At 67.0% G+C, this 57,671-nt stretch carries 41 protein-coding genes; 23 read left to right on the top strand and 18 right to left on the bottom strand.

Annotated features, from left to right (window positions below; all coding sequences use genetic code 11):
• Positions 1 to 26: 26 nt before the first annotated feature.
• Positions 27 to 1,202: an alpha-hydroxy-acid oxidizing protein gene (locus ON40_RS01070; protein ID WP_040817339.1), complete on the bottom strand. Its 1,176-nt coding sequence runs from the start codon at positions 1,200 to 1,202 to the stop codon at positions 27 to 29.
• A 224-nt stretch (positions 1,203 to 1,426) separates the two neighbouring features.
• Between ON40_RS01070 and ON40_RS01065 the strand changes: the two genes are divergently transcribed.
• On the top strand, positions 1,427 to 2,416 hold the full coding sequence (locus ON40_RS01065) for an NAD(P)H-quinone oxidoreductase (protein WP_040817405.1): 990 nt from the start codon (positions 1,427 to 1,429) through the stop codon (positions 2,414 to 2,416).
• 17 nt (positions 2,417 to 2,433) lie between these two features.
• Here ON40_RS01065 and ON40_RS01060 read toward each other — a convergent pair whose 3' ends face one another.
• Positions 2,434 to 3,636, bottom strand: a complete 1,203-nt coding sequence (locus ON40_RS01060; protein WP_040817337.1) for a cysteine desulfurase-like protein — start codon at positions 3,634 to 3,636, stop codon at positions 2,434 to 2,436.
• Positions 3,637 to 4,096: 460 nt separating this feature from the next.
• Here ON40_RS01060 and ON40_RS01055 point away from each other — a divergent pair, with 460 nt between their 5' ends.
• The 7 genes from ON40_RS01055 (at position 4,097) to ON40_RS01020 (ending at position 10,458) form a co-directional block, all read left to right on the top strand.
• The gene (locus tag ON40_RS01055) at positions 4,097 to 4,687 is read left to right on the top strand and encodes a bacterial proteasome activator family protein (protein ID WP_174434991.1); all 591 of its coding nucleotides are present in this window, start codon (positions 4,097 to 4,099) and stop codon (positions 4,685 to 4,687) included.
• A gap of 33 nt (positions 4,688 to 4,720) precedes the next feature.
• On the top strand, positions 4,721 to 5,614 hold the full coding sequence (wzm, locus tag ON40_RS01050; RefSeq protein WP_040817335.1) for a galactan export ABC transporter permease subunit Wzm/RfbD: 894 nt from the start codon (positions 4,721 to 4,723) through the stop codon (positions 5,612 to 5,614).
• Between the two features lie 8 nt (positions 5,615 to 5,622).
• Positions 5,623 to 6,438 (top strand): galactan export ABC transporter ATP-binding subunit Wzt/RfbE, encoded by an 816-nt coding sequence (gene wzt, locus ON40_RS01045; RefSeq protein ID WP_040817333.1) that lies wholly within the window; start codon positions 5,623 to 5,625, stop codon positions 6,436 to 6,438.
• On the top strand, positions 6,435 to 7,388 hold the full coding sequence (gene glfT1 / locus ON40_RS01040; protein WP_051192489.1) for a galactofuranosyltransferase GlfT1: 954 nt from the start codon (positions 6,435 to 6,437) through the stop codon (positions 7,386 to 7,388). Before wzt ends, glfT1 begins: the two co-directional genes overlap by 4 nt.
• Positions 7,389 to 7,407: 19 nt before the next feature.
• The gene (locus tag ON40_RS54255) at positions 7,408 to 8,256 is read left to right on the top strand and encodes a hypothetical protein (RefSeq protein ID WP_085997614.1); all 849 of its coding nucleotides are present in this window, start codon (positions 7,408 to 7,410) and stop codon (positions 8,254 to 8,256) included.
• Positions 8,257 to 8,894: 638 nt separating this feature from the next.
• Complete coding sequence (locus ON40_RS01025; protein ID WP_040817330.1) at positions 8,895 to 9,743, top strand: SDR family oxidoreductase; 849 nt, start codon at positions 8,895 to 8,897, stop codon at positions 9,741 to 9,743.
• Between the two features lie 94 nt (positions 9,744 to 9,837).
• Positions 9,838 to 10,458, top strand: a complete 621-nt coding sequence (locus tag ON40_RS01020) for a TetR/AcrR family transcriptional regulator (RefSeq protein ID WP_040817396.1) — start codon at positions 9,838 to 9,840, stop codon at positions 10,456 to 10,458.
• Positions 10,459 to 10,488: 30 nt separating this feature from the next.
• Here the strand turns inward: ON40_RS01020 and ON40_RS01015 are convergent, their stop codons facing one another.
• Entirely contained in the window at positions 10,489 to 12,396 is a 1,908-nt protein-coding gene (locus ON40_RS01015) for a glycosyltransferase (RefSeq protein WP_040817329.1), read from the bottom strand.
• A 66-nt stretch (positions 12,397 to 12,462) separates the two neighbouring features.
• Positions 12,463 to 12,954 carry a GtrA family protein gene (locus tag ON40_RS01010; protein WP_245567602.1) on the bottom strand — a complete coding sequence of 164 codons (492 nt, stop codon included), beginning with the start codon at positions 12,952 to 12,954 and terminating at the stop codon, positions 12,463 to 12,465.
• 202 nt (positions 12,955 to 13,156) lie between these two features.
• Here ON40_RS01010 and ON40_RS01005 point away from each other — a divergent pair, with 202 nt between their 5' ends.
• Entirely contained in the window at positions 13,157 to 14,122 is a 966-nt protein-coding gene (locus ON40_RS01005; RefSeq protein WP_040817327.1) for a glycosyltransferase, read from the top strand.
• Positions 14,119 to 15,684 carry a DUF2142 domain-containing protein gene (locus ON40_RS01000; protein WP_040817325.1) on the top strand — a complete coding sequence of 522 codons (1,566 nt, stop codon included), beginning with the start codon at positions 14,119 to 14,121 and terminating at the stop codon, positions 15,682 to 15,684. The genes ON40_RS01005 and ON40_RS01000 overlap by 4 nt, the downstream gene beginning before the upstream one ends.
• 25 nt (positions 15,685 to 15,709) lie before the next feature.
• Here ON40_RS01000 and rfbB read toward each other — a convergent pair whose 3' ends face one another.
• Positions 15,710 to 16,711 carry a dTDP-glucose 4,6-dehydratase gene (gene rfbB / locus ON40_RS00995; protein WP_040817392.1) on the bottom strand — a complete coding sequence of 334 codons (1,002 nt, stop codon included), beginning with the start codon at positions 16,709 to 16,711 and terminating at the stop codon, positions 15,710 to 15,712.
• A 309-nt stretch (positions 16,712 to 17,020) separates the two neighbouring features.
• Here rfbB and ON40_RS00990 point away from each other — a divergent pair, with 309 nt between their 5' ends.
• Positions 17,021 to 17,734 (top strand): DUF8020 domain-containing protein, encoded by a 714-nt coding sequence (locus tag ON40_RS00990; protein ID WP_040817322.1) that lies wholly within the window; start codon positions 17,021 to 17,023, stop codon positions 17,732 to 17,734.
• A gap of 100 nt (positions 17,735 to 17,834) precedes the next feature.
• On the opposite strand, the gene ON40_RS00985 is transcribed toward ON40_RS00990, so the two are convergent.
• The gene (locus ON40_RS00985; RefSeq protein ID WP_051192486.1) at positions 17,835 to 18,833 is read right to left on the bottom strand and encodes an alpha/beta hydrolase; all 999 of its coding nucleotides are present in this window, start codon (positions 18,831 to 18,833) and stop codon (positions 17,835 to 17,837) included.
• A 229-nt stretch (positions 18,834 to 19,062) separates the two neighbouring features.
• On the opposite strand from ON40_RS00985, the gene rfbA reads away from it, so the two are divergent.
• Together rfbA and ON40_RS00975 are read left to right on the top strand one after the other, a co-directional pair.
• Positions 19,063 to 19,962 (top strand): glucose-1-phosphate thymidylyltransferase RfbA, encoded by a 900-nt coding sequence (gene rfbA / locus ON40_RS00980; RefSeq protein WP_040817320.1) that lies wholly within the window; start codon positions 19,063 to 19,065, stop codon positions 19,960 to 19,962.
• 1 nt (position 19,963) lies between these two features.
• The gene (locus tag ON40_RS00975; protein ID WP_040817317.1) at positions 19,964 to 20,524 is read left to right on the top strand and encodes a dTDP-4-dehydrorhamnose 3,5-epimerase family protein; all 561 of its coding nucleotides are present in this window, start codon (positions 19,964 to 19,966) and stop codon (positions 20,522 to 20,524) included.
• A gap of 66 nt (positions 20,525 to 20,590) precedes the next feature.
• Here ON40_RS00975 and ON40_RS00970 read toward each other — a convergent pair whose 3' ends face one another.
• Positions 20,591 to 22,066, bottom strand: coding sequence for an MFS transporter (locus tag ON40_RS00970; RefSeq protein WP_051192502.1), 1,476 nt, complete (start codon positions 22,064 to 22,066; stop codon positions 20,591 to 20,593).
• Between the two features lie 86 nt (positions 22,067 to 22,152).
• Here ON40_RS00970 and ON40_RS00965 point away from each other — a divergent pair, with 86 nt between their 5' ends.
• The gene (locus tag ON40_RS00965; protein ID WP_051192484.1) at positions 22,153 to 22,554 is read left to right on the top strand and encodes a MarR family winged helix-turn-helix transcriptional regulator; all 402 of its coding nucleotides are present in this window, start codon (positions 22,153 to 22,155) and stop codon (positions 22,552 to 22,554) included.
• Positions 22,555 to 22,741: 187 nt separating this feature from the next.
• On the opposite strand, the gene ON40_RS00960 is transcribed toward ON40_RS00965, so the two are convergent.
• Together ON40_RS00960 and ON40_RS00955 are read right to left on the bottom strand one after the other, a co-directional pair.
• On the bottom strand, positions 22,742 to 23,620 hold the full coding sequence (locus ON40_RS00960; RefSeq protein WP_040817315.1) for a helix-turn-helix domain-containing protein: 879 nt from the start codon (positions 23,618 to 23,620) through the stop codon (positions 22,742 to 22,744).
• A 185-nt stretch (positions 23,621 to 23,805) separates the two neighbouring features.
• Positions 23,806 to 24,360 (bottom strand): DUF4282 domain-containing protein, encoded by a 555-nt coding sequence (locus ON40_RS00955; protein WP_083895326.1) that lies wholly within the window; start codon positions 24,358 to 24,360, stop codon positions 23,806 to 23,808.
• Between the two features lie 353 nt (positions 24,361 to 24,713).
• Here ON40_RS00955 and ON40_RS00950 point away from each other — a divergent pair, with 353 nt between their 5' ends.
• Both ON40_RS00950 and ON40_RS00945 read left to right on the top strand, forming a co-directional pair.
• Positions 24,714 to 25,199 (top strand): hypothetical protein, encoded by a 486-nt coding sequence (locus ON40_RS00950; RefSeq protein WP_040817384.1) that lies wholly within the window; start codon positions 24,714 to 24,716, stop codon positions 25,197 to 25,199.
• A 130-nt stretch (positions 25,200 to 25,329) separates the two neighbouring features.
• Positions 25,330 to 27,546: a molybdopterin oxidoreductase family protein gene (locus tag ON40_RS00945; RefSeq protein WP_040817312.1), complete on the top strand. Its 2,217-nt coding sequence runs from the start codon at positions 25,330 to 25,332 to the stop codon at positions 27,544 to 27,546.
• A gap of 65 nt (positions 27,547 to 27,611) precedes the next feature.
• On the opposite strand, the gene ON40_RS00940 is transcribed toward ON40_RS00945, so the two are convergent.
• Entirely contained in the window at positions 27,612 to 28,100 is a 489-nt protein-coding gene (locus ON40_RS00940) for a GtrA family protein (protein ID WP_373281822.1), read from the bottom strand.
• A gap of 130 nt (positions 28,101 to 28,230) precedes the next feature.
• Between ON40_RS00940 and dprE1 the strand changes: the two genes are divergently transcribed.
• From dprE1 to ON40_RS00910, 6 genes are all read left to right on the top strand, one after another.
• Complete coding sequence (gene dprE1, locus ON40_RS00935; RefSeq protein ID WP_373281821.1) at positions 28,231 to 29,715, top strand: decaprenylphosphoryl-beta-D-ribose oxidase; 1,485 nt, start codon at positions 28,231 to 28,233, stop codon at positions 29,713 to 29,715.
• A complete protein-coding gene (gene dprE2, locus ON40_RS00930; RefSeq protein ID WP_040817310.1) occupies positions 29,712 to 30,473 on the top strand; it encodes a decaprenylphospho-beta-D-erythro-pentofuranosid-2-ulose 2-reductase in 762 nt (253 codons plus the stop codon). Before dprE1 ends, dprE2 begins: the two co-directional genes overlap by 4 nt.
• A gap of 314 nt (positions 30,474 to 30,787) precedes the next feature.
• A complete protein-coding gene (locus ON40_RS00925) occupies positions 30,788 to 32,701 on the top strand; it encodes a galactan 5-O-arabinofuranosyltransferase (protein WP_040817377.1) in 1,914 nt (637 codons plus the stop codon).
• Between the two features lie 201 nt (positions 32,702 to 32,902).
• Positions 32,903 to 34,822 (top strand): DUF6541 family protein, encoded by a 1,920-nt coding sequence (locus tag ON40_RS00920; RefSeq protein ID WP_040817307.1) that lies wholly within the window; start codon positions 32,903 to 32,905, stop codon positions 34,820 to 34,822.
• Positions 34,823 to 34,898: 76 nt separating this feature from the next.
• On the top strand, positions 34,899 to 38,192 hold the full coding sequence (locus ON40_RS00915; RefSeq protein WP_040817304.1) for an arabinosyltransferase domain-containing protein: 3,294 nt from the start codon (positions 34,899 to 34,901) through the stop codon (positions 38,190 to 38,192).
• Positions 38,193 to 38,286: 94 nt separating this feature from the next.
• On the top strand, positions 38,287 to 41,658 hold the full coding sequence (locus ON40_RS00910) for an arabinosyltransferase domain-containing protein (RefSeq protein WP_040817302.1): 3,372 nt from the start codon (positions 38,287 to 38,289) through the stop codon (positions 41,656 to 41,658).
• A gap of 52 nt (positions 41,659 to 41,710) precedes the next feature.
• On the opposite strand, the gene ON40_RS00905 is transcribed toward ON40_RS00910, so the two are convergent.
• A complete protein-coding gene (locus tag ON40_RS00905; protein ID WP_040817300.1) occupies positions 41,711 to 41,911 on the bottom strand; it encodes a DUF5988 family protein in 201 nt (66 codons plus the stop codon).
• A 175-nt stretch (positions 41,912 to 42,086) separates the two neighbouring features.
• Between ON40_RS00905 and ON40_RS49475 the strand changes: the two genes are divergently transcribed.
• The gene (locus tag ON40_RS49475; RefSeq protein WP_083895322.1) at positions 42,087 to 44,270 is read left to right on the top strand and encodes a class I SAM-dependent methyltransferase; all 2,184 of its coding nucleotides are present in this window, start codon (positions 42,087 to 42,089) and stop codon (positions 44,268 to 44,270) included.
• 49 nt (positions 44,271 to 44,319) lie between these two features.
• Here the strand turns inward: ON40_RS49475 and ON40_RS00895 are convergent, their stop codons facing one another.
• The 7 genes from ON40_RS00895 to ON40_RS00865 all read right to left on the bottom strand — a co-directional run bounded on the left by ON40_RS00895 (position 44,320) and on the right by ON40_RS00865 (position 57,605).
• Entirely contained in the window at positions 44,320 to 45,864 is a 1,545-nt protein-coding gene (locus ON40_RS00895; protein ID WP_040817297.1) for an acyl-CoA carboxylase subunit beta, read from the bottom strand.
• A complete protein-coding gene (pks13, locus tag ON40_RS00890) occupies positions 45,861 to 51,104 on the bottom strand; it encodes a polyketide synthase Pks13 (RefSeq protein ID WP_083895321.1) in 5,244 nt (1,747 codons plus the stop codon). Before pks13 ends, ON40_RS00895 begins: the two co-directional genes overlap by 4 nt.
• Before the next feature lie 67 nt (positions 51,105 to 51,171).
• Positions 51,172 to 53,094 carry a long-chain-fatty-acid--AMP ligase FadD32 gene (gene fadD32, locus ON40_RS00885; protein ID WP_040817296.1) on the bottom strand — a complete coding sequence of 641 codons (1,923 nt, stop codon included), beginning with the start codon at positions 53,092 to 53,094 and terminating at the stop codon, positions 51,172 to 51,174.
• A 143-nt stretch (positions 53,095 to 53,237) separates the two neighbouring features.
• Positions 53,238 to 53,648, bottom strand: coding sequence for a hypothetical protein (locus ON40_RS00880; protein WP_157186149.1), 411 nt, complete (start codon positions 53,646 to 53,648; stop codon positions 53,238 to 53,240).
• A 168-nt stretch (positions 53,649 to 53,816) separates the two neighbouring features.
• Complete coding sequence (locus ON40_RS00875) at positions 53,817 to 54,782, bottom strand: cutinase family protein (protein ID WP_051192501.1); 966 nt, start codon at positions 54,780 to 54,782, stop codon at positions 53,817 to 53,819.
• 29 nt (positions 54,783 to 54,811) lie between these two features.
• Complete coding sequence (locus ON40_RS00870) at positions 54,812 to 55,345, bottom strand: DUF732 domain-containing protein (RefSeq protein WP_051192479.1); 534 nt, start codon at positions 55,343 to 55,345, stop codon at positions 54,812 to 54,814.
• Between the two features lie 364 nt (positions 55,346 to 55,709).
• Positions 55,710 to 57,605 carry an alpha/beta hydrolase-fold protein gene (locus ON40_RS00865; protein WP_083895320.1) on the bottom strand — a complete coding sequence of 632 codons (1,896 nt, stop codon included), beginning with the start codon at positions 57,603 to 57,605 and terminating at the stop codon, positions 55,710 to 55,712.
• Positions 57,606 to 57,671: the final 66 nt, after the last annotated feature.

The raw sequence follows: 57,671 nt of genomic DNA, 5'->3' as shown, positions 1-57,671 counted from the left end.
GAACAGTGTATTGGCCGAACCGAACCTCACCGAGCGCTCCGCAGCACAGTGCGATCCAGGTCGCCGGGGCGGGCATAGCCCGAAAGTCCCATCGACGCATCGAAATCGGCCAGCAGCAGGCGCAGGGCGTGACGCACGCCGTCGCGACCGGCCAGGCCGAGGCCGTATGCCCACGGACGTCCGTAGAGCACGGCCTTGGCTCCCAGCGCGAGGGCGATCATGACGTCCGAACCGGTGCGCACGCCGGAATCGAACAGCACGTCGGCGCGGTCGCCGATCGCCGCGACGACCTCCGGCAGGGCATCCAGCGCCGCGATCGAACCGTCCACCTGACGGCCACCGTGATTGCTCACCACGATCGCGTCCGCACCCGCGCCGACCAGTTCGCGGGCGTCGGCGGGATGCAGCACACCCTTCACGGCGATCGGCAGATCGGTCCATTCGCGCAGTCGCCGCAGGTCCGCGGGACGCAGGGTGTGATTGCCGAACAACCCCACCCAGGTCAGCACGGCTATCCGCATCGCCTCCTCGCTCTCCTCCGGCGGGGTGGCGAGTTTGGCGCGGAACACTGGATCGGACAGGTAGTTCGCGATGCCCTTGGCCTGCAGGAAGGGCAGATGGCCGAGTTCGAGATCGCGTGGCCGCCAACCCATTCCGGGAGTGTCGGCGGTGACGACGATGGCCCGCGCACCGGCCGCGGCGGCACGCTCGACCAGCGAACGAGCCAGGTCGAGATCGTTCGGCCAGTACAGCTGGTACCACCACGCGCCCGCGGCCGCGCCGACCTCCTCGATCGGCGTGGAGGACGCGGTCGACAGGACCATGCCCACACCCAATTCCGCGGTGACCTCCGCGACCAGCTTCTCGCCCTGCTCACGCAGCAGTTCCAGCACACCGATCGGCGCGGTGAGCACCGGGGCCGCGAGCTTGGTGCCCAGCACCTCCACCGACAGATCCCGCCCGCCCGGACCGCTGGTCCCGCGCCACATCCGCGGCAGCAACCGATGCCGATCGAAGGCGGCCAGGTTCGCCGCGGCAGTCCGCTCCGCCGACGCACTACCCGCGACATACGCGTAGGCCACCGCGTCCAGCTGCTCCTTCGCCCGCTGCTCCAACCCCGCGGCGGACATCGGCAGATCCGGCACCACAGCGGACAACCCGGCCAGATAGATCTCGTTCTGGAAGTCCGCGAAGCTGCTCATGCCGGGAACGCTAGCCTACGGCCGCCGACCGGCACATCGGTCACGGAACACCGCGGGAGGCGATCATCGTCGGCAGGCGAGGTCGGCATCCGGAAAGTGAGTGCAAGCCCCCTCGACTCCGGAACACGGACAACCTGCGAATCCGCCGGAATCGGGCACGCTGATGCCACGCCCGGCGAGGCCCGGGGCCGCGTCGGAGGCGAACGGAGTTCACAATGAGCGTCATGTATGTGATCGAACTGGACGGCTTCGGTGGGCCCGAGGTGATGCGGTGGGCGCAGAGCCCTGATCTGCCAGGTCCGGGGGCCGGGGAAGTTCTGATCGACGTCACCGCAGCCGGTGTGAACCGGGCCGACTTGTTGCAGCGGCAGGGCTTCTATCCGCCGCCTCCGGGCGCCAGCGAAGTGCTCGGGCTGGAATGTTCGGGAGTGATCGCGCAGGTCGGGGCCGGTGTGCGGGATTGGCATCCCGGTGACCGGGTGTGTGCGCTGCTGTCCGGGGGCGGGTACGCCGAGCAGGTGGTGGTTCCGGCGACGCAGCTGCTGCCGGTGCCCGAGGGGATGGATCTAGCTGTGGCAGCGGCGCTTCCGGAGGTCGCGGCGACGGTCTGGTCGAATCTGGTCATGCGGGCCGGACTGCGCGCCGGACAACTGCTGCTGATCCACGGCGGCGGAAGCGGGATCGGGACGCACGCCATTCAGGTGGCGGTCAGCCGAGGTGCGCGGGTCGCGGTGACGGCCGGATCACAGGGAAAACTGGATCGCTGCAAGGAATTCGGCGCGAGCATCCTGATCAATTACCGCGAAGAGGATTTCGTCGCCACCCTCGCCGAATCCGGCGGCGCGGACGTCATTCTCGACAATATGGGCGCGGCCTATCTGGGCCGCAACATCGAGGCCCTCGCCGAGGACGGACAGCTGTGCATCATCGGCATGCAGGGCGGGGTCAAGGGCGAGCTGAATCTGTCCACGCTGCTGGGCAAACGCGGCACAGTGCACGCCACCAACCTGCGCAAACGCGCGGCCACCGGCCGATCCAGCAAAGCCGAGATCATCACCGAACTGCACCGCCACCTGTGGCCGCTGATCGCCGAGGGCACCGTGGTCCCGGTCGTGCACGCCGAACTCCCCGTCACCGACGCCGCCGCCGCGCACGAACTGCTCGATTCCGCGGAAACCGTCGGCAAGGTCATCCTGCGAATCCGCGAGGACTGAGCTCGGGGCGGCTCGCCTCAGTCCAGTGAGGTGAGCGCTCGGCCCAGCTGATCGATCTCGAATTTCGTTGTGTACGGGGCCAACCCGATGGTCACCGCACCGCCCTCGTCGTTGACGCCCAACGCGTCGAGCAGGCGGCTGCCGCCGTGCGCACCCGACAACGTGCCGATCCGCAGATCGGCGAGCTTGGCCGACACCTTCTCGGCCTGCAATCCGGAAATGGTGAAACTCACCGTCGGGATGCGGGTGGAGGCGCGGCCGATGACGGTCAGGTTCGGGATGCGGTCGAGCACCTCCATGAGGTGCTCGAACAGGTGGTCGTGATAGTCCTGCAGTGAGGTGATCGACATCTCGAGCCGCTCGCGCCGGGTCCCGGTGGCCTGCTCGTCCAGACCGGCCAGATAGTCGATCGACGTGGTCAGCCCGGCGAGCAGGGCGTACTGATGCCCACCGACCTCGAGCCGTTCCGCGCCCTTGGCGTACGGGTTCAGCGACATCGACGGAATCCGGTCCAGGAAGGCCGGATCGCGGAACACCAGCGCGCCGATCTGCGGACCGCCCCACGCCGGAGCAGACAGGGCGACCACATCGGCGTTCAGATCGTCGATATCGATCAGCGCATAGGGTGCGGCGCCGAAGCAATCGGCGACCAGCAGCCCGCCGACCTCGTGCACGCGATCGGCAGCCACCCGCACCGACGGCGCCGAGCCGACGATCGGCGAGGCGGCGGTCAACGCGACCAGCCGCGCGGTCGGCCCGATCAACTCCTCGAACTGCCAGGCGGGCATCTCACAGGTCTCGATCTCGACCTCGGCCCAGCGCACATGCGCGCCATACCGATTCGCGATCCGCAGCCACGGCGCGACGTTCGCCTCGTCGTCCAAGCGGGACAACACGATCCCGGTGCCCAGCCCGAGCCGGGAACTCAGCGACTCGGCCAGCCAGGCGAGCAGAACCGCCCGATCCGGACCGAGCACGACACCCGCCGGATCCCCGCCGACCAGATCCGCCACAGCCTCGCGGGCCGCGTCCAGGATGGCGCCGCTGCGCTTTGCGGCGGCGTGACGATTGGTATGTGAAAAGGCCGACGTGCGGAAACCCGTTGAGACGGCACGCGATACCGAATCCGGAACAAGCATGCCTGCCTGCGGGTCGAGATGGATCCACCCGTCGCCCAGGGACGGTATGAGGCCCCGAACCCGTGCGACGTCGTAAGTCATGCAGGCCACTCTAAGCGCACGGGGCAAGTCGGCGTAACCGTGTTCACGGCAAACGACCGGTCGCCGACCGACGAACGCGGCACCTCGGAACCCGCAGCGAGCGGACTACCGGGTGGGAGATCACGCAACATGGGTAACCGACTTTCAGCAAACCGAGCACCACACCTGATGCGAACAAGACGGCAACAGAATACTGTGTCTGATTTGCCTCCGCTCCGCTCCGGCGTGTTCGCGGCCCCGGAAGTCTCGCCGCTCGGCCCCGTGTCGGGCACTCGTTCCTCGCACCCGCCACGCGTCCGAACGACGAGACGGGCCGCGAACCCTGGCGTTGGCGTTTTCCGAGGTGACGAAACCAGGCGGGCGAGGGTTGTCTCGTCGCCGGGCGGTCGGTTCGTGGCGCTGTGGCCGAGGATCCGACCTCACTTAGCGCATTGCGTTCCAACCGGACATGATGGAGGTCATGACGCACTCGGACGGAGAATCGGATTCCATCGTGGTGATCGGACCCGACGGCCAGCCGCTGGTCGTCCCTGCCAGTTCCCGGGGTGAATCGCCGCTCGCCGGTCAGGTGGTCGGCGAGGGTGCCGCCGAGGCCGGTGACGACGCGGCCAAGGAGGAGTCGCTCGCCGATATGGTCGAGCAGCCCGCCAAGGTCATGCGGATCGGCACCATGATCAAACAGCTGCTGGAAGAGGTGCGCCACGCGCCGCTGGACGATGCCAGCCGCACCCGGCTGCGCGAGATCCACAAGACGTCGATCCGCGAGCTCGAACAGGGCCTCGCGCCGGAGCTGCGCGAGGAGCTCGAGCGGCTGGCGCTGCCGTTCGGTGACGACACCATCCCGTCCGACGCCGAGTTGCGCATCGCCCAGGCCCAGCTGGTCGGCTGGCTGGAGGGTTTGTTCCACGGCATTCAGACCGCGCTGTTCGCCCAGCAGATGGCCGCCCGCGCCCAGCTCGAACAGATGCGTCACGCGTTGCCGCCCGGTATGCACGTTCCGCGCGACGGTGGTCAGCAAGGTTCCTCGGGGGTCTCCGGTCAGTACCTGTAGAGCGATCGACACAGTCCGCTACAGTCGAGCACTGTGCCTGCAGCTGCCCCTGCCGAGTCGGCGGTCGCCGAACAGAGCCCGGCCGACGTCTCGGTAGCCATAGTGTCCGATTCCCAATCGTTCCGACGTGCCTTCAAGGATCTGCGCGACGGCTTCTCCCAGCGTGAGCTATGGCTGTCGCTGGGCTGGCAGGACATCAAACAGCGTTATCGGCGATCGGTGCTGGGTCCGTTCTGGATCACGATCGCGACCGCAGTGCAGGCGGGCGCGATGGCGGTGCTGTATTCGACGCTGCTGGGCCAGGATCTGCGCGCTTACGTGGCCTATGTGACGGTCGGCCTGATCACCTGGAACATCATCTCGAACAGCATTCTCGAAGGTTCGGAGATCTTCATCGCGAACGAGGGGTTGATCAAACAACTCCCGTCGGCGCTGAGCGTGCACGTCTACCGGCTGGTGTGGCGGCAGCTGCTGTTCTTCGCGCACAACCTGATCATCTACGTGATCCTCATCCCGGTCGCGGGCCTGTGGCATCACCTGCATTGGAGTGTGCTGCTGGCGATTCCGGCGATCGTGCTGATCTTCCTCAACGCCATGTGGGTGACGCTGGTGTTCGGCATCTTCGCCACCCGCTACCGCGATATCGCGCCGATTCTGAGCAGTATGACGCTGATGCTGTTCGTGCTGACGCCGGTGATGTGGAATACCAAATCGCTCACCGACCACGCCGGCGCCATCGGCGAACGCGCCCGGCTGATCGAGATCATTCCCACCTACCACTACCTGGAGATCGTGCGCGCGCCGCTGCTGGGTGAGCCGTCGAGCCTGCTGAGCTGGGTTGTGGTGCTGGGCATCACCGTGGTGGGCTGGGCAGTGGCGATCCTGGCCATGAAGCAGTTCCGTTCTCGCGTCCCGTACTGGGTGTAAAGGGCCATATGACCGAGCGAGTGAGCATCGAAACCCATGACGCATGGGTGGAATTCCCGATCTTCGACGCCAAGTCGCGATCGCTGAAGAAGGCGTTCCTGGGCAAGGCGGGCGGCGCGATCGGACGCAATCAGTCCGACGTGGTGGTGGTCGAGGCGTTGCGCGAGATCACCCTGTCCTTCTCCGAGGGCGATCGGGTCGGGCTCGTCGGGCACAACGGCGCGGGCAAATCGACACTGCTGCGCCTGCTTTCGGGGATCTACGAACCCACCCGCGGCAGTGCGCAGGTGCGCGGGCGGGTCGCGCCGGTGTTCGATCTCGGCGTCGGCATGGACCCGGAGATCTCCGGATACGAGAACATCATCATTCGCGGGCTGTTCCTCGGGCAGACCCGCAAGCAGATGCTCTCGAAGGTCGACGAGATCGCCGAATTCACCGAACTCGGCGAATATCTGAACATGCCGCTGCGCACCTACTCGACAGGTATGCGGGTGCGCCTGGCGATGGGCGTGGTGACCTCCATCGACCCGGAGATCCTGCTGCTGGACGAGGGTATCGGCGCGGTGGACGCGGACTTCCTGAAGAAGGCGCGCAACCGGCTGCAGGATCTGGTGGCCCGCTCGGGCATCCTGGTGTTCTGCAGCCATTCCAACGAATTCCTCGCGCAGCTCTGCGATTCCGCGATCTGGATCGATCACGGCACGGTGCGGATGCGCGGTGGCATCGAGGAAGTGGTGCGGGCCTACGAGGGTCCGGAGGCCGGTGACCACGTCGCCCAGATACAGCGCGAACTCGCACGGGAACTGGAGCACAATCGTTCATGAGTGATCAGGTCCCGGGCGACGGCGCGCAGTTGCCTCCTCCCGGCCCAACGTCCCGGATCGTCGCGGTGGTCGTCACGCACAAACGCCGTGAACTGCTCGCCGAATCGCTGAAGGTGCTCACCGCGCAGACCCGGCCGATCGATCATCTGATCGTCGTGGACAACGCCAACGAGCCCGAGGTCGGCGAACTGGTGCGCGAGCAGCCGGTGCAGTCGACCTATCTGGGTTCGGAGCACAATCTCGGCGGCGCGGGCGGTTTCGCACTGGGCATGTTGCACGCGCTGACGCTCGGCGCGGACTGGGTGTGGCTGGCCGACGACGACGGACGTCCCGAGGGACCCGAGGTGCTGGCCACGCTGGCGGACTGTGCGACGAAGAACGGGCTGGCCGAGGTGTCCCCGGTGGTCTGCGATATCGACGACCCGGATCAGCTGGCCTTCCCACTGCGCCGCGGCGTGGTGTGGCGGCGTCGGCGTTCGGAGCTGTACACCTCCGCGGACGGCGACGAGGATCTGCTGCCGGGGATCGCCTCGCTGTTCAACGGCGCGCTGATCTCCGCTCGCGCGGTGGATGTGATCGGCGTGCCGGATCTGCGGTTGTTCGTGCGCGGTGACGAGGTGGAGGTGCACCGGCGGCTGGTGCGTTCGGGTCTGCCGTTCGGCACCTGCCTGCGCACGGCCTATCTGCACCCCAACGGGTCCGCCGAGTTCAAGCCGATTCTTGGCGGCCGCATGCACACCCAGTATCCGGACGATCCGGTGAAGCGGTACTTCACCTACCGCAATCGCGGATACCTCATGGCGCAACCCGGTATGCGCAAACTGCTTCCGCAGGAGTGGGCCCGATTCTCCTGGTTCTTCCTGGTACAGCAGAAAGATCCGGCGGGTCTGCGAGAATGGTTGCGCCTGCGGCGGCTCGGGCGGCGCGAGCAGTTCCACAAACCCGGATAGACCAGTACTTTTTGGAGGCATGGCCGTGAGCAACCCCTACGGCGGACAATCACCCTACGGGCAGCCCTGGCAGCCGAACAGCCCACAGCCGAGTCCCGGTGCGCCACAGTCGCCCAACGGACACCACCCCCAGGGCGCCGCGCAGCCGCAGACCGGTCCGGGTCAGGCCGCGGTTCCGCAGCCGGGTTATCCACAGCCGCAAGGTAATTCCGTGCCGGGCTATCAGCAGGTCGGCTATCAGCAGCCCGGTTATCCACAGCAGCAGAATGTTTCGTCGCCCGGAATTCCGCAGCAGGGTGTGCCGCAGCCGGGATACCCGCAGCCCGGTTATCCGCCGCAGGGCGCACCCCAGCCGGGTTACGGTGCGCCGAATCCCGGTGTGCCACAGCAGTTCGGCGGTCCGGCCAATCCCTACGGCGCCCAACCCGCTCCGTACCCGCAGCCGAATTACGTTGCGCCGCAAGCAGATGTCTTCCAGCCTCGCCCCGGACCGCCGGGAATCGTGGTCGAGGCGTCGTACTACCCGCTCCAGGCCCTGCTCGCGCTGAGCAGCCCGCGGATCCTGCTGAACGGGCAGGAGGTGCCCGGATCCCGTTGGGGCACAACGCATATTCCCGTCGGCGCGGGTCAGTACCACGTACAGGTCAAGACCAAGTGGATCTGGGATTTCGGCCCGGGTGACGCGGTCGTACCCGTCGCCGACGGGCAGAGCACCAAGGTCTACTACCGCTCTCCCGTGATGTGGATGCTCGAGGGCGCGATCGGCCCGGTGCCGCAGAAGACGCCCGGCGTCACGGCCATGTACATCATCTGGGGCATCGTGGCGGTCCTGATCCTGCTCGAACTCTTCGTCGGCCTGGCCGCGTAGCAGGCACCGCTAAATTCCGTTGCGGTCCGTGTAATGGACTGCGACAGTAGGTATCACAGTTCAGCAGCCATCGAAGGGCAGGAGGTGAGATACGTGAAGGCGAATTTCCGGACAGAGGTGGCCGGACTGCGAGGTGGTGAGGCGACCCTCGTCGCCGCACATATCTCCCTCCGCTACCCGTTGCGCTGAGTTCCCGCGCGCAGGCACCGGACCGCCCTACCGGTCCGGTCGCACCTGTGCCGTTCTCACCGTCGACGTGCCCTCTGTCCGCTCGGCTGGAATACAGCCGTCTTTCGCTGGGTATGCACGGCTGTTCGATACCGGCTGGGTCCCGGCCCGCGCGATCCGTATGGACGCGGCGCAGAAATCGCGACACCTTCGGGGCTCTCGCATGCGCGCCGACGCGGGCGGATACCAACATCGACGGCCTGTGCGCCGGGCGATTCTCCCTGTCCAGCATACGATTTCGCCATTCCCGTCCGATCACCGGGTCGATCCCGCGCACTGTGACTTCATATGCAACTGATTGCATAGTCACCTGAGGTGGCTTACTCTGCGATTCAGGTCGATCCGGACACCGGCGGCGGCTCATTCGAGATCATCGAGTGGGAGCGACGCCGAGAAGATTGGAGACAGGCATGACGAACGCAGCAAAGCCGCTATCGGGCAGGACCATGATCATGTCCGGCGGCAGCCGGGGCATCGGACTCGAGATCGCCAAGCGTGCCGCCGCCGACGGGGCCAACATCACCCTGATCGCCAAGACCGATCAGCCGCATCCCAAACTGCCCGGCACCATCCACACCGCCGCCGCCGAACTCGAGGAAGCGGGCGGCGCCGTGCACAAATTCGTCGGCGATGTGCGCGACGACGAGGGCGTCGCGCGGGCGGTGCAGGAGACCGTGGACCGCTTCGGCGGTATCGACATCGTGGTGAACAACGCCTCGGCGATCGATCTCGCGCCCACCGAACAGCTGGCGATGAAGAAGTACGACCTGATGCAGGACATCAACTGCCGCGGCAGCTTCCTGCTGTCCAAACTGAGCATTCCGGCACTGCGGGCCTCGGCCGAAGCCGATCGCAACCCGCACATCCTGACCCTCTCGCCGCCGCTGAACCTGGACCCGAAATGGGCCGGAGCCTCGCTCGGCTACACCATCGCCAAATACGGAATGTCGCTCACCACACTGGGTTTGGCCGAGGAACTGCGCAAGTACGGCATCGGGGTGAACTCGCTGTGGCCGCGCACCACCATCGCCACCGCCGCGGTCCGCAATCTGCTCGGCGGCGACGATATGGTCTCCACCTCCCGCACCCCCGACATCTACGCCGACGCCGCGTACCTGGTGCTGACCTCGCCCGCCAAGAGCGCCACCGGCAACTTCTACATCGATGACGAGGTGCTCGCCGAACACGGCATCACCGATCTGGACAAATATCGGGTGACCCCCGGCGACGGACCGCTCACCACCGACCTGTTCCTGTAATCGCCAGTCCGCGCCCGGACCTCGTGCCAGGTCCGGGCGGGACTAGTCTGTGGTGCCATCAGAGTTCCGCTTCCCGACCGAGGATGCCCTGGAGATGGCCCCGCCCCGCAAGCACGACACCGACGCGATCCTGGACGCCGCCCGCAGTCTGGTACTGCGGGACGGTCCGCGCGCGGCCAGCGTCGCCGCGATCGCGGCGGCCAGCGGTGCGCCGGTGGGCACGCTCTACCACCGGTTCGGCAATCGCAACGGCGTCCTGGTCGCGACCTGGATGCGGGCCCTGGAACGTTTCCAGGCCCGCGCCCTGGCCGCCGCCGAACACCCCGACCCGCTCGAGGCCGCGGTCGGAATGGCGGTATCCACAATAGATTTCGCCCGCGCCCTGCCCGAGGACGCGAAACTCCTGCTGCAACTGCGCCCCCGCGACCTACTCGACGGCGAACCCGAATCCGATCTGCGCCAGCGCCTCGAGCAGATGAACGCGCCCCTGTTCGGCCACATCCAACGCCTCACCCGAGACCTGTTCCACAGCACCGCTCCCCGCGATCTGGACCGGGTGGCCAACGCCGTGGTCGACCTCCCCAACGCCACCCTCCGCCGCCACGCCCGCCAGGGGGAACTACCCGCCTGGCTGGAAGCGGACGTCGCCGAATCGGCCCGAATCCTGCTGTGTCATCGACCTTCGCCCGGCACCGACGGGCCGGGGTCCGATTGACCCCGGCCTCGGACGGGCGTCGACTCGAAGTCAGTCAATCTTGTAAAGGCGTTCCCAGTTCTCGCGGCTGGTGAGTTCGGGCATGGCGGTGCGGTACTGCTGGCTCAGGGCCGGGAGTTCGCGGCGCAGGCGGCGCAGGACGCGGATGGTGCGCAGCAGCAGGGCGCGGGCCTTGGCCTTGTCCCGCTTGCGGATTCGCACACCGGACTGGGAGGCGTCGGTGACCATGACGTGGTCGAACAGGGCCACGTGCCACCAGTGCGCGTCCTCGCGGGTGACCGCCTTGAGGCCGGGCTGGGTGCGGCCGGTCCACTGCTGGATCGCGCGCTTGATCAGCACCAGGACCGGGCGGCTCGGATCGCCGGCGTCGCGGCGCACCTGGATGTCGGCGGACCGGATCGGGGCCGTCGCGGCCGGATGTCTGACCGTCTCCTCGAACTCCGAGCGGGTGCCGCGCGCGGCGGCGAGAGCGGCGATTCCGCCGTCTCGCAACACCTTCGGGCCCTTCAGGAAATCCTCGATCCCCTGCAACGTGGTGTGCACCAGGCCGTACTGCATCGCGACGAGATGTTCGGCCAGCGTCCGGAACAGCTGACGGGTGACCGCCTTGGGATCCAGATCGGCGTGCATCGATCCGACGATGAGCGAATTGCGCATACTGAAGTAGCGCGCCCAGTCGTCGTAGTCCTTCCAGTAGAAGTCCGCGTGCCACACCGCGGCGTTCGGCAGCGTCACCGTCACGAACCCGGCCTCACGGGCCCGGATGCCGTATTCCACGTCGTCCCACTGGAAGAAGATCGGCACCGGAAGTCCGATCCGGTCCACCACCTCGGCCGGGATCAGGCAGGTCCACCAGGCGTTGTAGCCCGCGTCGACGCGACGTTCCTGATTGCGCTTGAGCATGCTGGTGTTGCGCAACGCCTTGGGCACCTTCTGCCCGTGCTTGAGCTCGCCCAGGTGCACCTCCTCTGCGCCGACGTTGAGGTAGTCGGGGTTGAGCAGGAACAGCATCTGCGCGCCGACCAGCGTCGGCTCCACGGTCAGATTGGCGAAAGCCTGAAGTCGCACAACGGTTTCCGGCTCGCACAGGATGTCGTCGTCCATCAGGATGATGTCGGCGTGCTCCGAACCGGTGAAACTGCCCGCCGCGGACACCTCGTACAGTCCGCGCGTGAATCCGCCCGCGCCACCGAGATTGGGCTGCCGGATGTAGTGCAGCTTCTCGCCGAACCGCGGTGCGGTCTCCTGGTAGAGCGGACGGTTCTCGACCAGATCGGTGCCCTGATCCACCACGTACACCGCGGTCAACGCGGACAGCACCACCGGATCCGAGGCCAGCGCGGCGACGGTGTGCGCGCAGTCCTCGGCGCGGTTGAACGTGCAGATCGCGATGGCCACCGGACGCACGCGTTCGGGCGCGGGCGCGCTCCAGGCCAGTTCGGTGATGCCGAGTTCCCCACCGACAGCGTCGAATTCGAGCCACAGCGCACCACCGTCGACGTACTGGTCCAGCGGTGCGCGCAGCACCACCCGGCCGTCGCCGGAGACGTCGGCGGAGTCGATGATGCGGCGATGCCCGGCGATATCGGAGGCGGCCAGGCGGATACGCGCCCGATCACCCACCTCGAGCGTCATCGCGACCTCGACCTCGGTCACGGTCGTCCACCGCTGCCAGTAACTGGCCGCGAACCGGCCGAAATAGGTGTTGGTGTGCGCGCTCGCGCCCTTGTCCAGCCGTAACGACAGCCGCTCGCGCTGCGATTTGCCTTTGACCACGGCGTACAGTTCGTCGCTGATCTTGGGCGCCGGTCCGGTGAACACGCCGCGCGCCAACACCAACCGGTCCGGGGCCAGGTTCTCCGTGACCCGCGCCTCGGGCGCGGGGGCGACGGAGCGCGGGTCGTTCTCGGTCACGGCCTGGCCAGCCGACTGTTCCATACTGGATTTCCCTCTGTGTTTCGTCTGCTAGGTGATTCCTGTGCGACGGCAATCATTATCGCCGACTCACGCGTCCGCGTCGGGCCGGGCTGCCGACGCGCCGGTGAACACGAATTTGTCGTATGCCCAATAGCGAAAAATCACGGCCACGATCTGACCGATGAGTGTGCCGGAGATGTTGTCCGACAGCGGTGTCGAAAGGTGCAGCACGTACCGGGAAAACCCCAGGCAGCCGAGCTGCAAGGCGATGGCGATCAGGTTGAACACGGTGTACAGCACGTATTCGCGCGCCGCACTGCCGCCCTTCTTGTGCGCGAAGGTCCACCATTTGTTGCCGAAATAGGTGACCACGGTCGCAACCGCGATCGCGATGATCTTCGCGACCAGCGGCGAGCGGTACAGCACACCGTGACCGCCCCAGAACACCAACAGGTTGTAGGTGCCCGCATCGACCAGGAACCCGATCCCGCCGACCACCAGAAACGCTCCGCCGGTACGCAATGCGGCGATCACCTTGCCGAGCAGACCATCACCGGATCTCCCGGTTTCCGCCGTCACTGTCTCACTCCGCGACACCCGGCGACGGTACCCGATCCCACCGAATACCGCTCCCACCACCGGGTCGACCTCGGTTTCGAGAGGGTACGGCTCGACCGCACAGCTCTTATACAGGGTTCGCGGACAGTGGTCTGTGGGAGCCCTGTAGCCTCCCGGTGTTCGTATTTTCGTCGGCCGATCAAAATACCGAGGGATTGACGGGGTGGACCCCACCGAATTTCGCATCGCCGCCGTGGTGCCGTGTCATAACGAAGAAGCCGCGGTCGCCAAGGTCGTCAGCGACCTCAAGGCTGCCGTGCCGGACATCGTCGTCTACGTCTACGACAATCTGAGCACCGACGGCACCGCCGAGCGGGCCCGCGAGGCGGGCGCGATCGTGCGCACCGAGACGACCAAGGGCAAAGGCAACGTGGTCCGGCGTGCCTTCGCCGATATCGAGGCCGACATCTATCTGATGATCGACGGCGACGACACCTACGACGCCGCCGCGGCACCCCGGATGATCGAGGCACTGCTGTCCGGCCCCTACGACCATGTGCTGGGCGTCCGCCGCGAGGATGCGGGCGCCTCGGCCTACCGCGCCGGTCACGAAACCGGCAACAAGGTGCTCAACGGCGTGGTCGGCAAGGTGTTCGGCGAGAACGTCGAGGACATGCTCTCCGGCTATCGGGTGTTCTCGCGCCGATTCGTCAAGAGTTTCCCGGCGGTCTCGCGCGAGTTCGAGATCGAAACCGAACTCACGGTGCATTCGCTGCATCTGCGGGTGCCGCAGACCCAGGTCCCGGTCGGTTTCCGCGATCGGCCCGCGGGCAGTGAGAGCAAACTGCGCACCTACCACGACGGTTTCAAGATCCTGGCGTTGATCGTCGGCCTGGCCCGGCACGAGCGACCGGTCGCGTTCTACGGGCTGTTCGGCACGCTGGCCTGGCTGATCTCGATCATCCTGACCGTGCCGATCATCGTGCAGTTCTACGAGATCCACCAGGTGCCGCGATTCCCGACGCTGTTCCTGGCCTTCACCCTGCTGCTGCTGGGCAGTCTGGCCTGGACCGCGGGCCTGATCCTGGACGGTATCCGCCGGTCCCGGCACGAGGCCGCGAGACTGATGTATCTGCGCTATTCGGCGGTGGGCGCCGCGGTGCCCGAACATGCCGGGCGGGCGAGATGACCACGCAGGCCGAGCCCGAAGCCGACAACTCGCCCGCCGACGACGCCGGGCACACCGATACCAAGTCCGATAATGCCGTGCCACACGAGGATTCGTCCTCGACGTCGAGCCGCACGAGTGCGGTGGTGTGCTGGGTGCAACGGCACCTGGGCATCGGCACGGTCGCCTTCCTGCTGATCGCCACGGTCTTCGGCGCGGTGTTCACCGCCCTCACGCCGCCGTTCTGGGGGCATGACGAGCTCACCCAGTTCGGCAGGTCCTACCAGGTCGCGCACGGTGGCTTCGGGCCGGAGCGGATCGCGGATTCGCGCGGGGTGGCCTACGGCGGGCAGATCCCGGTGAGCATCGACGCACTGATGGATTACGCGTTCAAGGACTACAACCGCAGGCCGCCCGAGCCCGCCCCGCTGTCCGCCGGTCGCGCGCAGTACGACCGGCTCGGGGACGCGCCGGTGTCCTCGGCGACCAAGCAGATGTGGTTCACCAACACCGCGGCCTACTCCCCGGTTCCGTACGTGCCCGCGGCGGTGGGCCTGCGCATCGCGGAGGCGGCCGGGCTGAACGTCGGGCAGACGGTCCTGCTGACCAGGCTCGCCGGACTGCTCGCCTACCTGGTGCTCGTCGCGTTCGGGCTGCGCGCGTTGCGCGGGTATCGGGTGCAGTGGCTGGCGTTCACCGTGGCGGTGCTGCCCATCGCGCTGTTCCAGGCCGGCACGGTCACCGCCGACACGATCACCAACGCGCTGGCCGTGCTGGTGTCCTGTCTGCTGGTGAAGGGCCTGTTCCTGAACGCCCGGCTCTCCCGCGGCGAGATGGTCGCGGCGCTGTTCACCGCGATCGCGCTACCACTCAGCAAACCGACCTACGTGCTGCTGGCGATGCTGGTCGCGCTGATTCCGGCCCGGCAGTACGGCTTCCGTCGCGCGCTGCGCTGGGTCCCCTGGTTCTTCGCGATCCTCGGTGCGGCGCTGTTCGCGGTGTGGATGAAGATCGCCGCGCCGACCACCGAGGGGATGGGCCTGATGCGGCCGCCCGCCCAGTGGTATTCGGTCCGGACGGGCGATCAGCTGCACTTCATCCTCGAACATCCGGTGCAGTTCACGCAGATCTTCGTGCACAGCACCTGGCTCCGGGATCAGCACTGGTTCACCCAGTTCTTCGGTGAGCTCGGCTTCTCCTACGTGGAGGTTCCGGCGCTGTCGATCCTGGCCTGCCTGCTGGCCTTCGCGGTGAGCGCCGGGATCGCCGAGCGGATGTCCGCGGCGCACCTGCGCACCGCGATCGTCGCGCTGGTGATCGTGGCGAGCGTCGCGATGATCTACGTGACGCTGTACATGTCCTTCTCGCCGGTCGGGTTCTACCTGCTCGACGGGGTGCAGGGTCGCTACTTCGTCCCGCTGGCCATCGTGGGCCTGGCGGTGCTGCTGCGCTGGATGCCGTTGCGGCTGGCCGACTCGACCGGTCGCACACCGGCGCGCGGCCCGGCCGTGGTGATCGTCGTGGCGACGGTCGTGGCGCTGGTGGCCGCGATCCTGAAGTACCGCTACATGGTCTGGGGCTGAGCCCGGGAATTCGCGGTGGGAGCGATCACAGCACCCGCTCCCCCGATTCGACATAGGCGTTCTCCACGGCGGCTTTGCCGGGCCGCCACCAGGTTTCGTTCTCGCGATACCACCCGATGGTGGCGGCCAGCCCGGCGCGGAAATCGCCGTACCGCGGTTCCCAGCCGAGTTCGGTGCGCAACAGGCTCGCATCGATGGCATAGCGGCGGTCGTGTCCGGGCCGATCGGTGACGTGGTCGAAATCGCCGGGATCGCGGCCGAATTCGGTCAGAATCAGCTGTACCACCGATTTGTTGTCGAGTTCCCCGTTCGCGCCGATCAGATATGTCTGTCCGATTCGCCCGAATTCCAGAATCGTCCAGACCGCGCGGTTGTGGTCCTCGACGTGAATCCAGTCCCGGATCTGATTCCCCGCGCCGTACAACCGCGGCCGCACACCGTCGATGAGATTGGTGATCTGGCGTGGAATGAACTTCTCCACATGCTGATACGGACCGTAATTGTTACTGCAGTTGGAGATCGTCGCGCGCACCCCGAACGAGCGCACCCAGGCCCGCACCAGCATGTCGCTCGAGGCCTTCGACGCCGAATAGGGACTGGACGGATTGTAGGGAGTGCTCTCGGTGAATGCCGGATCCTCGGCGTCGAGGTCGCCGTAGACCTCGTCGGTGGAGATGTGGTGATACCGCACGTCGTGCCGCCGCACCGCCTCGAGCAACGTATAAGTGCCGACGATATTGGTCTGCACGAACGGCCACGGCCGGGCCAGGGAGTTGTCGTTGTGCGATTCCGCGGCGAAGTGCACGACGGCGTCCGCGCCGCCGACCAGGCGATCCACCAATTCCGCGTCGGTGATATCTCCGCGCACGAACTCGATTCGATCGGCGATCGAATCCAACGAGGCGCGGTTACCGGCATAGGTGAGTGCATCGAGTACCACCACGCGGATATCCGGACGTTCCGCGACGGTGTGCTGGACGAAGTTCGCACCGATGAATCCGGCGCCCCCGGTAATGAGCAATCGCACGGTCACCGATCATATCGGCCGAGTGGATACCCGGCGTGCGCGTGGTGTCAATACCCCATTCAGATCAAGTTTCCAGCACTGAATGCCTTCATTGGCCGTGATATTCATCACACCGAGTCCTGGGTCACCGGTCCGATAGACCCCCGAAAACCGCACGCGCGCTGCGCTTTTCCGCAAACGCACAGACCGCTGGTACCGCTCGGTGAACAGAATTTGAATTAACGGTCACAGCCGATTCACCGCGCGTTAGCTGACCTGGATTTCGATTTCCGTGTCCCCCCGATTCGAAACCACCGAGGTTCCACGAACATGTTGATGAGGAAATTCGCCGCGACGTCGGCCCTGGTGATCGCCGCGCTCGGCATCACCGCCGGTACCGTCAACGCGGCCCCGGCCACCGCCGACAAGGGCGCGGTCGACTACAAGGCCACCACCACCAAGACCGCCACCATCATCAAGACCGATGCCGGTTCGATGGACGTCGAGAACGGCGTCTTCAAGATCAAGGCAGCCAGCGGCAAGGTGCTGGCCGGAACGCCACTGAACTTCCGGGTGGACGACTTCGTGTTCCCGATCGCGGCGAACATCGCGGATCACACCGCGACCCTGACCCCGCAGTTCGATATGCAGCACGCGGTCTACAAGCCGGTCGACCTGCCCTACCAGGACTCCGCGCCGTGGAAGACCCCGTACGACCGTGAGCAGGCGGCGTTCAACCGCATGAAGGACACCATCTCCACCGGCGCCACCATCGGCACCCTGGTCGGTGGCCTCAGCGGCGGCGCGGTCGGTTGCGTCCTCGGCGGCATCGCCGGTGCGACCGTCGCGGCTGCGGCCATCGTCGGCCTGTTCGGCGGCTTCATCCCGGCCGCCGCTGTCGGCTGCCTCGGTGGCATCATCGCCGTCGGCGCCCTGGGCACCCTCGCGGGCCAGCTGCTGGTGACCGCTCCCGTCGCGATCGCGGCTGCGGCGCAGTACTTCACCACCATCAACGCGCCGTTCACCCCGTCCAAGAGCAAGTAATACCGCTCGAGACGAACAGCACCCCCGCACGAATCGACAGTGCGGGGGTGCTTTCTCATTCAGGTCGTGCGACTGCGGCGTTCGAGCAGCACGCGCACTCTCATGCCGTGCGAGCGGGCGATTCCGCCTCGATCCGGGCGCGCACGAAACGCGCCACCCGGCCCAGCACCGACCGGCTCTCGGGCATGTTCGGCAGGATGCTCATGAATGCGTGCACCTGACCGCGCCACAACTCCAGGGAGTTCGGCACCCCGGCCGCGGTGAGCCGTTCGGCCATCAATTCGCAGTCGTAGCGCAGCAATTCGTCCTCGCCGACGATCAACAACGCCGGCGGCAGACTCGCCAGCGCGCCGTTGACCGGCGAGAGCGCCGGATCCAGCCGACCCTGGACCTTCGCGCCGTATTCGACCACCTGCTCGAGTCCGGACAGCGGGATGTAGGGGTCGCGGTCGACGTTGACGTAATCGCGTTTGGCCGCACAGTCCAGATCCAGCAGCGGGGACAGGCCCACCAGTCCGGCCGGGGTCGGCAAACCGGCCGCGACCGCGCGTAGCGCGGTCGCGAAACTGAGATACCCACCGGCCGAGTCGCCGGCGAAGACGATCCGCGCGGGGTCGGCCCCGTGCCGCAGCAGCCAGCGGTACGCGGTCAGGCAGTCCTGGACCGAATCGGCGATGGATGTGCCCGGCAGCTGGCGGTATTCGACGTTGACCACCGCGAGGCCGGTACGCCGGGCCAGGGCGGCCGCGACCGGACGATGCGTATCCAGGCCGCACAGGAAGAATCCGCCACCGTGCATGTACATGACCGCACCGTCGCGCAATGCCTTGCGGGCTCCGGCGGGACGCAGGATCTCCATCCGGAAACCGTTGAGCCGCACCTGTTCTCGTTCCACACCCGACGGTCCCGGGCGCAGTGCGGACAGTCCGTCCACGAGCATTCGGGCGACCGGCATGGTCAGCGGGGTGACCGGATAGTGCCGTACGAACGGTGCGACGACCCCTCGGCAAGCGAACAGCAACATTCGGGAAGTCAGACTGCTTCCATCCGGATTCGCCACGACACCCGCGCCGGATTCCAGCACTCGCACGGTCGCCATCACGCACCTACCTCACTCCGGGCGCGCCGCATTACCAGCAACCGGAGTTCCGGCGGCGAGTTGTCGGCGCTGACATCTCACACAGTGCCATTTCAGAGGACCACGGAAACGTGATCCACGCAATATCAATCGACCGGATCGAGTCCCGCGTAACCCGCCGTGACAGTTTCGCTGCCGAGTCGGAACCTCACCGAGCCCTATCTCGCGGCAGCTGGCAGACTCGTGTGACATGCGCGGAATCATCCTGGCCGGTGGCACCGGAACACGGCTGCACCCGATCACGCGCGGGGTGAGCAAACAGCTGGTCCCGGTCTACGACAAGCCGATGGTGTACTACCCGCTCTCGACCCTGATGCTGGCCGGTATCCAGGACATCCTGATCATCACCACGCCCGAGGACGCCCCGTCGTTCACCCGGCTGCTGGGCGACGGGTCGCAGTTCGGCATCGCGATCAGCTACGTCGTCCAGCCCGAGCCGGACGGGCTGGCGCGGGCGTTCGTGCTCGGCGCGGATCACATCGGCCGGGAACCGGCCGCACTCGTGCTGGGCGACAACATCTTTCACGGCCCCGGCCTGGGCACCCGGCTGCGGCGGTTCCACCGGATCACCGGAGGTGCGATCTTCGCCTACCCGGTGTCCGATCCCACCGCCTACGGAGTGGTCGAATTCGCCGACGGCCGTGCGATTTCCATCGAGGAGAAGCCCGCGAAGCCGCGGTCGAGCTACGCGATCCCGGGGCTGTACTTCTACGACAACGACGTCGTGGCGATCGCCCAGGGCCTACGCCCTTCCGCGCGTGGCGAATACGAGATCAGCGATATCAACCGGATCTATCTGGAACAGGGCAGACTCCGGGTCGACGTGCTGGCCCGCGGCACCGCCTGGCTCGACACCGGGACGTTCGATTCGCTGCTGGACGCGGCCAACTACGTCCGTACCATCGAGGAACGTCAGGGCCTGAAAATCGGTGCGCCCGAAGAGGTCGCGTGGCGGATGGGCTATATCGACGACGATCAGCTCCTGCGACTGGCCGAACCGCTGACCCGCTCGGGCTACGGCGAGTATCTGCTCGGCCTGCCCGCGCGCGGACGCGAGCCGAGTCCGCCGGAATACGAACAGGATTGGTGATATGCAGATTCGCGAGTTGTCCGTCCCCGGCGCCTGGGAGTTCACCCCTCGCCTGCACGGTGACGATCGCGGGATCTTCCTCGAGTCGTTCAAGGCATCGGAATTCGAGAAGGCCGTCGGGCGGCCGTTCGATCTGCGGCAGGTGAACACCTCGGTGTCCGCGGCCGGGGTGCTGCGCGGCATCCACTACACCGAAACCCCGCCCGGCCAGGCGAAATACGTGACCTGCGTGCGCGGTGCGTTCCTGGACGTCATCGTGGATCTGCGCTCCGACTCCCCCACCTTCGGCACCTGGGACACCGTGCTGATCGATGACACGGACCGCCGCTCGGTCTACCTGTCGGACGGCCTCGGCCACGCACTGCTCTCGCTCGAGGACGGCTCCACCGCCACCTACCTCTGCTCCCTGGAGTACTCCCCCGAATTCGACCGCGACCTGGACGCTTTCGACCCGGACCTCGCCATCGACTGGCCCACCACGGGCCGCGACGGCCAGCCCTTGACCTACGTCCGCTCCCCGAAGGACGCCGCCGCCCCGAGCCTGCGCACACTGCGTCCCTGACAGCACGAAACCCTCGGTGGGCGAATGATGTTCGCCCACCGAGGGTTCGGCTCGATCATGGGATTCTCAGGCGGCCGCGAGTTCCTCCTGGTGCGGCTCGTCGTCGAGGTCCCGGACAGGTTCGGCCGCTCGGCGGGTGGGCAGGAAGTGGGTCAGCGCCACCAGTGCGCCGATGAACGCCACCACGCCGACGAAGATCAGGCCCGGACGGTAGCCGCTCAGGACGGCCGCGGGTGAGGTGTCGGTGTGTGCCCCGGAGGCGATGATCGCGGTGTTGACCGCCAGGATGATCGCCGCGCCGACCTGCATCGAGGTTTGCAGCACGCCGGCGGCCAGGCCCTGTTCGTCGTCATCGATACCGGCGGTGGCCTGGATGTTGATCGACGGGAAGCCGATCCAGCCGATGCCGACCAACATGACCGCGGGCAGGATGACCGTCAGATAGGACGGGTGCGTGTCCACCCGCAGGAACAGCAGGTAGCCGATGCTCATCGCGATCATGGTCACCGCGATGATCGGGCCGGTGCCGAACCGGTCGACCAGCTTGTCGGAGAACACCGAGGACAGCGCCACCAGCAGACCCACCGGCAGCAGACCCATCGCCAGTTGCAGCGGCGACCAGTGCAGCGTGTCCTGTAGATACAGCGTCACGATGAACTGCCAGCTGAAGTAGGACCCGGCCAGTGCGACGATCACCAGACTGGCGCGGACCAGCGTCGCACGGCGCAGGATGCCGAGCCGGATCAGCGGATGCCGCACCCGCTTCTCCACCGCCACGAAGCCGACGAACAACGCCGCCACCGCCGCGAACGAACCGATCGTGCGGGCCGAACCCCATCCGGCCTGCGGTGCGGAGACCACGGTGTAGACCAGCAGCAGCATGCCCGCGGTGGACAACAGCGCGCCCAGCAGATCGTGTCCGCCCTCCTCCGCGCGGCGGTCGCGCGGCACCAGGATCAGCGCGGCGATCAACGCGGCCAGGGCGATCGGCACCGGCAGCAGGAAGGTCCAGCGCCAGCCCAGTCCGGTCATCAGGCCGCCGAACACCAGGCCCATCGAGTAGCCGCCCGCGCCGAACACGGTGTAGATGGACAGCGCCCGGTTGCGGGCCGGGCCCTCGGCGAAGTTGGTGGTGATGATGGACAGGCCGGTCGGCGCGGTGAACGCCGCGGCCAGCCCCTTGACGAAGCGGGTCGCGATCAGCAGTGCGGCCGAGCTGACCAGTCCGCCCGCGAGCGAGGCCAGCGCGAACACGCCCAGCGCGATCAGGAAGACGCGGCGGCGGCCGAGCAGGTCGGCGGTGCGCCCGCCGAGCAGCAGCAACCCGCCGTAACCCAGCACGTAGCCGCTGACCAGCCACTGCAGGGTCGAGGTGCCCAGATGCAGATCTTTACCGATGGACGGCAGGGCGACGCCGATCATCGAAACGTCGAGTCCGTCGAGGAACAGCACGATGCACAGCGTGATCAGCATGCCCCACAGGCGTGCCGACCACCGGGAATCGGCAGCGGAGCTTGCCGAGAACGTTGCCGTGGAAGTCATGACACGGAACATTACTTGCGCGTGCATTAAATGTGCAAGCATTTAATGCGTTTGCATTGTTCGGCTCGCGGCACTAGGATGGCGGCATGACAAAGGCGTCGACAGCGTCAGCGCCGCGAGCGGCAGCACCCACCGCACTGGTGGGGCAATGGCGCGAGCTCCTGGACAAACACGCGACGGTGTCCTGCGCTCTCGAGAAGGAGTTGCAGCACCGGCACCGCATCGGTCTGAGCGAATTCGAAACGCTCGACCGCCTGGTCGACGCCGACTGCGAGACCTATCGGATGAGCGATCTGGCCGCTGACATCTACCTGAGTCAAAGCGCCCTGTCCCGCGCGGTCGCCCGCCTCGAGCGCGACGACCTGGTCAGCCGCAGCATGTGCAGCGACGACCGCCGCGCCATCTTCGTCTGCCTCACCGACAAGGGCCGCGCCGTGCACGCGGAGTCGGCCCGCACGCACCGAGAGGTTCTGTCCGAGCTCCTCTGAGCGAGCCTGCAACCTCGCTTCTCTGCGTTTTCAGCGTGTCGTGCGCCATCATCGCAACAACTGATTTCAGAAGTACATGGGTAACTCATGGGGTACGCCCGAAGCCAGATCATCTCCTCAACCGTCGGCCCGACACGAAAGTCCGTGGCACCCAACGGCTCGCTGAAGTTGCGGAGAGGCGGGGGAGCTACGTGCCCAGACCCGCGCGGGCCTGTTCGAGTGGTTCGCGGGCGTCGATGGTCACGGCACGGATGCTCTCGAAAGCCTGGCGGTAGCGGGTGATTTCGTTTTCTTTGTCGAAATACGCGGTGCCGGTGTAGTTCTGCACGAACACGACCGGGGGTTCGGCGAGTTCCCCTGCGGCATCGTCGAATTCGAGTAGCGCGAAGCGACCCGAGTCCATGCCCTCGTGATAGCCGGAATCGGTTGGCACGACCCGGATCTCGATGTTCGGTAACTCGCACAGGCGACGCAGGTGGTCGAGCTGGGCGGCCATCACGCCGGCGCCGCCGATGCGATGCCAGAGCAACGCCTCGGTGATCATCGCTTCCAGCCGAAGCGGATTCGGGCTGCGGGTCAGGACCGACTGACGGGCCAGGCGCACCGCCACTCGCCGATCGACGTCGACCTGGGAGATGTCCGGGCGCGAGCCGGTCAGCACCGCGCGGGCGTAGTCCGGGGTCTGCAACAGGCCGGGGACCAGCTCGTTCTCGTAGGTGGCCAGGCGGGTGGCAGCCTCTTCCAGGCCCAGGTACACCTCGAAACCCTCGGGGATCACGTCGCTGTACTCGGTCCACCAGCCGCGCGCCTTGGTCTCGCGGGCCAGCGCGATGAGCGGTTCGGCCGATTCCGCGGACGCGCCGTAGATCTTGCACATGGCCTCGACATCCAAGCCGCGCAACGAAGTTTGCCCGGTTTCGATGCGCCAGATCTTGGCCTCGGACCATTCCAGCCGCTGTGCCGCCACGCGCGTGGTCATCCGGGCCCGGTTGCGCAGATCACGCAGGCGGCGGCCCAACTGGCGGCGGGGCATCGTCGAACCGGTGATCCCGTGCGGTAGGCCCATGTACTTCCCCCTGCGTCACGTGCGCCGATCGCACTCGCCCCATCGCGGCACGCCGAACAGCAAAACCCTTATGCGGTACCGGATTCGGCTTGCCGGACCCGAGCTCGGATTGTCGCACAACAAAACGATCTCCCGATATGGGGTGTGGCGCATTCACGCCAACCTCACAGATGAGCCAACCAGGGTTATTTTCGCGGAGCGCGCTTGCGGAACCGCCAGAACTGCACCGCCCGTACATCCTCGGACAGCTGGTTGACCGGTGCGGCCACATCGGACAGCGCCTGGAACAGATCGTCCGCGAGTTCGGTGATGTGCTCCACACGTCCGGCCAGGCGCGCGGCGTTCACCAGGAACTCCAGCGCCAACCGCACCACCGCCGCGATCGTGAGTCCCAGCGGCACCGCCACCACCACCAGAAATACGATCCCCAGCGGTAGTGAGAGCCGCCACAGCAGCACCGTCAGCACGGTCGGCACCGCGAGCGCGAAGGCCAGACCCAGGATGTAGGCCAGCGGCAGCAGGGTGCGCGTCGCGGGCCGGGCGAACTGCACGTCGAGCAGGGCCCGCGCGGCGGAGGCACACCACTCGCGGAACGCCCCCGGACTGCGGAACGGCTCCGCCCGCGGCTCCTCACTGGTATTACGGGAACGCAACGGCAGCCGCTGTGCCACCGATTCACGCCAGGAGAGGTACCCCTCGTCCGGATCCACGGTCACCGGTTCGCCGGTGTCATCGGTCATATCCGTGATCCTCTACCCGCCCGCACGCTGCGGCAATGCGGCGGCTCCCAGCAGGCTTTAAGAAATCCGTTGGGAATCTGCCAGTCCCAACGGATTTGATTCACAGGTAGCACCTCAGGGATTCACAGGCAGCAGCGCGAAGGTAGGAGCCATGACAGCCGAAGGCAACACCGTCGAGGTCATAGCGGTTACGAATCAGACCGCCGATCTTGTGATGAATTCTACGGCTGGCGAAAAAGTTTCGAGGATATGTAACACCGCGGATGCTGCCGCCCGATATCACTCGTGACCAGCTGGTGACAGCAGCAAGACCTCATAGCAGGACTAGATCTACCCGGGGAATGGAGAAGACAGTGCGTACGACGTTTCCGACTTCCGTCAAGGCGGCCGAGCGTGCCGCTAGCGCGCAGGACTACATCCAGCGCGGCTGGACGGTCGCCGAAACGGCCAACGGCATCTGCCTGATCACCGACGAGGATGTATCGGGCATCGAGGTCACCGGCGAACTCGCCGCGGCCGTGCGCCGATTCTTGCGAGCGAACGACCTGACGGGTCCGGTCATCGAGATTCCGGGCGCCGAGCGCCGCGAGATCCACCTGGTCACCGGAGTCGCCAAGGCCGCCATGGCCGTCGAGGCGCTGCGCAGGGCAGGCGCGATCGTCCACACCGACGGCGCGGGCATCCCGCTGCCGCCGACCCAGCTCTCGACCGGCGACGCCTGCTGGGGCGTCGCCCCGAGCGAGGCTCGCTGGATCCCGCCGGTGGTCGCGCTGGGCGCGGCCGTCCGTTCGGCCACCACCGGCCGACGCAAGCCGCAGCTGGCCCGCATCGCGAGCTGAGCAGGGCCGAAGTACCAACAACGCTGAATTTCTGACAACAAAGCCGCGAGAACCACCCGGTGCTCGCGGTTTTGTGTTGTGTATGACCGTTTACATATCCGCAGTCGGCGGCGCGGGTGATGATGGGGATATGACGGATGTCACCACTGCGCATCGCACCCTGTTGCGCACCTGCCCGCTGTGCGAGGCCGTGTGCGGGCTCGAGCTCACCCTCGACGCCGAGGATCACGTCGTCGGCGTGCGCGGGGATCGGGCGGATCCGTTCAGCCGCGGATTCCTGTGCCCGAAGGGGGCGAGTCTGGGACATCTGGACGCCGACCCGGACCGGCTCACCGAACCGATGATCCGCGATCGCGCCGACGACAGCTGGCGCACCGCCTCCTGGCAGGAGGCGTTCGATCTGATCACCGAGCGGATTCCGGCGCTGGTCCAGGAATTCGGGCGCTCGACCACGGCGCTGTATCTGGGAAATCCCAACGCCCACACCGTCGCCGGGGCACTGTACGTCCCCGTGCTGATACGCGCGTTGAGCACGCGCAATCTGTATTCGGCCAGTACCGCCGATCAGATGCCCAAACAGGTCGCCAGCGGGCTGATGTTCGGTGATCCGCTGACCGTGCCGGTGCCGGATCTGGACCGCACCGACTACCTGCTGATGCTCGGGGCGAATCCCCTGGAGTCCAACGGATCACTGTGCACCGCGCCGGACTACCCGGGACGGTTGAAGGCGCTGCGCAAGCGCGGCGGACGGTTCGTGGTGGTGGATCCGCGGCGCACCCGCACCGCGAAACTGGCCGACGAACATCTGTTCATCCGTCCCGGCAGTGATGCCTATCTGCTGTTCGGGATCGTGCACACCCTCTTCGCGGAGAATCTCACGCGGATCCGCGTGCCGGTCGACGGGCTGGCGGAGGTGCGCTCGGCCGCAGCCGATTTCACCCCCGACGTGGTCGCCGAACGCACCGGCGTCCCCGCGGACACGGTGATCCGGCTGGCGCGCGAACTCGCCGCCGCGCCCAGCGCCGCGGTCTACGCCCGCATCGGCACCTGCACCGCCGAATTCGGCACGCTGACGCAGTGGCTGGTCGACGTGATCAACGTGCTCACCGGCAATCTGGATCGTCCGGGCGGGGCGATGTTCGCCACCGCCGCCGCACTCGGCATCGTGCGCACCCGGCCGTTCCGGCTCGGTCGCTGGACCACCCGCGTGCGTGAATTGCCCGAAACCATGGGCGAATTCCCGATCGCGGCACTCGCCGAGGAGATCCGCACACCGGGTGAGGGGCAGATCCGGGCGCTGATCACCGTCGCCGGGAATCCGGTGCTGTCCGCACCCGGCGGCGCCCGGCTCGCCGAGGCGCTCGCCGAACTGGAGTTCATGGTGAGCGTGGATCGCTACCTCAACGAGACCACCCGGCACGCCGATGTGATCCTGCCGCCACCACGCACCGTGCAGTCGCCGCACTACGATTTCGCGCTGCTGCAATTCGCGGTGCGCAACTACGCGCGCTACTCCCGGCCGCTGGTTCCGCTGGGCGACGCGGTCTCGGAGGCGGAGATCCTCGCCCGGTTGGCGACGGCAGTTTCCGGTCAGCAACCCGAACCGACCCGCGATCCGATCGCCGCCGTGGACGAGTTGATCATCGCCGGAACGCTGCACAAGGCCGGACTGCTCGAACGTCGCGAGGAACTGCACGGCGAGAACAGCACCGAACAGCGCATCGACATGATGCTGCGCCTGGGCCCGTACGGCGAATGGAACTCCGCCGCGGACCCCTCGAACGCCGCCATCCGCCAGGATCTGAATCTGCAAGTGCTGCTGGACAATCCGCACGGCATCGATCTGGGACCGCTGCGTCCGCGCCTGCCCGGCGTGCTGCGCACCGCCTCGCGCCGCGTTGACCTCGCACCGCAGCCGCTGCTGGACGACCTGTCCCGGCTACGCGAGCGCCTCGCCGACACCGCACCCGAACTGCTGCTCATCGGCCGCCGCCAACTGCGCTCCAACAACAGCTGGATGCACAACATCCCCACCCTGGTCGGCGGATCCAACACCTGCACCCTGCACATCCACCCCGACGACGTCGAACGCCTCGGCCTGACCGACCGCGCGGTGGTGAAATCCGCCGCGGGCACGGTCACCGTCCCGCTCGAACCGACCGAGGAGATCATGCCCGGCGTGGTCAGCCTCCCGCACGGCTGGGGTCACGAGGCGAACAACACCCAATCGGTCGCCCGCACCCATCCCGGAGTCAACGCCAACATCCTGACCGACGACACACTGGTCGACGTCCCCTCGGGTAATGCGGTGTTCAACGGTGTACCGGTAACCCTGGCGCCCGCCTGAGGGGCCTGAGGCAAAAGTCTCGCTACACCCGACGACACGCAAAAGTCGCGGAGCGGCCGGAGCGCTCAGTGCATTTTGAAGATGACCGCGCGCTGCACGACGAAGTTGATCACCGTCGCGACGCCCTGGGCGACGACGAAGGCGACCAGCACCGCGAGCGCCACCTGGTGGCCCGCGATGTTCAGCTTCATCGCGGGCAGCGTCGTATTCAGCAGCGCGTTGATGCCGACCTGGGCGGCGAAGGTGATCGCGTAGAGCACGACCACCGCGATGAACCGGGCGCGGCTGGGTTCGGCCTTGAACGTCCAGCGACGGTTGATCAGATACGCCGTCGTGGTGCCGACGATGAAACTGCAGGCCTTGGCGATGTCGCGGTCGAAGCCGGCGACCTTCCACAGCACCAGGTAGAGCCCGAAATCCACGACCGCCGACAACACACCGGTCAGAATGAACCGGATGATCTGCGTCAGCAGATCGACATCCGTACCGCCGGGCTCGTCGACCAGTGGCAGTTCGGGCGGCAGAGGCAGGTGAGGTTCCGCGGTCACGGGCACGAGCGTAGCGGTCCGGACTCGTGGGCGGGATCCAGTGACCGCCCAGCACACTGTGACCTCGGTTCCGATCCGGGCAAGGCGGTGGTGACACCCGATCCTTCCTCCGGCAATACCTGTAGCCTCTATGCCGATGTCCACGAAAGCTCAGACCTCAACAGCCGCGGATCCGGCCGCCAGTGAGGGCGGCGAACCGCAGATCGGCAGCGCCGAGTCGCAGGGATCACCAGCACTCGCCACGCACACCCGTCGGCTGACCGGGTGGGGTCGCACCGCGCCAACCACCTCCGAAGTGCTCACGACCGGTGATCCGGAAGTGATCGCCCGAGCCGTCGCCATGGTCGCCGAGGACAACGAGTCCAAGCCCGCACACCTGCGCCGCGGCGTCATCGCCCGCGGCCTGGGCCGTTCCTATGGCGACCACGCGCAGAACGCGGGCGGTCTGGTCGTCGACATGACCGCGATGAACCGCATCCACCGCATCGACCGCGACACCCACATGGTCGACGTCGACGGCGGCGTCAGCCTGGATCAGCTGATGAAGGCGGCGCTGCCGTTCGGGCTGTGGGTTCCGGTGCTGCCGGGCACCCGGCAGGTCACCATCGGCGGCGCGATCGCCTCCGACATCCACGGCAAGAACCACCACAGCGAAGGCAGCTTCGGCAACCACGTCCGCTCGATCGAGCTGCTCACCGCCGACGGCCAGGTGCAGCACGTCACGCCCAAGCGCAATGCCAAGTTGTTCTGGGCGACGGTCGGCGGCAACGGGCTGACCGGCATCATCCTGCGCGCGAGCATCGAGATGGCGCCGACCGAGACGGCCTACTTCATCAACGACGGCCTGAAGACCACGACGTTGGACGAGACCATCGCCGCGCACAGCGACGGCAGCGAGGCGAACTACACGTACTCGAGTGCGTGGTTCGACGTGATGAATCCCGCGCCGAAACTGGGCCGGGCCACCATCACCCGTGGTCGCCTCGCCAAGCTGGACGAACTGCCGAAGAAGAAGCAGAAGGCTCCGCTGAAATTCGATGCGCCGCAGTTGCTCACGGTGCCGCCGATCTTCCCGAGCTTCACCGCGAACCGGCTCACGCTGGGCGCGGTCGGCGAGGCGTACTACGCGATGGGCGGCAACTACACCGGCAAGATCCAGAACCTGACGCAGTTCTATCACCCGCTGGACATGGTCGCGGAATGGAATCGCGCCTACGGTCCGGCCGGATTCCTGCAGTACCAGTTCGTGGTGCCGACCGAGGCGGTCGACGAGTTCAAACGGATCATCATCGACATCCAGGCATCCGGGCACATTTCGGCGCTGAACGTTTTCAAGCTGTTCGGCCCGGGTAACCCGGCTCCGCTGAGCTTCCCGATGCCGGGCTGGAACATCTGCTGCGATTTCCCGATCCGGCCCGGCCTCAACGAGCTGGTGAGTGATCTGGACCGCCGCGTCATGGAATTCGGCGGGCGGCTCTACACCGCGAAGGACTCCCGGACCACCGCGGAGGCCTTCCACAAGATGTACCCCCGGATCGACGAGTGGATCAAGATCCGCCGAAGTGTCGATCCCACAGGCGTTTTCATGTCCGATATGGCGAGAAGGCTGGAGCTGCAGTGATCAACGCCGTAGGTAACCCGCAGACGATTCTGCTCCTGGGCGGCACCTCGGAAATCGGCCTGGCGATCTGCGCCGAGTACCTGAAGAAGGGTCCGGCGCGCATCGTGCTGGCCGCGCTCCCGAACGATCCGCTGCGCGCGGACGCGGTCGCGCAGATGGAGGCCGCGGGTGCGTCGGCGGTCGAGGTCGTCGACTTCGACGCCCTGGACACCGAGAGCCACGCCAAGGTGATCGACGCGGCGTGGAGCACGGGCGACGTCGACGTCGCGATCGTCGCGTTCGCGCTGGACGGCGATCCCGAGGAACTCTGGCAGAACCAGGCCAAGGCCGTCCGGGTGGCGCAGGTCAACTACACCGCGTCGGTGTCGGTCGGTGTGCTGCTGGGCGAGAAGATGAAGGCGCAGGGCTTCGGGCGGATCATCGTCATGTCCTCGGTCGCCGGTGAGCGCGTGCGTCGCTCCAACTTCGTCTACGGCTCCACCAAGGCCGGACTGGACGGGTTCTACCTGGGCCTCGGCGAGGCCCTGCGCCCGCACGGTCCGCGCGTGACGGTCATCCGCCCCGGCATGGTGCGCACCCGGTTCTCCGCGCACGTCAAGGAGGCCCCGCTCACCGTCGACAAGGAAGACATCGCGACGCTCGCGGTCTCGTCCGCGCAGAAGGGCCGCGAACTGGTCTGGGCTCCCAACCAGTTCCGTTTCGTCATGATGATCCTGCGCCACATCCCGCGCCCGATCTTCCGGCGTCTGCCGATCTAGCCGCAGATCCCGATCCAGCACCACAGATCCCGGGGCGTCGAAACGCTCCGGGATCTCGTGCATACCGGGACCGAACCGTTCGACGGACACCGAACCGACCTCGTCCACCGGCGCGATGACGAGTGGCTAGGCTGACGCCCGGCGACGGACGCTCGGGCAGCGTGGCGAGAAGACTTTTCCGGAGGCACAGTGCACAGGATCGGGCAGTTCCCGGTATGCGGCTCACCCGCGCGGCGATTCGGCGGGGATCGCCCGGCCGGGGTCGTGGTGGGGACGCTGTGATGAGTGCGGTGCGTTCGGCGGGGCGGTTCTCGATGGTCGGGCGGCGGATCGGCGGGGCCGTGGGAGACGGCGTGCTCGCGACGGTGGTTGCCGTCGGCGTGGCCGTCGTCGGGCTCGAGGCGTTCTCGATGGTGCACTGGCCGGCGTTCAACGCGTCCAACGTGACTCGGGCGATTGCGACCGTCGGGCAGGTGGGCGCCGCGGTACTGCTGATCGCCGCGGTGACGCTGATGCGCATGCGGCGGTGGCCGTGGCTGGCGAAAGTGCTGTCGTGGGCTGGTATTTCGGCGTTCGTCACGGTGACGCTGGGGATGCCGCTGGCGGCCACCAAGTTGTATCTGTACGGAATTTCGGTGGATCAGGAGTTCCGGACCGAATATCTCACGCGGCTCACCGATTCCGCGGCGCTGCACGATATGACCTACGCGGATCTGCCGCCCTACTACTCGGCCGGCTGGTTCTGGCTCGGCGGTCGGGTGGCGAGCGTGCTCGGGATGCCGGGGTGGGAGGCGTACAAGCCGTGGGCGATCGTCTCGCTGGCGGTGGCCTCGGTGCTGGCATTGGTCCTGTGGTCCAAGCTGATTCGCGCGGACTGGGCGGTCGGGGTGGCCGCGGCGACCACCGCGGTGATGGTGGCCTATGCCTCGCCGGAGGCGTACAGCGCGGTTCTGGTGGTGTTGTTCGCGCCGGCGATGGTGCTGGCGTGGGGTGCGCTGCACCGACCGCAGACCTCCGAGGACGTCGCGACCGCGGGCGGTTGGGGAGCGGTCGTCGGCACCGGGATCTTCCTGGGCGTCTCGGCCATGTTCTACACGTTGTTCTTCGGCATGGCGGTATTCGCCGTATGCCTGATGGCGCTGTTCGCGTGGATCGCGGCGATTGCGCAGCGTCGCCGGGACGAGGATCGGGCGGGTCTGTGGTTGCTGCGCTCGCTGTGGCCGATCCTGTTGCGGCTCATCGTGATCGGCGTGATCTCCGGGGTGCTCGGCCTGATCACCTACGGGCCCTACCTGCGAAAGTCGCTGAGCGCGCACATGTCCAACGCCGCGCTGCACTATCTGCCCGAGGCGGGCTCGCAGCTGGCCTTCCCGATGTTCCAGTTCTCACCGCTGGGTGTGCTGTGCCTGATCGGCACGATCTGGCTGGTGCTGCGGGCGGCGAGTTCGCGGCGGGCGCAGTCGCTGGGTATCGCGGTCGTGGCGATCTACCTGTGGTCGCTGCTGTCGATGACCGCGACGGTCGCCGGGACGACCCTGCTGGCCTTCCGGCTCGAACCGATCCTGCAGGTGCTGCTGGCCTCGGCCGGGGTCTTCGGCTTCGCCGAGGGAACCCGCGCGATGTACCGATCCCTCAACGAACCCAATCGGTTTCGCGCGGTGGCCGTGGTGGTCGGGGTGGTCGGCGCACTCGCGTTCACCCAGGACATTCCGAGCATTCTGAACACCGAGATCACCACCGCTTACACCGATACCGACGGTGACGGCGTGCGCGCCGATCAGCGCAGCCCGTCGGCGGTATCGCACTATCACGACGTCGATGCCGCACTACTGGCCCAGACCGGGCGTCCGCGCAACCAGACCGTGGTCCTGACCGCGGACACCAGTTTCCTGTCCTACTACCCGTACTACGGTTTCCAGGCGCTGACCCCGCACTACGCGAACCCGCTGGCCGATTTCTCCGCCCGCGCCGACGAGATCACACGCTGGAGCAAGCTGAAGTCCCCGGCCGAACTCCGCGACGCGCTCGCGCACTCCCCCTGGCGCGCACCGGATGCCTTCCTGTTCCGCAGCAGCGACGACAGCTACACCCTGCGCCTGTCCTCGGATGTGTATCCGAACGATCCGAACGTGCGGCGCTACTCGGTGACGTTCCCGAAGACGCTGTTCGAAGATCCGCATTTCCGAATCACCGATATCGGGCCCTTCACCCTGGTCGTCGTCCGATAACACTCCCTCGATAACGCTTCTACCTGGTATTTCAGCCTGCCGACAACGACATGGTGGCGGTGCACACACACCCGGCAGCCTGTGCATAACCTTGTGGAAGAGGGCATTTTCTTGTGGATAACTCCCCGCCCGATCTGCGGGCAGCCCGGCTCCGCAGGTAGCCTGGGCCGCTGATCGCGATCGGCAAGAGGAGTTCTACCAGTGGTATCGGGGCGGGCATCGGATCCAACCGAGCAGACGGCGGGAGGCGCCGGAACCGCGGTTCTGGATCGGCCCACAGCGGGCGACGCGGTCGCCCCGCGCGGACGGCGGCTCGCGCTCTCCCGCGCCGACCTGGTCATCGGCGCCGTCTATCTGGTCCTGGCCACGTACGTCCTGTCCGGTCAGTGGCGGGACACCCACAACGGTTACCTGGTCAAGAGCGGACAGGACCAGTTCATGTGGGAATGGTTCTTCGCCGAGACCGCCCACGCGATCGCCCATCTGCAGAATCCGCTGGGCACCCACCTGCAGAATTTCCCCGACGGCGTGAACATGATGGCCAATACGGCCATGTTCGGCGTCGGCGTACCGCTCATCCCGGTCACCATGCTGTTCGGTCCGACGGTCACCTTCGTTCTGGTCCTCACGCTGGGTCTGTCCGGCACCGCCTTCGCCTGGTACTGGCTGTTCTCCCGCGAACTGGTGCGCTCGCGCTTCGCCGCGGTCGTCGGCGGCCTGTTCTGCGGCTTCGCCCCGGCGATGATCTCGCACGCCAATGCCCACCCCAATTTCGTCCTGCTCGCCGCCCTGCCCGCCATCGCCGCCCTGCTCATCTGCATGGCCCGCCGCGCCCTGGCCGAGGAGTCCGGAACGGACACCGCGCCGAGCCCGGCCGGTTGGTGGCACCGAACCAGGCAGCAGCGCCGGGACACGATTCTGTTGGCCGCGTTGCTGACGTTGCAGATCGCCCTCGGTGAGGAACCGCTGCTGATCTTCTCGCTCGGGTTCGGCGTCTTCGCGATCGTGTACTACCTGCATCGACCGCGAGCCGGACTGCGGGTGCTGCGCGGACTGGCTCCCACGGTGGCGGCGGCGGCGCTGATCACCCTGGCGCTCACCGCGATACCGCTGTGGTGGCAGTTCTGCGGACCGCAGAGTTACGGCTCCATCGATCACGGACCGATGGGTAACGACGTGAAGACGCTGGCGCAGTTCCCGTCCGAATCGCTGGGCGGGGAATTCGTCCCTGGACAGAACGTCGCGATCAACCCCACCGAACAGAACGCGTATTTCGGCTGGCCCCTGCTGATTCTGGTGGCGGTGGCCGCAATACTGCTGTGGCGCAGGCGCGATCGGTCGGGTGAGCAGCGCGCGGGATATCGCGTGGTGCGCGCGGGCACGGTGGTGATCCTCGGTTTCGGCGTGCTGTCCCTGGGCTCACCGGCGATGTTCGGCACGCACACGACCGGAATCAATCTCCCGTGGCACTGGCTGGCGAACCTGCCCCTGCTGGACACGATGCTCGAGACGCGCTTCAGCATGGCCGCCGTCCCGGCGATCGCCGCGATACTCGCGCTGGCCACCGAACGCGCACTGGCGTATTGGCAGATTTCGCTGAGCGAACCGCGGCCGCTGATCTGGTTCGCGGCCCTGGCCCTGGCGCTGGTCCCGCTGGCCCCGACGATCCTGCCGGTCACCCACCGCCCGGCGGTACCGTCCTTCTTCATCGACGGCACCGTCGAACGCTATGTCACCGACGGCTCGGTGGTGATCGCACCCCCGCCGACCCGCCTCGACGCGAGCCCGCTGCGCTGGCAGTACGCCGCGAACTTCGACTTCCCCATCGCCGGAGGCTATTTCGTCGGCCCGATGGCCGACAAGAAGGGCGGCTACGGCCCCATCGATCGCCCCACCGCGGGCCTGCTCATGGACGTCAAGCGCACCGGCCACATCCCCCGCATCGACGCCGCCACCCGCGAACGGGCTCGAAAAGACCTGCGCTACTGGAACGCCGACATCATCGTCCTCCCGCCCACCCGCAACGCCGACGCCCTGCAGGACGCCCTCAACCAATTGCTGAACGTCCCGGAGCAATACGTCGACGGGGTCCGGCTCTGGGATGTGCGCGGACTCAGCTGATCCACGTGGCCCAGGTCACTGCGAGGTGGAGCCCAGCGGGAGGATCCGAACAGGCCGATGGCTAGCATCGGGGATCGTGCGCGCTGACTCCCCGGGGTTCTCCCGTGTCCGGCTGGTTGCTCTCGTCTCGGGGGTGCTGGCAGTTCTGTTGGCGGTGATCACCCCACTGCTGCCGGTGCGGCAGGATCACGCGACGCTGGACTGGCCGCAGCCGCAGTCGGTGAACGTCGATGCGCCGCTGGTGTCGTATACGCCGCTGGAACTGCATCTTTCGATGCCGTGCACGGCTTTGCGCGAGCTGTCGCACGGGACCGTGCTGTCCACGGTGCCGGTCGAGGCGTCCAAGGCATCGGCCAAGGGACTGCTGGTGCGGGTGAGCGACGAGCCGGGTACCGGGCGGATGTTCTCGGTGTTGCAGCGCGAGATTCCGGTGCTGTCCGCGCCGGTCGCCGAGGTCGCCGGATGCGGTGAGTTCACCCTCGACTCCACGGTCGCCGGGACGACCGCCACGCTGACCGACGTGCACCGCAAGGACGGCACGCCGTTCACCAACACCGTCGGCGGCGATGTACGGCCGCAGGTGGTGGGTGTGTTCACCGATCTGACCCGCGCCCAGCTCGGCGATACCCATCTGCACGCCGACATCGACGCGCGCTTCTCCTCCTCGCCGACCGTATTGAAGACCGCCGCGACCGTGGGCGCGGTGCTGTTCACCATCATCGCGCTGATCGCCCTGCACCTGATCGACACCGCCGACGGCCGACGCCCGCGCCGGTTCCTGCCCGCGCACTGGTGGCGATTCACCCTCGCCGATGCGGTGGTGCTGGGCACGCTGGTGCTGTGGCACATCATCGGCGCGAACACCTCCGACGACGGTTACATCCTGAATATGGCTCGCACAGCGGGACATTCGGGCTACATGTCGAACTACTACCGCTGGTTCGGCGTGGCCGAGGCCCCCTTCGGCTGGCCGTACGAGGTGCTGTCCTGGATGACCCGGATCAGCGATTCGAGTCCGTGGATGCGCCTGCCCGCGCTGCTGGCCGGAATCCTGTGCTGGCTGGTGATCAGCCGGGAAGTGTTGCCGCGCTTGGGTGCTCGGGTGCGCCGGGATCGGGTGGCGCTGTGGACCGGCGGGCTGATCTTCCTGGCCGCCTGGCTGCCCTACGACAACGGCCTGCGCCCGGAACCGCTGATCGCGTTGGGCGCGTTGCTGACCTGGGCCTCGATCGAGCGCGCGATCGCCACCGGACGCCTGCTCCCGGCCGCGATCGGCGTACTCATCGCGGCATTCTCCCTCGCCGCCGGACCGACCGGACTGATCTGCATCGCGGCCATGATCGCCGGATCGCGTCCGGTACTGCAGATCATCATCAAGCGGGCCCGGCACGGTTCCGGGCGCGAGGTGGCCGATGCGAAGCGGGGCGGAATCGGCTCGGTCCTATTGCGCTACGGTTCGGTGCTGGCGCCCGGCGTGGCCGCGGGAACGCTGGTGCTGGTGGTGGTCTTCGCCGATCAGACGCTGGCCGCGGTCATGGAGGCGACCCGGGTCCGCACGATCATCGGACCCAATGCCGCCTGGTTCGACGAACGCACCCGCTGGGACGCACTGCTGTCGCTCTCCCCCGACGGGTCGCTCTCGCGCCGGTTCGGGATCCTGGGCATCCTGCTGTGCCTGGCGGTCTGCGTCCTGGTGATGTTGCGCAAGAACGGCAGGATTCCCGGAACCTCGCGCGGGCCGTCGGCACGCATCCAGGGCATCGTGTTCATGTCGCTGCTGCTGATGATGTTCACGCCGACCAAGTGGACCCACCACTTCGGCGTGTACGCGGGGCTGGGCGGCTCGATGGCCGCGTTGACCGCGGTCGCGGTGGGCACCAACGGAATTCGCGCGCGGTACAACCGATCGGTGTTCGCCGCCGGGGTGTTCTTCCTGCTGGCGGTGACCTTCACCGGGTCCAACGGCTGGTGGTACGTGTCGAGTTACGGGGTGTCCTGGTACGACAAGGCCCCGCTGATCCTCGGCAAGGGTCTCTCCACCGCATTCCTGGGGCTGGCCGTGCTGTGCCTGCTGCTCGCGGCCTGGCAGTACTACCGGGAGCCGTACCGGCACAAGGGCGTTGCGGGCGGGACGGGACGTTTCGACCGATTCGCGGTTCAACCGCTGACCATCGCCGCCGCGGTCATGGTGCTGTTCGAGGTCGCCTCGCTGGGCAAGGCCGCGATCACCCAGTACCCGGCCTATTCGATCGCGAAGTCGAATCTGCGTGCGCTGACGGGCAATACCTGCGCCCTCGCCGATGACGTTCTGGTGGAGACGAATACCGCGGATTCGCTGCTCACCCCGTACTCCGGTACGCCCGCGAACGGCCTGTCCGGGGACAGCGCCGGATTCACCCCGAACGGCGTCGCCGAGGATCTGACCGCCGACGCCGAGGAGACCTCGACCGGCGGCGCGAACTCGGTCAATCAGGATTCGCAGAACAAGACCACCCGCACCACCTCGGCGGGAACCGGGGGCGGCACGATCGAGCATCCGGGCGTCAACGGCAGTACGGTCGCACTCCCGTTCGGCCTGGACCCCGCCCGCACGCCGGTGATGGGCAGTTACACGACCGGCGACAAGCAGCAGGCCCATCTGACCTCGCAGTGGTACGGCCTGGATCTGGCGCGGGCACAACAGGATCCGGCGTATCGAATGCTGGTGGTGACCGCGGCGGGCCGGATCAAGTCGGTCGACAAGGACGGCGTGGTCACCTACGGCCAGGATCTGAGCGTCGAATTCGCCCATCGCGCACCGGATGGCACCGAAACCTCGCTCGGCTCGTTCGTCCCGCTGGACATCGGCGGCGCACCGTCCTGGCGGGACATGCGGATCCCGCTGGAGCGAATTCCCGCGCAGACCAACGCCGTTCGCATCGTCGCGGTCGCGAACGACCTGACCGACAGGCAGTGGCTCGCGGTCACCCCGCCCCGCCTGCCGAGGCTGGCGACGCTGGATTCGGTACTGGGCCACCACGATCCGGTCCTGGAGGACTGGCACGTCGGCCTGGCCTTCCCCTGCCAGCGTCCCTACGACCATCGCGACGGCGTGGCCGAGGTCCCGAAGTGGCGCATCTTGCCCGACCGCACCGGCTCGGACGCCGCCAACGCCTGGCAGGACGATATCGGCGGCGGCCCCCTCGGCTGGACCGGCCTGCTCCTGAAAGCCCAAACCGTCCCCGCCTACCTCGACAACGACTGGGACCGAGACTGGGGCTCCCTGGTCCGCTTCACCCCCTACGCCCCGCAATCCACCCCCGCCACCATCGGCGTCACCACCCGGAACAGCTGGGGCTGGAAGAAGGAACCACCCATCAAGGAGAAGTGAGCACCGAAAAACTGTCGCGACGCGGCGGAGGGCGAAAATACAGCACGACCAGCCGTAGCGAAACGGAGACTGGAATCACAGCTACGATCAGCCGGTGCCCGACGCTGCTACTGCTGTCTTGACAGACCCGACCCCCGCCGCTACTCGCGCGGCGTCCCGAGACTTCCGCACAGCGCGCCTGATCGCCCTGATCGCCGGCATCCTGGGCGCGCTGTTCGCGATCGCGACGCCGTTCCTGCCGGTGAACCAGACCACCTCCGAGGTGAACTGGCCGCAGAACGGCACGCTCGGCAACGTCGAGGCGCCGCTGATGTCGCAGGTCCCGGTGGATCTGGAGGCGAGTATTCCGTGTTCGGCGGTGACGAAGCTGCCGACCGGCGCGATGGTGCTCAACACCGCCCCGGCGCAGGGCGATCGCGCCGCACTCGAGGCACTGTTCGTCCGGGTGACCCCGGACACCATCGACGTGGTGAACCGCAATGCCATCGTGGCCTCGGCCAAGCGCTCCGAACTGCGCGGTTGCAGCACGATCCACATCGTCTCGGATATCGGTCACACGTATGCCGCGTTCGGGGGCCTGACCACGCAGGTGGATCAGCCGGGCCCGAACGGGGCGACCACGAAGGCGACCGTGCCGGTCGAGGGCACCCAGGCGGGCGATCTGCGACCGCAGGTCGTGGGCGTGTTCTCCGATCTGAAGGGAGCCGTCCCGGCGGGGCTGTCCTTCCACATGACCGTCGACTCCCGCTTCACATCCACCCCGACGCTGACCAAACTGGCGGCCTCGATCGCGGCGCTGCTGTGCACGCTGATCGCCCTGGGCGCGCTGGCCCGGCTGGATTCCGGCGACGCGCGCGGCCATCGCCGGATCTTCCCGCGGCACTGGTTGAAGCCCACCTGGGCGGACGGCGCGGTGATCGGCGCGCTGGTGGTGTGGCATTTCATCGGGGCGAACACCTCCGACGACGGCTACATCCTGACCATGGTGCGCGTCGCACCGCACGCGGGCTATCTGGCGAACTATTTCCGCTGGTACGGGGTGCCCGAGGCGCCGTTCGGCTGGTACTACGACGTCATCCAGGCGTTCGCCCACATCTCCACGGCCAGCCCCTGGGTCCGCATCCCCGCGACGCTCTGCGCCATCGCCTGTTGGATGGTGATCAGCCGCGAGGTGGTGCCGCGACTGGGCCGCGGGGTGCGTAACTCCCGCGTCGCGTTGTGGACCGGCGGGCTGGTGTTCCTGGCCTTCTGGCTGCCGTACAACAACGGCCTGCGCTCGGAACCCATTGTCGCCCTGGGCGTTCTGCTGACCTGGGTGTCCATCGAACGCGCCATCGCGACCGGACGCCTGATGCCCGCCGCGATCGCGGTGCTGGCCGCCGCGTTCACCCTGGCCGCCGCGCCGACCGGATTGAACTGCATCGCCGCACTGCTGGCCGGAATCCGCCCGCTGGTGCGAATCGTGGTGCGCCGCAGGCGCGTTCTGGCCGAATCGGGCCGCAATCGGTGGGATCGGTCGTTCCTCGGTTCGACGCTGCCGCTGCTGGCGCCGATAGCCGCGGCCGGATTCCTGGTGCTGACGGTGGTCTACAGCGATCAGACCTTCGCCGGAATCCAGGAAGCCGACCGGCTGCGACAGCAGACCGGACCGAATCTGGCCTGGTACGAGGACTATCTGCGGTACTACTACCTGTTCGTGGAGACCGTGGACGGCTCGGTGTCGCGCCGCTTCGCCTTCCTGGTGATGATCCTGTGCCTGTTCACCACGATGCTGGTGCTGCTGCGCCGGCGCCGGGTGGCGGGCATCGCGAGCGCCCCGACGTGGCGGCTGCTGGGCGTGGTGTTCGGGACGATCTTCCTGATGATGTTCAACCCGACCAAGTGGACGCACCACTTCGGCGCGTATGCCGGTATCGCCGGATCACTCGCGGCGGTGACCGCGGTGGCGGTGTCGGCGACGGCGCTGCGCTCACGCAAGAACCGCTCGATATTCCTTGCGGCGCTGCTGTTCACGCTGGCCGTGTCGTTCTCGGGCATCAACGGCTACTGGTACGTGTCGAGTTACGGCGTGCCGTGGTTCGACAAGATGGTGGTGCTGCACGGCATCAAGTCGAACACCGTGATCCTGGTGTTGTTCGGCCTGGCGGTGATCCTGGTGGGCTGGCAGGCGTTGCGCGAGGGCTACGCAAAACCGCTCGACTCCGCGAAAACCGTGCGCGGCAGGCGGATTCGTAAATTCGCCGCGATCCCGCTGACGGTCATCGCCGCGGCGATGGTGCTGTTCGAGGTGCTCTCGCTGGCCAAGGGCGCGTACTCGCAGTATCCGGCGTTCTCGCTGGCTCGCTCGAATTTCGATGCGGTGGGCGGTAATTCCTGCGGTCTGGCCAACGACGTTCTGGTGGAATCGAATCCGAACGATGGACGGTTGCAGCCGATCATCGACCGGACGAATCCGCCCGCCAAGGGTGATCCGCTCGCGGGCGCCGACCCGTCCGGATTCACGCCCAACGGCGTGCCCTCGGATCTGAAAGCCGATGCGGTGGAGGTGAAACCAGGCACCGGCAACACCTCGAGCCAGTCGGTCGGCGCGAATTTCGCCGAGGGGCAGAACGCCGGGACCGGCGGCGGTTCGATCCAGCATCCGGGCGTCAACGGCAGTACCGTCGCCCTGCCGTTCGGGTTGGATCCGGCGAAGACGCCGATCATGGGCAGCTATCAGGAGGGTCTGCAGACTCCGGCGCATCTGACCTCGAGCTGGTATCAGCTGCCCCCGCGTTCGGCGCAGTCCCCGCTGATCGTGGTGACCGCGGCCGGGCGGATCCTGTCCTACGACCAGACCGGCGCGATGCAGTACGGCCAGAATCTGGTGGTCGAATACGGCAAGCGCCAGGCCGACGGAACGGTGCTCTCGGAAGGCAGCTACGTGCCGCGCGACGTGGGTCCGGCGCCGTCCTGGCGCAATCTGCGGGTCCCGCTGGACAAGCTCGCCCCCGACACCGACGTGGTGCGCATCGTCGCGGATCGCCGGGTGCTGATCGGCGATCAGTGGCTGGCCTTCACCCCGCCGCGAGTGCCGAAACTGCAGACGCTCAACACCTTCCTGGGTCCGAAGCAGCCGGTGCTGCAGGACTGGGCGGTCGGCCTGCAGTTCCCCTGCCAGCAGCCGTTCCTGCACCGCTACGGCGTGGCGGATATGCCGAACTACCGCATCCTGCCGGACCGCCCGCTCGCGGTGAGCTCCACCGACACCTGGCAGGCCGAGGAATACGGCGGTCCGCTCGGCTTCACCCAGATGCTGGCGAGTTCCACCACCATTCCCACGTATCTGAAGGACAACTGGGCCCGCGACTGGGGTTCGCTCGAGCGCTACGACCGCTACGTCCCCGCCGCCACTCCCGCAGCCATCACGACGGGCACCGCAACCCGCTCGGGTCTGTGGTCCCCGGGCCGCATGCGCTCCTACTGAACCGGAGCGGCAGGCGGCGCGGTCGTTCCGCGCCGCCTGCCGCCGGTTCGCCTCAGGGCTCGATGCGCTCGCACCACTGGTAGACGGGGAGGTTTCCCTCGGGGGTGTCCTGGTGCCGGGGCGTGACCTTGAAACGCTCGTAGCCGCCGTGGAACTGCACCCGTAGTTCGATACCGGGCGGGGTGATCGGAACGATGCGTTGCGGCAGGTCGGCGGGCCCGCCTTCTAGTACGGCCTTCGGTGCGCTACCCATAGCTGAAGGCTCTCACATGCGGGAGGGCGGACCGGCCGAATCCGGCAAAGACACTCCGTTCAGCTGTCGTTCAGTACCCCGACGATGGCCGTTCAGCACGATCTCATCCGCGTTGCGCGCTCAACCGCAGTCTCGCGCACGAAATTACAGGCATTCCCCGCTCCGGTAGACTGCGGTGAATCCAGACGCGGCTCGGCCGCGCGGTGCCGATGGGAAGGCGTACATCTCCGTGCCGGTCGACGGACAACCCGTGGTCATGCTCACATTCGCCGGTCGTCGGGACCGCATGGAACTGCTGACCGATTATGTGCGAGAAGCATTGCGCCGGGGCATCATCGATGAATGGCACGTCTGGAACTTCTCCCGGAACGATGACGACGACAGTTGGCTGAAATCGCAATTCCCGGTGATCGGGCGCACTCCGGATGACCTGGTCTATTACCCCACGGTCCGGGTGGACACGAATTTCGAGAACACTCGAAAATTCTCCGCCCGGGTACGCGCGGGAAGCGATGTCCATATCGGGATACACCCCTTCTACCCGTCCGCACCCGCCTATGAATTGATCATCGGGGGATGGGCGAACACCCGCACCGCACTCCGGCGCATGGACGTCGCGGACCTGTTCGCGGAACGCAGCGAAGAACCACCCGTCATCGCCCAGAAGGAAACGCCCGGAATTCTTTCCGCAGTGCTGTTCCGCGATATCGAACTCACCATGGACTCGTCGGGCCTGACACTGTCGATCGACGGAAGCCCGGCATTCGAGCACCGGATGGACATGGCGCAGGGCAAGTACGACATCCATGTGAAGACCGGTTTCGGCGCCGCGGGTGAATGGCGATTCCCGGACCGGGAGGACGTCAACGAATACCTCTACCACACGGCCGGGCGCTCGGAGTCGGGCTGGTCCGAGGCGCTGGGGAGCTACGCGAACCGGGCCGAGCACTACGCCGACACGGTATTTCTCAAATGCGATGACGACATCGTCTACATCCAATTGGACAACCTCGCCGACTTCATCCGATTCCGCGCCCGCGAACGCCGGTATTTCCTGGTGAGCGCGAATGTCGTCAACAATGGCGCGTGCGCGGACCTCCAGCAACAGCAGGGTGTGTTGCCGCAGGACCTGATCCGGGTCACCCCGTCCCCGAACGACCATCACCCGTTCCTGTGGACCAGCGCCGCGATGGCGACCGATCTGCACAATTATTTCCTGGACAATCGCGAGCTGTTCGAGCAGATGCCCGATCGGCCCGTCCCGTTCAACGGCCGCATCAGCATCAACTTCGTCTCCTGGCTCGGCAGGGATATGTCCTTCATGTCCGCCGACGTGGCGGACGACGAACAAATGCTCTCCGTTCAGATACCGGAATATCTCGGCCGACAGAATTGCATATACCCGAAACTGCTGGTGAGCCATCTGACATTCTTCACGCAGGATGCGGGGTTCGGGCACGACGCGGTCCTGGGCAGATATCGGCAACTCGCGGAACAGGTGATGGCATCGTCGAACGATGTCGTCGACCACGATGATCGCCCGGCCCGGTGGACCGTCGAATCGCACGAGGAATCGGCGATCGAATGGTCCCGGAAACTCGACGAGCTACGGCATTCCCTCCGCGAGGAGATAACCAAGGAACTGCGCGATCACGTGACGTCCACCGCCAACGAGATGCTGTGGTCGATCGACGGTTACGAGCGACGTCACCGGCGCAACCTGGCTTTCGCCGCGCAGGCCGTGGCGGCCTCGGACAGCGCCCGCCTGGCGACCGACGAAATGACGACCGGCCAGGTCTTCAACACTCCGTACAACACCCTGCAGTACGCGTTGTCGCTGTGCACCGGTGACGGTCTGGCCTTGGAATTCGGCGTGTCCACCGGCGGAACGCTGCGGATCATCGCCGCGAACCGCAACGGCGGGGTATACGGATTCGATTCGTTCCACGGTCTGCCCGAGACGTGGCGGACCGGCTTTCCGGCGGGCACTTTCGCCACCGAGGAATGGCCGGAGGTGACGGGTGCGGAACTCGTCGTCGGGCTGTTCGCCGATGTGCTGCCGGAATTTCTGGACGAACATCCCGGTCCGGTGGATTTCCTGCACATCGATTGCGATCTGTACAGCTCCGCTCGCACCGTGCTCGAATTGGTCGGGCCGCGACTGCGCCGGGGCAGCATCATCGTGTTCGACGAGTACTTCAACTATCCGGGCTGGCAGCACCACGAGTATCGGGCCTGGAAGGAGTACGTGGCCGCCACGCACACCGAATTCGTCTACGAGGGTTACACCGTCGACAACGAGCAGGTCGTGGTGCGCATAACCCACACGCCCGGCGAGGACGCCTCGCCGCAGGCGTGACCGGTGCCCGCCCACCGGGATGGTGATCGGGCACCCGCGTCGTCGGCTACTACAGCGGCAGCAGGTGGTGCTTGCGCGGGTTGCGGATGAGCTTCTTGTCGCGCAGCAGCTTCATGGCGCGCCGGATCTCCAGACGCGTCGCGGAAGGTTCGATGACCGCGTCGACGTATCCGCGTTCGGCCGCCACCCAGGGGGTCGCGACGGTCGCGTTGTAGAAGTCGATCATCTGCTTGCGGATGCCCTCGCGCTGCTCCTCCGGCGCGGCGGCGATCTGCCGTCCGCCGATCAGGCTGACCGCGCTCTCCGCACCCATGACCGCGATACGGGCCGTGGGCCAGGCCAGATTGATATCCGCGCCGAGTTGCTTGGACCCCATCGCCGCGTAACCGCCGCCGTAGGACTTGCGGATCACCACGGTCACCTTCGGCACCGTGGCCTCGACGAACGCGAACAGCAACCGGCCGCCGCGCTTGATGACGCCGATCTTCTCCTGCTCCACACCGGGCATGAACCCGGGCGTATCGACGACGTACACCAGCGGAATGTCGTACGCGTCGCACATCCGCACGAAGTGCGAGGCCTTGTCCGAGGCGCGCGCGTCCAGCGAACCCGCGTACACCATCGGCTGATTCGCCACCACACCCACGGCGTGTCCGTCCACGCGGGCGAATCCGGTGATGATGTTCTTCGCCGCCGCGCCGCCGACCTCGTGGAAATCACCGTCGTCGAAGATGCGCAGCAGAATGTCGTGCATGTCGTACCCGGCGTTGTCCGAGTCCGGCACGATCGAATCCAGTTCCCGATCGGTCTCGGTGACCTCCGGCTCGAGCCCCGGATTGATCACCGGCGGAACGCCCTGGCAGCTCGACGGCATGAAGCTCAGGTAGTGCCGCACCCAGTCGAAGGCCGCCTGCTCGTCCTTGGCGATGTGGTGGACGTTGCCGTACTCGGCCTGGCTGTACGCACCGCCCAGCTCCTCGAGGCTGATGTCCTCGCCGGTCACCTCGCGCAGCACCTTCGGCCCGGTGACGAACATGTGCGCACTCTCGGTGGCGACCACGACGTCGGTGTTGATCGGCTGGTACACCGCGCCACCGGCACAGTTGCCCAGAATGATCGAGATCTGCGGAACCATGCCGGACAGCGGCTCGGTCAGCAGCGCGAGGTTGGCGTACCAGGCCAGCGAGACCACGGCCTCCTGCACGCGCGCGCCGCCGGAGTCCTGGATGCCGACGATCGGGCAGCCGACCTTGGCCGCGTACTGCATGATCATGCCGACCTTGCGGCCGAACATCTCGCCGACCGACCCGCCGTACACGGTCTGATCGTGCGAGAACACCGCCACCGGACGTCCCTCGACCTTGCCGTGCCCGACCACGACGCCGTCGCCGTACAGCGAGTCCTTGACGTTCGGGTTGCGCATCAGCGCGCCGATCTCGACGAAGGTGCCGGGATCGAGGAACATGTCTATCCGCTCGCGGGCGGAGGGAATCCCCTTCTTGGCGCGCTTGGCCACACCGGCTTCGCCGGCCGGTTCCTGGGCAAGTTCGAGCTTCTTGCGCAGATCGGCAAGCTTCTCCGCCGTGGTGTTCACTGGGCTCCCTTCGCAATTTCCGCGAGTTTCAGGGTGAGGTCTGCCCCGATCGTTGCGATACGTGGTTCGTCGATGATCTGGAGATGATCCCCCGGGATGTGGATGATTTCCAGACTCGGGATGAAATCGTCCCAGCCGCCGTTGGGCAGCCGGTCCGCGTAGCGGGGTTCGATCTCGATGATGCCGTCGTGGTAGCGATCGGCGAGGTACAGCACGGTGTCGCCGTCGTAGTGCGACGGACGGGTCTTCTCGAGGTCCCGGCCATCCAGCCACGAGGTGCGCTGATGTTCGATGACGCCGCCGGGAATCTTGACGTCGGCGAACTTCATCAGCTCCATGATGATCTGGTACTGCTCCTCGTCGGAGGCCTCGGCCAGCTCGTCGAGCATGTCGTCGTCCAGTTCGCCCTTGATGCCGTAGGTCTTCTGGGCGAACTCCTGGAACCGCTCGACGCGCGCACGACGGCCCTTCGGGCTGTTGTCCTCCGGCTCGACCGGAATCGCGAGATCGATCAGACCGACCAGGCGCACGTCGTCACCGGCGGCGCGCATCACCTGACCGACGCCGAGCGCGAACACCGCACCCAACGACCAGCCGTACAGCACGTACGGACCGTCCGGATGCAGTGCGCGGATCTTGTCCGCGTACTCCCGGGAGCGATCCTCGATCGAACCCTCGATGCGTTCGAACCCGTACATCGGGGTGTCGTCGGGCAGCCGCTTGAGCAGCGGCTCGTACACCAGCGTATTACCGCCCGAGGGGTGGAAGACGAAGACCGGCAACGCATTCGAGCCCTCGACGGGTGCGCGCAGGGTGCGCACGTAACCGTCGACGTCGCCCTCCTGATGTTCGCGCACGATGTTCGCGAGCTGTTCGATGGTCTCGCCGGCGCGCACGTCGGCCGCGGTGACCTCCGAGCCGAGCCGCTCGGTGAGCCGTTCGGCCAGCTTCTGCGCGGTGGACTCGTCCAATTGCGGCAGGGCGTCGAAGATCCCGCCCGCGGACTTGCCGACGATGGTCGCCCAGGTGGCGTAGGCCAGTCGTTCGGCGGCGTCACGGGGTGGGATGTTCGCCTCGGCTGCCTTGGCGAGGTCCGCGGGAGTCGACTCCGCGGATTTCGCCTCGAACTCACCGGACTCGGTTGTCGCAGCGGGCTTTTGGGCTTCGGCAGGCTTCCCGGCCTCGGCGACCTTGGCCTTCACCACCGCGGCCGGATCGTGCCCGGCCTCCACCGCGGCGCGGGCCGCGGCGACGAATTCGTCGTCCACGGCGAGCGTTCCGCCCTCGGCGGCCTGCTTCTCCGCCATGGCGACCATCTCGTCGCGGTGCTCGATGGCGTAGTGCAGCACCTTGCCGACCTCGTGCAGGCTGGCATCGCGCACCGCCGCGATCTGCAGCTGCGGAATGTCGAATTCGTATTCGACGCGGTTCTTGATCCGCATGGCCATCAGCGAATCCAGACCCAGCTCCATCAGCGGGATCTCCATCGGCAGATCCTCCACGGCGTAACCCATGGATTCCGCGACGATGATCGCCAGGCGCTCCTCGACCGTCTCACTGCTGGCCGGATCCCAGCGCTCACCGAATTCGGCGAGCACGACCGGACCGTCCTCGGCGGCAACAGCCGGCACCGCAACGGCTTCCACGGCAGCCGGAGTCGTCGCGACCGGGGCCACACCTGCCGAAGACGAGGTGATCACCGCTTCGAACAACAGCCGGAAAGCGTTGTCCTGCTTGGCATGCACCTGCACCGACGCACCACCGGGATGCGGGGTCAGCGTGGTGGTCAACGTGCCCGAGGCGGGCACCGGCGAATGTGCCACGGCCGCACCGACAACGGCGTCGGCGAGCACCTGCGACGCGGCGGCGGCGACCAGTTCGGGCAGTCCGGCCACGGCCGCGGCCTGCACCTCCCAGGCGTGCCGGCCGTCGGGCATCGCGACATGCGCACCCGGCGCGCGGCCGCTTCCCGAACCGGTGGGGAGACTGACCTTGGGCCAGTATTCCTTGCGCAGGAAGGCCGTTCGCGGAATGTCGGCGTAGTCACCGGCGCCCAGCAGCGAGGACAGATCGACCTTGTGTCCCTGCACGTACAGCTGGGCGAGCGCGGAGATGATGCCCGCGGACTCGTCCTCCTTGCGCTTGAGCGTCGCGATCAATGCCGCGTTGTGCACTCCGGCGGCGAAGGTGGTGCCCAGAACCTGCATCAGCGCAATGGAATTCGGCGCCAGCTCGAGGAACGTGGTGATCCCGGCGTCCACGGCCTGGCGCACCGCATTGGTGAAGTACACCGAGTGACGCATATTGGTCACCCAGTAGTCGACGTCGTGCACCGGATCCGAACCGGCGCGGTACACCACGCTCTTGTGCACGGTCGAATACAGATCGACCGTCGGCTTGGTCGGCTCGATACCGGCCAGCTCGGCCGCCAGCTCACCCAGCAGCGGATCCATCTGCGAGGTGTGCCCCGCGCCGCGGGTCTGCAGGACGCGGGCGAATTTGCCCTCGGCCTCGGCCCGCGCGACGATCGCGTGCACCTGATCCGGCGGGCCGCCGATCACGGTGTTGGTGGGCGCGGCGTACACGGCCACCTCGATATCCGGGAATTCCGGCAGCAGCGCGTCGACGTCCTCGGCGCTGTACTCCAACAGCGCCATGTTGCGGATGTCGGAGTCGGGCAACATCTCGTCGCCCTCCTTCATCAGCCGCGAACGCGCGCAGATCACCCGGACCGCATCCTCGAGCGGCAGGCCGCCGGACAGATACGAACCGGCCGCCTCACCCTGGGAATGTCCGACGATGGCCGAGGGCTCGGCGCCGTGCGCGCGCAGCAGCGCGGCGATACCCAGCTGGATGGCGAACACGCCGACCTGCGAGGTGCCGATATCCCAGTCCTGCGCATCGTCGAGCATCATCTCGCGCACCGAGTATCCGGCCTCGTCCTGCACCAGTTCGTCGACCTCGTCGATGGTGCGGGAGAAGATCGAATTCTCCAGGTACAGCTGCTTACCCATCTTGCGATGGTGCGAGCCGAAGCCCGACAGCACCCACATCGCACCCTTCGCGGCGGGCGCGTCGGCGGTGAACACACCCTGCCCCGGCTTGCCCGTGGCCAGGGCGCGCAGACCGGCGACGGCCTCCTCGCGGGTGGTCGCCACGACGACGCCGCGCGAGCGGCCGTGGTTGCGCTTGGCCAGCGACCGTGCCACATCGGCGAGCGGAACATCCTGTGCCGCATCGGATTCCAGCCAGTCGGCCAGCTGCTGCGCGGCATGGCGACGACGCGAGGGCAGATAGGCCGAGACCGGCAGGATCACCGGCAGCGGCTCGGTGCGCTCCGCGGTCCATTCCGGCGCATCGGATTCGGCACTCCCGTCGGTCCGGTCCAGGATGGCCTCGGCGTCGGCGACGATATCGGTGGTCTCGGCGTCCGGATCCGTTGTGCCGCTTGCCTCCGGGGCCTGCGCCTCGGCGGTCGCGGGCACGTATTCCTGGATCACGACGTGCGCGTTGGTGCCGCCGAATCCGAAGCCGGACACGCCGATCGTGGCGGTGCCGCTGTAGCGCGGGAATTCGGTCGGCGCGTCGACGATCTTCAGATGCGCTTCGTCGAACTGGATGTACGGGTTCGGGCCCGCGAACCGGATGTTCGGCGGAATGACGTTGTGCTGCAACGACATGATCACCTTGGCCAGGCTCGCCGCACCCGCGCCGGACTCCAGGTGACCGAAGTTGGTCTTGGCCGAGCCGAGCAGCGCGGGCTTGTCCTCGTCGCGTCCGCGACCCACGATGCGGCCCAGCGCACTCGCCTCGATCGGATCGCCGATCAGGGTGCCGGTGCCGTGCGCCTCGATGTAATCGACTGTGGAGGGCGCGATTCCGGCGTCGCGGTAGGCGCGGCGCAGCACATCGGCCTGCGCCTCGGGATTGGGCGCGAGCAGGCCGTTGGACCGGCCGTCGTTGTTGATCGCGGTGCCCTTGATCACCGCGTGGATGGTGTCACCGTCGCGTTCGGCGTCCGCGAGCCGCTTGAGCACCACCAGACCGGCGCCCTCGGACCGGATCATGCCGTCGGCGTCGGCGGAGAACGCCTTGATGTGGCCGTCCTTCGCGAACGCCCCGATGGCGTCGAAACCCAGCGAGCCCGCGGGCGCGAGCAGCATGTTCACCCCGCCCGCGAGGGCCAGGTCGGCATCGCCCGAGCGCAGATCGCGCACGGCCTGATGCACCGCGACCAGCGCCGAGGAGCACGCGGTGTCGACCGCGACCGACGGGCCGCGGAAGTCGTAGAAGTACGAGACGCGGTTGGAGATGATCGCCGAGGAACTACCCGTGATCGCGTAGGCGTCGGCCGAGGCGGGCGCATCCGGATCGGAATTGCCGGCGCCCAGCACCGCGAGCAGCTGGAAGTCGTTGGTCGAGCTGCCGACGTACACGCCGACCGACTCGCCCTTCAGCCCGCTCGCGGGAATCCTGGCGTGCTCCAACGCTTCCCAGGTCAGTTCCAGCATCAGCCGCTGCTGCGGATCCACCCGCGCCACCTCGACCGGCGACATCGCGAAGAACTCGGCGTCGAAGCCCTTGACGACGTCCTGGTCCAGATAACCACCCAGGGTGTTGGCCGCGGCCACGGCCTCGGCGACCTCCGGATCGGCGGTGAACTCCGACCACCGGCCCGGCGGCAGATCCCGGATGGCATCGCCGCCGCCGATCAGGAATTCCCACGTCGACTCGGGGGTTTCGCCCGCACCCGGCAGCCGGGTGGACAGGCCCACGATCGCGATATCGTGCGCCGCGCCCGACTGATATCCGGCGGTGTAGAAGGAATCGTCGGTGGTCTCCTCGGGAAGTTCGGGCTCCCCGTTGATGATTCGCTCCGCCAGCGAGGCGATCGTCGGATGCTGGTACACGATCGTCGCGTTCAGCATCACGCCGGTCAGCTCCTCGACATCGCCGCCGAGTGCGATGGCATCGCGCGAGGCCAGGCCGAACTCCTCCATCGGCCGGTCCACCGTGATGCTCTCGATCGGCTGGCCGGTCGCATCGGCGACCCAGCGCTGCAACCACTCGCGCAGTTCGGCCACCGACATCCCGGCGCCCGCGGCGGGCTGCGAATCGCCCGTCTTCGCTACTGCCGCAGTCGATTCCGCGTTCTCGCTCGACGCCGCGGCGGTGCCTTCGGCAGACTCCGCGTGCGCGGCGGCGGTCTCGGTCGTCTGGGTGCCCTCGTTATCAGCCATCAATCCTCAAGCTACCTGTGTCCGGGTGGTGCGCGGGCAGGGAACGACGGCCGAAATCGCCGTCACGTCACTCTTCATCGGGTGCATCGGGGAATGCCTGCTGTGTGTAACCGCCACGCAGCGTGCCTTCCAGATACGAGGCCTTGCAGGCGCGGCGGGCGATCTTGCCGCTCGAAGTGCGGGGGATCGAACCCGCCGGAACCAACAGTACGTCGCGAACGGTAACACCGTGGCGCTGCGAGATCGCACCGCGTACCGCATCGGCGATCGGCAGCGGATCGGCCTTACCCGCACCCGGTCCGCGCTCGGCCACGACCACCAGCTGTTCGGAGGAGTCCTCGGGGTCGAACTGCAGACCCGAATGGCTGCCCGCCTCGAACACCTCGGCCGGCAGCTGATTCGCGGGCACCGAGAAGGCGGCGATGAAACCGGGGCGCAGCGCGTTGCTGGCCTCCTGCGCCGAGTACTCCAGATCCTGCGGGTAGTGGTTGCGGCCGTCGACGATCACCAGGTCCTTCACGCGGCCGGTGATGTACAGCTCGCCATCGATGTACACGCCGTAGTCGCCGGTGCGCAGCCAGATACCGTCCTGCGGCGAACCCTCGGCGTGCGAGCCCTCGGGCTGCCGGTGCGTCAGCTGGTTCTTGAAGGTCTTGCGGGTCTCCTCGTCCCGACCCCAGTACCCGATGCCGATGTTGTCGCCGTGCAACCAGATCTCACCGACCCGGCCCTCGGGCAGCTCGCGCGCGCCCTCGGCGCTGTCGATGGAGTCGCCGTCGACGATCGCCGCCCACTGCGACAACGCGATATAACCGCAGCTGACCTGCGGGATCGCGTTGGGCGTGCCCTGCTCGACCTTGACCACGCGACCGCCGTTGAGCTCGTCGCGGTCGACGTAGATGACCTTCGCCTCGTCCTCGTGCCGCGTCGCGGAGACGAACAACGTCGCCTCGGCCATGCCGTAGCAGGGCTTGATGGCCGTCTTGGGCAGGCCGTACGGCGCGAACGCCTCGTTGAACTTCTTCATCGACGAGGTCGTCACCGGCTCACTGCCGTTGATCAACCCGATGACGTTCGACAGGTCCAGCGTCTCGCCGTTGCGCGGCAGACCCCGCGCGGCGGCGTGCTCGAACGCGAAGTTCGGCGCCGCGGCGAAGGTGCCCGCACCGTCGGAGACCGCGGCCAGTTCCTTGATCCACCGGTACGGACGCCGCACGAAAGCGCTCGGGGACATGATGGTGATGTACTTGCCGCCGATCGCGGGCAGGATCACGCAGAGCAGGCCCATGTCGTGGAACAGCGGCAGCCAGGTGACCCCGCGCGAATTCCAGTCCAGATTGATCGCGTTGACCATCTGCAGCAGGTTCGTGCCCACCGCGCGGTGGGTGATCTCCACACCGGCCGGAGTGCGCGTCGATCCCGAGGTGTACTGCAGGTACGCGATATCGTCGACGTCGACCTCGGGAACGACCCATTTGTCGCCGAGGGCATCGGGCACGGCGTCCACGGCGATGATGCGGGGACGTTGCGCGGCGGGCAGGGCACGGAAGAGCTGGCGCACGCCGGCGGCGGAGGAGCTCGCCGTCAGGATCGCCGAGGGCTCGCTGTCGGCCAGCACCGCATGCAACCGGTCGGTGTGACCGGGCTCGTCCGGATCGAACAGCGGCACCGAGATGCAGCCCGCGTAAATCGCGGCGAAGAAGGAGATCACATAGTCCAGACCCTGCGGCGCCAGAATCGCCACTCGATCGCCCGGCTTGCTCACCTGCTGCAGGCGCGCGGCCACCGCGCGCAGCCGGACACCGAATTCCTTCCAGGTCAGGTCCTGGTACTCACCGTCGCGCTCACGTGAGTAGTCGATGTATCGATAAGCAAGAGTGTTCGCGTCATTGCGGGTGTGCTTCTCGACGTAGTCGACCAGGGTACGACCCTCGGGAATTCTGATGTTCCCGGTTTCGTCCAGGTAGTCGTCGAAAGTCTCGTCCGTCATTCCTTCTCCTCCGAGGCACACGCAGCACGGCGCCATGGCCGCTGATACCTGTGAGGCCCCGACTCTCTTACGCCCGCGGCCGCTCTTCGTGCAAGAGCCTGCCTGCAGCTTTGTCGGCGGTCTGCGCGGTGACCGCCTATCGGTTAGATGTATTCAAAACCAGAGACATGGTACAGAGCGGGCACCGTGGCAGTCAGCTCAGCGGACCCAACCTGTTGCGGACCACACCCCGTGGCCCGATTCCGCTCTACTGTCACGATGTCGCCACCCCGTGACGACGAAATCTCCGGCACGAGGACATCCGTCCGGGTCGGAAACGCTCCACTATAGAACATCGACCCGTCCCGAAACACGTTACGGATATCTCCACTGATCTCACCGGATGTGCCGATCACCACAGTCGGCGAGAGACGGGCGCCGATGCGCGGGACACGTTCGGTGAACGCGTCCACATCGCCGCGGTGCTGATTGCCCTCGCCTGCCGTCACGGGGAGCACCCGCGGCGGCGTGCCCGGCGCGGTCGTACGACCGGCCGGTGCAGCGACTTGTGTCATGAACCCATGCTCCTGACCCTGCGGAAATCGGTGCGACGCCGGTCGGTCCCGATGGAACCGGCTCCGGCGTCGCGATCAGAGGTGCACTTTACAGCCTATGAGGCGAACCGAGGGGTTCTCGCCGGGTACTCCCTGCGAGGACTCCCGATGAGGACCTCACGAACCCGCTCACGAGTGCTTCGGATACGGCGCACCCTTGACCAGACCCTCGGCCCAGCCCGCGGTCCACTGCGTCGCGGTGGTGCGCTCGCTCGCATCGACCACGAACGAGTTGTACAGGCTGTGGATCGGATTCCCGGCCGCGCGGACCAGCGTCAACGCACTCGGGATCATGTTGGCCGGCGTCAGCGCCTGATTCGGCGCATCGCAGATCAGATCGCCCTTCGCGCAGATGGTGTAGGTGCGGTCGGCCACCTTGCCGAATCCCGCACGGGCCCCGGTCATGCTGATGCCCGGCACGCTCAGCCCCTTCAGGGTGACCTCCGCGCCCACGCCCGTCGGCACCGGGCCGACCTCGATCGCCTGTCCGGGTCCCGGCTCGCGGCGGCCGTCGGCGATGAGCATCACCCCGAGCACCTGATCGGCCGGAACCGGGCCCTTGTCCGCGCCGATATCGGCCGCGATATCACCGGCGATCACTGCGCCCTGCGAGAAACCGGCGATCACATAGGTGGTCAAGGGGCATTTCTGGTACATCGTGGTCAGCTCGGCCACCGCCCGCGAGGTGCCCTCGGACCGGCTGACGTTGTACGAGGCCTGACCGTCCGGCGGGAAGGCGATCGGGTTGGAGAACTGCGCGACGTACGGGACGGTGTAGACGTCCAGGCGGCTGCCCGCGAACTGCTGCTGCACCGGTTTGGTGACGTTCAGCATCAGTGACGCCGGATTCGCGGTCGGATTGTGCGGATCGTCGTTGCTGCTGGACTCCCAGGTGCCCGGAATCGCCAGCAACTGCACATCCGGACAGGAAGCCGATTGCGAGGTCGGCTTCTTGGTCGTTCCCGGCGGCGTCGGCACGGGCACGTGCGAACACCCGGCCAGCATGTACCACAGCAGAATCACGATGACGACGATCACCGCGAGAACCGCGAGCACCGTCAGACATCCCGCACCCCGGCGTCGCCGTCCGCGCACGCCCCTGCCGTATCCCGAACGTCGCGGCGTCACTTGTTGCAGTACGTCTGGTTGGCTACATCGACATAGGTCTGGCCGAGCTGAGCGATCGGCATCTTGTTCGGATCATAGGAAGGATCCTGGCCGGCCATCGCGTTCACGTAGGTCTGGATCTCCTGCGGTGACACGTTGCTCTTCTTCGCCTGGCAGATGTAGTTGGCCACGGCCAGCGGGATGTCCGGGGAGGACACCGTGACCCCGCGCGCCTTGAGCGCGTCCAGGAACGCCTGATCCTTCGCGGTGATCTTCGGGGTGGCCAGCGTCGGCGTCACGGCGGCCGGTGGCGGCTCGTTCGTGGTGGTCGTGGGGGCAGCATTCGTGGTGCTGTCGGCGATGCTGGGCGCGGACGTCGTGGTGGTCGCCGCAGCCGTGGTGGTCGAGGTCTTCAGCGTCGGCGTGCTCGATGCGGTCGAGTCGTTGCCGCCACAGCCGGTGAGCAACAGGACGGAGGCGATCGCGACGGCCGCACCCGCGGCCGCACCGCGTCCGGCGAGGCCGGCAGCCTTTCCACTGGTCCGAAGCATGAATTCGTATCCTCGATCTGGGTCAGGGCAGAAGGTCGCCGTCCAGGCTAGCCGCATCCACGAAGAACCCCCACCGTCCACGGCCCGCCAACAGCGAGGTTCGCGGCCGGACAACCTCGAGGTTCGCGGCCGGACACCTCGTTCCGCCAACCCCGGACAACGCCAGCCGCAAGGTTCGCGGCCCGTCTCGCCGGTCGGACGCGTGGCGGGTGCGAGGAACGAGTACCCGACACGGGGCCGACCGGCGAGACTCAGGGGGCCGCGAACCCGCCGGAGCGAAGCGGAGGCCAAAGACACAGCACCCGCCGGAGCGAAGCGGAGGCCAAAGACACAGCACCCGCCGGAGCGAAGCGGAGGCCAAATATCACAGCCCGTGGATTTCCGGCTTCCCGTTGTGAAAAACGATGAAGCCGGTTTGGAAGTTCTGCTGTACGCCGCCGGGGACCGGGAACTCGTCGCTGATCGGGTAGCCGAGCTTGCCGTGCTCGAAGCCCTGCCGGCCCCAGGCGTCCATGATCGGTCCGTTGCGTACCGCCCACGCGCCCGAGAGCGGGCTCCAGTAGATGTTGCCGCCCTCGAAGCGGCTGATCCGACCGGCGTTGGCGACCGGCTGTTCCTCGGCGATCGGGAAGCCCAGGAAGCTGTTCTCGAAACCGAGCTGCGCGTACTTGCCCAGGATCAGCCCGACCACCCGATGGGCTCCGGTCTTGGCGCTGAAGTACATCGGGCCGTTCTGGAAGCCCTGCACCACACCGTCCCGGTTCGGCGTCCTGGTCTCCGGTCCCGTCGGATATCCGGCCGGGCCGCGCTCGGATCCCTGTTTGCCCCACGCCTCCAGGATCGCCCCGCGCACCACCTGGGCTCCGGTCTGCGGAGTCCAATAGATCACGCCGTTGCCGAAGCTCTGGAAACGTCCGTGGCCGTCGGGCAGCGGGCGTTCGTCGGAGACCGGAAGTCCCAGTGGCCCAGCGGGTCCCGCGGTCGCCTGATAGGTGCCGCTGATCGCACCGGCCACCGGATGCGCACCGGCGGACGGGGACCAGAACACCTGGCCGCCGTGGAAGTCCTGCGCGCTGCCACCGGCCACCTGGTATTCGCCGGTGGTGCACGAGCCGAGCCAGGAGCCGATCTTCGCCGCGCCCGCGATCGCGCCGCCGGAGTTGCAGGCGGGGGCGTCGGCCTGCAGGCCGAGCGCTTGTGCGGCCTGCGGCCAGGACTGTCGCATCTCGAAATCCCAGTACGGCCACGAGTGCGTGCCCGAGGGGCGATATTCCGTGGTCACCGGGATCGCCAGTTTGTTCAGCTTGCTGACGAAGTTCTGAGTGGTCAGGCGGGACAGGATCTCGAGGCCCATCCCGGTGACATTCGTGCTGACCCCCGGCGCGACGCCGGACGGCGAGTCGAAGGTGCCGGTGGTGCCCGCGCCCGCCGAGACGTACAGGCTGATTCCCTTCAACTTCTCGGCGAGACCGGCGGGATCGTGTGCGGCCCATTCCGAGCTGGTCGGCGGACCCCACATGTCGTTCGCGTCGAAGCCGCCCGCATCGCGCATCGCGAACATGATCGCCTGCGGCATGCCCAGCGTCGTGGTGGTCAGGAAGCCCGAATACGAGGCCGCGTACTTCACCCAGTTCGGATTGCGCCCAGCCAGGAACATCGCGGCGGTGCCGCCCATCGACAGACCCTCGACGCCGCGCACCGCCGTGGCTCGCCACTGGTTCTCGAGGACGGGGGACAGTTCCTTGGTCAGGAATGTCTCCCACTGATAGTTCTTGCCGTTGTCCTGGCGCGCCCAGTCGGAGTAGAAGCTGGATTGACCGCCGATCGGCAGTACGACCAGTGCATCCTTGTCGGCGTAGAAGTCGATCGCACCGGCGTCGTGGGTCCAGCCGCTGAAATCGTCGGTCGCGCGCAGACCGTCGAGCATGATCAGCTGCGGGAAACGCATGTCCGGGTGGGTGTACCAATCGCGCGGCAACAGCAGCTGCACCTGGACCGGCGTTGCCATCGACGGCGAATTGATCCACAACGAAACCCACCGGCTCGTCAACCACACCACCTTCTGCACGCTCGCCCCACCCAGCAGCGGGGCCGGCGCGGGCGCGGGCTTGGCCTGTGGTGCAGGAGCCGGTTGCGCCGCCTGCGGCGCGGGAGCCGGTTGCGCAGCCTGCGGTGCGGGAGCCGGAGCGGGAGGCTGCGCAGGCGCGGCCTGCGGCGCGGCGGGCTGTGGCGCGGCCGGGGCAGGAGCCGCGGGCTGCACGCCCGCCGCCGGTGTCGCCCCGGGCGCTGGTGGAGGCGCGGCAGGGGCAGCCGGGGCGGGAGCAGG

The sequence above is a fragment of the Nocardia jiangxiensis NBRC 101359 genome (assembly GCF_000308615.1).
Lineage (GTDB): Bacteria > Actinomycetota > Actinomycetes > Mycobacteriales > Mycobacteriaceae > Nocardia > Nocardia jiangxiensis.
Note: the sequence above shows the minus strand (reverse complement) of the source record. Positions and strands in the feature narration are given on the sequence as shown.

Excerpts from the sequence above, each read along its gene's own strand:
- ON40_RS01065 (WP_040817405.1), top strand. The coding sequence starts at position 1,427 with ATGTATGTGATCGAACTGGACGGCTTCGGTGGGCCCGAGGTGATGCGG.
- ON40_RS00960 (WP_040817315.1), bottom strand. The coding sequence starts at position 23,620 with ATGGGCCTACCGCACGGGATCACCGGTTCGACGATGCCCCGCCGCCAG.
- ON40_RS01060 (WP_040817337.1), bottom strand. The coding sequence starts at position 3,636 with ATGACTTACGACGTCGCACGGGTTCGGGGCCTCATACCGTCCCTGGGC.
- ON40_RS01015 (WP_040817329.1), bottom strand. The coding sequence starts at position 12,396 with ATGGAACAGTCGGCTGGCCAGGCCGTGACCGAGAACGACCCGCGCTCC.
- ON40_RS00870 (WP_051192479.1), bottom strand. The coding sequence starts at position 55,345 with ATGCTTCGGACCAGTGGAAAGGCTGCCGGCCTCGCCGGACGCGGTGCG.
- ON40_RS00925 (WP_040817377.1), top strand. The coding sequence starts at position 30,788 with ATGGTCGGGCGGCGGATCGGCGGGGCCGTGGGAGACGGCGTGCTCGCG.
- ON40_RS54255 (WP_085997614.1), top strand. The coding sequence starts at position 7,408 with ATGGCCGTGAGCAACCCCTACGGCGGACAATCACCCTACGGGCAGCCC.
- glfT1 (WP_051192489.1), top strand. The coding sequence starts at position 6,435 with ATGAGTGATCAGGTCCCGGGCGACGGCGCGCAGTTGCCTCCTCCCGGC.
- ON40_RS00990 (WP_040817322.1), top strand. The coding sequence starts at position 17,021 with ATGTTGATGAGGAAATTCGCCGCGACGTCGGCCCTGGTGATCGCCGCG.
- ON40_RS01070 (WP_040817339.1), bottom strand. The coding sequence starts at position 1,202 with ATGAGCAGCTTCGCGGACTTCCAGAACGAGATCTATCTGGCCGGGTTG.
- ON40_RS00965 (WP_051192484.1), top strand. The coding sequence starts at position 22,153 with ATGACAAAGGCGTCGACAGCGTCAGCGCCGCGAGCGGCAGCACCCACC.
- wzt (WP_040817333.1), top strand. The coding sequence starts at position 5,623 with ATGACCGAGCGAGTGAGCATCGAAACCCATGACGCATGGGTGGAATTC.
- ON40_RS01020 (WP_040817396.1), top strand. The coding sequence starts at position 9,838 with ATGGCCCCGCCCCGCAAGCACGACACCGACGCGATCCTGGACGCCGCC.
- ON40_RS00945 (WP_040817312.1), top strand. The coding sequence starts at position 25,330 with ATGACGGATGTCACCACTGCGCATCGCACCCTGTTGCGCACCTGCCCG.
- pks13 (WP_083895321.1), bottom strand. The coding sequence starts at position 51,104 with ATGGCTGATAACGAGGGCACCCAGACGACCGAGACCGCCGCCGCGCAC.
- ON40_RS00880 (WP_157186149.1), bottom strand. The coding sequence starts at position 53,648 with ATGACACAAGTCGCTGCACCGGCCGGTCGTACGACCGCGCCGGGCACG.
- ON40_RS00975 (WP_040817317.1), top strand. The coding sequence starts at position 19,964 with ATGCAGATTCGCGAGTTGTCCGTCCCCGGCGCCTGGGAGTTCACCCCT.
- ON40_RS01055 (WP_174434991.1), top strand. The coding sequence starts at position 4,097 with ATGACGCACTCGGACGGAGAATCGGATTCCATCGTGGTGATCGGACCC.
- ON40_RS00905 (WP_040817300.1), bottom strand. The coding sequence starts at position 41,911 with ATGGGTAGCGCACCGAAGGCCGTACTAGAAGGCGGGCCCGCCGACCTG.
- ON40_RS00955 (WP_083895326.1), bottom strand. The coding sequence starts at position 24,360 with ATGACCGATGACACCGGCGAACCGGTGACCGTGGATCCGGACGAGGGG.
- ON40_RS01000 (WP_040817325.1), top strand. The coding sequence starts at position 14,119 with ATGACCACGCAGGCCGAGCCCGAAGCCGACAACTCGCCCGCCGACGAC.
- ON40_RS00985 (WP_051192486.1), bottom strand. The coding sequence starts at position 18,833 with ATGGCGACCGTGCGAGTGCTGGAATCCGGCGCGGGTGTCGTGGCGAAT.
- dprE1 (WP_373281821.1), top strand. The coding sequence starts at position 28,231 with ATGTCCACGAAAGCTCAGACCTCAACAGCCGCGGATCCGGCCGCCAGT.
- ON40_RS01025 (WP_040817330.1), top strand. The coding sequence starts at position 8,895 with ATGACGAACGCAGCAAAGCCGCTATCGGGCAGGACCATGATCATGTCC.
- fadD32 (WP_040817296.1), bottom strand. The coding sequence starts at position 53,094 with ATGACGGACGAGACTTTCGACGACTACCTGGACGAAACCGGGAACATC.
- rfbA (WP_040817320.1), top strand. The coding sequence starts at position 19,063 with ATGCGCGGAATCATCCTGGCCGGTGGCACCGGAACACGGCTGCACCCG.
- ON40_RS00970 (WP_051192502.1), bottom strand. The coding sequence starts at position 22,066 with ATGACTTCCACGGCAACGTTCTCGGCAAGCTCCGCTGCCGATTCCCGG.